The organism is Pseudomonas piscis (assembly GCF_009380155.1).
Taxonomy (GTDB): domain Bacteria; phylum Pseudomonadota; class Gammaproteobacteria; order Pseudomonadales; family Pseudomonadaceae; genus Aquipseudomonas; species Aquipseudomonas piscis.
In genome coordinates, this window is record NZ_WHUV01000001.1 from 57,672 (window position 1) to 113,415 (window position 55,744).

The 55,744-nt window shown below is 64.9% G+C and carries 52 protein-coding genes (2 of these 52 only partly in view); 27 read left to right on the plus strand and 25 right to left on the minus strand.

Annotation, left to right across the window (positions count from 1 at the left end; all coding sequences use genetic code 11):
- The 4 genes from GDH07_RS00255 to GDH07_RS00270 form a co-directional block, all read left to right on the plus strand.
- Positions 1 to 568: the 3' portion of a glutathione S-transferase family protein gene (locus GDH07_RS00255; protein ID WP_152896442.1), read on the plus strand. The gene continues 62 nt to the left of window position 1, outside the view; 568 of the gene's 630 nt are visible here — the last part of the coding sequence; its start codon lies beyond the left edge, outside the window; it ends in the stop codon at positions 566 to 568.
- A 21-nt stretch (positions 569 to 589) separates the two neighbouring features.
- Complete coding sequence (locus GDH07_RS00260; RefSeq protein WP_152896443.1) at positions 590 to 2,632, plus strand: pyridoxamine 5'-phosphate oxidase family protein; 2,043 nt, start codon at positions 590 to 592, stop codon at positions 2,630 to 2,632.
- A 161-nt stretch (positions 2,633 to 2,793) separates the two neighbouring features.
- A complete protein-coding gene (locus GDH07_RS00265) occupies positions 2,794 to 3,996 on the plus strand; it encodes a DUF3142 domain-containing protein (protein WP_152896444.1) in 1,203 nt (400 codons plus the stop codon).
- Positions 3,983 to 6,112, plus strand: coding sequence for a hypothetical protein (locus GDH07_RS00270; RefSeq protein WP_152896445.1), 2,130 nt, complete (start codon positions 3,983 to 3,985; stop codon positions 6,110 to 6,112). The genes GDH07_RS00265 and GDH07_RS00270 overlap by 14 nt, the downstream gene beginning before the upstream one ends.
- 45 nt (positions 6,113 to 6,157) lie before the next feature.
- Here GDH07_RS00270 and GDH07_RS00275 read toward each other — a convergent pair whose 3' ends face one another.
- Positions 6,158 to 6,787: a LysE family translocator gene (locus GDH07_RS00275; protein WP_031320755.1), complete on the minus strand. Its 630-nt coding sequence runs from the start codon at positions 6,785 to 6,787 to the stop codon at positions 6,158 to 6,160.
- A 145-nt stretch (positions 6,788 to 6,932) separates the two neighbouring features.
- On the opposite strand from GDH07_RS00275, the gene GDH07_RS00280 reads away from it, so the two are divergent.
- Positions 6,933 to 7,406 (plus strand): Lrp/AsnC family transcriptional regulator, encoded by a 474-nt coding sequence (locus GDH07_RS00280; RefSeq protein ID WP_031320754.1) that lies wholly within the window; start codon positions 6,933 to 6,935, stop codon positions 7,404 to 7,406.
- Between the two features lie 60 nt (positions 7,407 to 7,466).
- Here the strand turns inward: GDH07_RS00280 and GDH07_RS00285 are convergent, their stop codons facing one another.
- The 6 genes from GDH07_RS00285 to GDH07_RS00310 are packed head-to-tail and all read right to left on the minus strand — an operon-like array spanning position 7,467 to position 13,225.
- Positions 7,467 to 8,399, minus strand: a complete 933-nt coding sequence (locus tag GDH07_RS00285) for a phosphatidate cytidylyltransferase (protein ID WP_053137755.1) — start codon at positions 8,397 to 8,399, stop codon at positions 7,467 to 7,469.
- Between the two features lies 1 nt (position 8,400).
- Positions 8,401 to 9,024, minus strand: a complete 624-nt coding sequence (locus GDH07_RS00290; protein WP_053137752.1) for a lysophospholipid acyltransferase family protein — start codon at positions 9,022 to 9,024, stop codon at positions 8,401 to 8,403.
- Positions 9,025 to 9,033: 9 nt separating this feature from the next.
- The gene (locus tag GDH07_RS00295) at positions 9,034 to 9,498 is read right to left on the minus strand and encodes a hypothetical protein (protein WP_152896446.1); all 465 of its coding nucleotides are present in this window, start codon (positions 9,496 to 9,498) and stop codon (positions 9,034 to 9,036) included.
- On the minus strand, positions 9,479 to 10,834 hold the full coding sequence (locus GDH07_RS00300; protein WP_152896447.1) for a phosphatase PAP2/dual specificity phosphatase family protein: 1,356 nt from the start codon (positions 10,832 to 10,834) through the stop codon (positions 9,479 to 9,481). The genes GDH07_RS00295 and GDH07_RS00300 overlap by 20 nt, the downstream gene beginning before the upstream one ends.
- Positions 10,834 to 12,591, minus strand: coding sequence for a bifunctional alpha/beta hydrolase/class I SAM-dependent methyltransferase (locus tag GDH07_RS00305; protein ID WP_152896448.1), 1,758 nt, complete (start codon positions 12,589 to 12,591; stop codon positions 10,834 to 10,836). The genes GDH07_RS00300 and GDH07_RS00305 overlap by 1 nt, the downstream gene beginning before the upstream one ends.
- A 10-nt stretch (positions 12,592 to 12,601) precedes the next feature.
- The gene (locus GDH07_RS00310; protein WP_103324365.1) at positions 12,602 to 13,225 is read right to left on the minus strand and encodes a CDP-alcohol phosphatidyltransferase family protein; all 624 of its coding nucleotides are present in this window, start codon (positions 13,223 to 13,225) and stop codon (positions 12,602 to 12,604) included.
- 246 nt (positions 13,226 to 13,471) lie between these two features.
- Here GDH07_RS00310 and hflK (GDH07_RS00315) point away from each other — a divergent pair, with 246 nt between their 5' ends.
- The 8 genes from hflK (GDH07_RS00315) to cfaB all read left to right on the plus strand — a co-directional run bounded on the left by hflK (GDH07_RS00315) (position 13,472) and on the right by cfaB (position 22,737).
- Positions 13,472 to 15,412 carry a protease modulator HflK gene (gene hflK / locus GDH07_RS00315; RefSeq protein WP_152896449.1) on the plus strand — a complete coding sequence of 647 codons (1,941 nt, stop codon included), beginning with the start codon at positions 13,472 to 13,474 and terminating at the stop codon, positions 15,410 to 15,412.
- Positions 15,409 to 16,449, plus strand: coding sequence for a protease modulator HflC (gene hflC, locus GDH07_RS00320; protein ID WP_152896450.1), 1,041 nt, complete (start codon positions 15,409 to 15,411; stop codon positions 16,447 to 16,449). The genes hflK (GDH07_RS00315) and hflC overlap by 4 nt, the downstream gene beginning before the upstream one ends.
- Entirely contained in the window at positions 16,446 to 17,504 is a 1,059-nt protein-coding gene (hflK, locus tag GDH07_RS00325) for a protease modulator HflK (RefSeq protein WP_053137735.1), read from the plus strand. The genes hflC and hflK (GDH07_RS00325) overlap by 4 nt, the downstream gene beginning before the upstream one ends.
- Positions 17,501 to 19,402: a heavy metal translocating P-type ATPase gene (locus tag GDH07_RS00330; protein ID WP_152896451.1), complete on the plus strand. Its 1,902-nt coding sequence runs from the start codon at positions 17,501 to 17,503 to the stop codon at positions 19,400 to 19,402. The genes hflK (GDH07_RS00325) and GDH07_RS00330 overlap by 4 nt, the downstream gene beginning before the upstream one ends.
- A gap of 124 nt (positions 19,403 to 19,526) precedes the next feature.
- Positions 19,527 to 19,778 (plus strand): BufA2 family periplasmic bufferin-type metallophore, encoded by a 252-nt coding sequence (gene bufA2, locus GDH07_RS00335; protein ID WP_085594036.1) that lies wholly within the window; start codon positions 19,527 to 19,529, stop codon positions 19,776 to 19,778.
- Between the two features lie 62 nt (positions 19,779 to 19,840).
- A complete protein-coding gene (gene bufB, locus GDH07_RS00340) occupies positions 19,841 to 20,686 on the plus strand; it encodes an MNIO family bufferin maturase (protein WP_152896452.1) in 846 nt (281 codons plus the stop codon).
- Positions 20,677 to 21,459, plus strand: coding sequence for an HvfC/BufC N-terminal domain-containing protein (locus GDH07_RS00345; RefSeq protein WP_152896453.1), 783 nt, complete (start codon positions 20,677 to 20,679; stop codon positions 21,457 to 21,459). Before bufB ends, GDH07_RS00345 begins: the two co-directional genes overlap by 10 nt.
- A 90-nt stretch (positions 21,460 to 21,549) precedes the next feature.
- Positions 21,550 to 22,737 (plus strand): C17 cyclopropane fatty acid synthase CfaB, encoded by a 1,188-nt coding sequence (cfaB, locus tag GDH07_RS00350; protein WP_152896454.1) that lies wholly within the window; start codon positions 21,550 to 21,552, stop codon positions 22,735 to 22,737.
- A 9-nt stretch (positions 22,738 to 22,746) separates the two neighbouring features.
- Here the strand turns inward: cfaB and cls are convergent, their stop codons facing one another.
- Positions 22,747 to 24,186, minus strand: coding sequence for a cardiolipin synthase (cls, locus tag GDH07_RS00355; protein ID WP_152896455.1), 1,440 nt, complete (start codon positions 24,184 to 24,186; stop codon positions 22,747 to 22,749).
- 142 nt (positions 24,187 to 24,328) lie between these two features.
- Between cls and GDH07_RS00360 the strand changes: the two genes are divergently transcribed.
- Positions 24,329 to 24,853, plus strand: a complete 525-nt coding sequence (locus GDH07_RS00360) for a DUF3617 domain-containing protein (RefSeq protein WP_022641960.1) — start codon at positions 24,329 to 24,331, stop codon at positions 24,851 to 24,853.
- A 16-nt stretch (positions 24,854 to 24,869) separates the two neighbouring features.
- On the opposite strand, the gene GDH07_RS00365 is transcribed toward GDH07_RS00360, so the two are convergent.
- The 7 genes from GDH07_RS00365 to folE2 are packed head-to-tail and all read right to left on the minus strand — an operon-like array spanning position 24,870 to position 30,520.
- Positions 24,870 to 26,204: a dihydroorotase gene (locus GDH07_RS00365; protein ID WP_152896456.1), complete on the minus strand. Its 1,335-nt coding sequence runs from the start codon at positions 26,202 to 26,204 to the stop codon at positions 24,870 to 24,872.
- A 2-nt stretch (positions 26,205 to 26,206) separates the two neighbouring features.
- On the minus strand, positions 26,207 to 26,767 hold the full coding sequence (locus GDH07_RS00370) for a gamma carbonic anhydrase family protein (RefSeq protein ID WP_022641958.1): 561 nt from the start codon (positions 26,765 to 26,767) through the stop codon (positions 26,207 to 26,209).
- Entirely contained in the window at positions 26,757 to 27,200 is a 444-nt protein-coding gene (gene hisI / locus GDH07_RS00375; protein WP_152896457.1) for a phosphoribosyl-AMP cyclohydrolase, read from the minus strand. The genes GDH07_RS00370 and hisI overlap by 11 nt, the downstream gene beginning before the upstream one ends.
- Positions 27,197 to 28,081: a metal ABC transporter substrate-binding protein gene (locus GDH07_RS00380; RefSeq protein WP_152896458.1), complete on the minus strand. Its 885-nt coding sequence runs from the start codon at positions 28,079 to 28,081 to the stop codon at positions 27,197 to 27,199. The genes hisI and GDH07_RS00380 overlap by 4 nt, the downstream gene beginning before the upstream one ends.
- 11 nt (positions 28,082 to 28,092) lie before the next feature.
- Complete coding sequence (locus tag GDH07_RS00385; RefSeq protein WP_152896459.1) at positions 28,093 to 28,959, minus strand: metal ABC transporter permease; 867 nt, start codon at positions 28,957 to 28,959, stop codon at positions 28,093 to 28,095.
- Positions 28,959 to 29,627 carry a metal ABC transporter ATP-binding protein gene (locus GDH07_RS00390; protein ID WP_053133464.1) on the minus strand — a complete coding sequence of 223 codons (669 nt, stop codon included), beginning with the start codon at positions 29,625 to 29,627 and terminating at the stop codon, positions 28,959 to 28,961. Before GDH07_RS00390 ends, GDH07_RS00385 begins: the two co-directional genes overlap by 1 nt.
- The gene (gene folE2 / locus GDH07_RS00395; protein WP_152896460.1) at positions 29,627 to 30,520 is read right to left on the minus strand and encodes a GTP cyclohydrolase FolE2; all 894 of its coding nucleotides are present in this window, start codon (positions 30,518 to 30,520) and stop codon (positions 29,627 to 29,629) included. Before folE2 ends, GDH07_RS00390 begins: the two co-directional genes overlap by 1 nt.
- Before the next feature lie 129 nt (positions 30,521 to 30,649).
- On the opposite strand from folE2, the gene GDH07_RS00400 reads away from it, so the two are divergent.
- Positions 30,650 to 31,870: an N-acetylmuramoyl-L-alanine amidase gene (locus tag GDH07_RS00400; protein WP_031320747.1), complete on the plus strand. Its 1,221-nt coding sequence runs from the start codon at positions 30,650 to 30,652 to the stop codon at positions 31,868 to 31,870.
- Positions 31,871 to 31,877: 7 nt separating this feature from the next.
- On the opposite strand, the gene GDH07_RS00405 is transcribed toward GDH07_RS00400, so the two are convergent.
- Positions 31,878 to 32,252 (minus strand): glutamine synthetase, encoded by a 375-nt coding sequence (locus GDH07_RS00405; RefSeq protein WP_152896461.1) that lies wholly within the window; start codon positions 32,250 to 32,252, stop codon positions 31,878 to 31,880.
- 120 nt (positions 32,253 to 32,372) lie between these two features.
- Between GDH07_RS00405 and dksA the strand changes: the two genes are divergently transcribed.
- The 4 genes from dksA to GDH07_RS00425 all read left to right on the plus strand — a co-directional run bounded on the left by dksA (position 32,373) and on the right by GDH07_RS00425 (position 35,832).
- Positions 32,373 to 32,777 (plus strand): RNA polymerase-binding protein DksA, encoded by a 405-nt coding sequence (dksA, locus tag GDH07_RS00410; protein ID WP_053133473.1) that lies wholly within the window; start codon positions 32,373 to 32,375, stop codon positions 32,775 to 32,777.
- Between the two features lie 30 nt (positions 32,778 to 32,807).
- Complete coding sequence (gene zigA, locus GDH07_RS00415; RefSeq protein WP_152896462.1) at positions 32,808 to 34,016, plus strand: zinc metallochaperone GTPase ZigA; 1,209 nt, start codon at positions 32,808 to 32,810, stop codon at positions 34,014 to 34,016.
- On the plus strand, positions 34,016 to 34,717 hold the full coding sequence (locus tag GDH07_RS00420) for a DUF1826 domain-containing protein (RefSeq protein ID WP_085594065.1): 702 nt from the start codon (positions 34,016 to 34,018) through the stop codon (positions 34,715 to 34,717). Before zigA ends, GDH07_RS00420 begins: the two co-directional genes overlap by 1 nt.
- 152 nt (positions 34,718 to 34,869) lie before the next feature.
- Complete coding sequence (locus tag GDH07_RS00425) at positions 34,870 to 35,832, plus strand: CobW family GTP-binding protein (protein WP_053133479.1); 963 nt, start codon at positions 34,870 to 34,872, stop codon at positions 35,830 to 35,832.
- Between the two features lie 30 nt (positions 35,833 to 35,862).
- On the opposite strand, the gene GDH07_RS00430 is transcribed toward GDH07_RS00425, so the two are convergent.
- Positions 35,863 to 36,252 (minus strand): DUF3301 domain-containing protein, encoded by a 390-nt coding sequence (locus GDH07_RS00430; protein ID WP_022641948.1) that lies wholly within the window; start codon positions 36,250 to 36,252, stop codon positions 35,863 to 35,865.
- Positions 36,253 to 36,369: 117 nt separating this feature from the next.
- Here GDH07_RS00430 and pdxY point away from each other — a divergent pair, with 117 nt between their 5' ends.
- Positions 36,370 to 37,242 carry a pyridoxal kinase PdxY gene (gene pdxY / locus GDH07_RS00435; protein WP_022641947.1) on the plus strand — a complete coding sequence of 291 codons (873 nt, stop codon included), beginning with the start codon at positions 36,370 to 36,372 and terminating at the stop codon, positions 37,240 to 37,242.
- Between the two features lie 12 nt (positions 37,243 to 37,254).
- Here the strand turns inward: pdxY and GDH07_RS00440 are convergent, their stop codons facing one another.
- Together GDH07_RS00440 and GDH07_RS00445 are read right to left on the minus strand one after the other, a co-directional pair.
- Entirely contained in the window at positions 37,255 to 38,661 is a 1,407-nt protein-coding gene (locus GDH07_RS00440; RefSeq protein ID WP_152896463.1) for an APC family permease, read from the minus strand.
- A 253-nt stretch (positions 38,662 to 38,914) separates the two neighbouring features.
- Positions 38,915 to 39,400, minus strand: a complete 486-nt coding sequence (locus GDH07_RS00445; protein WP_031320745.1) for an acyl-CoA thioesterase — start codon at positions 39,398 to 39,400, stop codon at positions 38,915 to 38,917.
- Between the two features lie 351 nt (positions 39,401 to 39,751).
- Between GDH07_RS00445 and GDH07_RS00450 the strand changes: the two genes are divergently transcribed.
- Positions 39,752 to 41,515: a cation:proton antiporter gene (locus GDH07_RS00450; protein ID WP_152896464.1), complete on the plus strand. Its 1,764-nt coding sequence runs from the start codon at positions 39,752 to 39,754 to the stop codon at positions 41,513 to 41,515.
- Between the two features lie 72 nt (positions 41,516 to 41,587).
- Here the strand turns inward: GDH07_RS00450 and GDH07_RS00455 are convergent, their stop codons facing one another.
- The 4 genes from GDH07_RS00455 to uvrD all read right to left on the minus strand — a co-directional run bounded on the left by GDH07_RS00455 (position 41,588) and on the right by uvrD (position 46,061).
- Entirely contained in the window at positions 41,588 to 41,995 is a 408-nt protein-coding gene (locus GDH07_RS00455) for an SMI1/KNR4 family protein (RefSeq protein WP_053133490.1), read from the minus strand.
- Positions 41,996 to 42,131: 136 nt separating this feature from the next.
- On the minus strand, positions 42,132 to 43,007 hold the full coding sequence (locus GDH07_RS00460; protein ID WP_053133493.1) for a Tim44 domain-containing protein: 876 nt from the start codon (positions 43,005 to 43,007) through the stop codon (positions 42,132 to 42,134).
- 179 nt (positions 43,008 to 43,186) lie between these two features.
- Entirely contained in the window at positions 43,187 to 43,627 is a 441-nt protein-coding gene (locus tag GDH07_RS00465; protein ID WP_152896465.1) for an EamA family transporter, read from the minus strand.
- A gap of 250 nt (positions 43,628 to 43,877) precedes the next feature.
- Positions 43,878 to 46,061, minus strand: coding sequence for a DNA helicase II (uvrD, locus tag GDH07_RS00470; RefSeq protein WP_022641943.1), 2,184 nt, complete (start codon positions 46,059 to 46,061; stop codon positions 43,878 to 43,880).
- Between the two features lie 246 nt (positions 46,062 to 46,307).
- Here uvrD and GDH07_RS00475 point away from each other — a divergent pair, with 246 nt between their 5' ends.
- The gene (locus GDH07_RS00475; protein ID WP_053133498.1) at positions 46,308 to 49,172 is read left to right on the plus strand and encodes a putative bifunctional diguanylate cyclase/phosphodiesterase; all 2,865 of its coding nucleotides are present in this window, start codon (positions 46,308 to 46,310) and stop codon (positions 49,170 to 49,172) included.
- Positions 49,173 to 49,340: 168 nt separating this feature from the next.
- Positions 49,341 to 50,207 (plus strand): transcriptional regulator HexR, encoded by an 867-nt coding sequence (gene hexR / locus GDH07_RS00480; RefSeq protein ID WP_022641942.1) that lies wholly within the window; start codon positions 49,341 to 49,343, stop codon positions 50,205 to 50,207.
- Between the two features lie 16 nt (positions 50,208 to 50,223).
- On the opposite strand, the gene GDH07_RS00485 is transcribed toward hexR, so the two are convergent.
- Positions 50,224 to 50,685 (minus strand): hypothetical protein, encoded by a 462-nt coding sequence (locus GDH07_RS00485; protein ID WP_022641941.1) that lies wholly within the window; start codon positions 50,683 to 50,685, stop codon positions 50,224 to 50,226.
- A 135-nt stretch (positions 50,686 to 50,820) separates the two neighbouring features.
- Here GDH07_RS00485 and GDH07_RS00490 point away from each other — a divergent pair, with 135 nt between their 5' ends.
- A complete protein-coding gene (locus GDH07_RS00490) occupies positions 50,821 to 52,557 on the plus strand; it encodes a hypothetical protein (protein ID WP_152896466.1) in 1,737 nt (578 codons plus the stop codon).
- A gap of 120 nt (positions 52,558 to 52,677) precedes the next feature.
- Positions 52,678 to 52,890, plus strand: a complete 213-nt coding sequence (locus GDH07_RS00495) for a PA3496 family putative envelope integrity protein (RefSeq protein WP_053133504.1) — start codon at positions 52,678 to 52,680, stop codon at positions 52,888 to 52,890.
- Here GDH07_RS00495 and GDH07_RS00500 read toward each other — a convergent pair.
- Entirely contained in the window at positions 52,832 to 53,794 is a 963-nt protein-coding gene (locus tag GDH07_RS00500) for a LysR family transcriptional regulator (RefSeq protein ID WP_053133507.1), read from the minus strand. The two genes, GDH07_RS00495 and GDH07_RS00500, sit on opposite strands and share 59 nt — an antisense overlap.
- A gap of 189 nt (positions 53,795 to 53,983) precedes the next feature.
- On the opposite strand from GDH07_RS00500, the gene GDH07_RS00505 reads away from it, so the two are divergent.
- Both GDH07_RS00505 and oadA read left to right on the plus strand, forming a co-directional pair.
- A complete protein-coding gene (locus GDH07_RS00505) occupies positions 53,984 to 55,399 on the plus strand; it encodes an acetyl-CoA carboxylase biotin carboxylase subunit (protein WP_022641940.1) in 1,416 nt (471 codons plus the stop codon).
- 100 nt (positions 55,400 to 55,499) lie between these two features.
- Positions 55,500 to 55,744, plus strand: partial view of a sodium-extruding oxaloacetate decarboxylase subunit alpha gene (gene oadA, locus GDH07_RS00510; RefSeq protein WP_022641939.1) — the start only. It continues 1,564 nt past the right edge of the window; the window shows 245 of its 1,809 coding nt (coding positions 1-245); it begins with the start codon at positions 55,500 to 55,502; its stop codon lies off the right edge, out of view.

The window sequence follows — 55,744 nt, forward strand, 5'->3', positions numbered from 1 at the left end:
GCTGATGCTGTCCCTGTTGGAGTTACCGGTCGAAACGATTTTCGTCGACCTGGCCAAGGGTGCCCACAAGCAGCCCGAGTTCCTGGCCCTCAACGCCTTTGGCCAGGTGCCGGTCATCGACGACCAGGGCGTGGTGATCGCCGATTCCAACGCAATCCTGGTGTACCTGGCGCAGCGCTATGGCGATGGCCGCTGGCTGCCCACCGATCCAGTGGGAGCGGCGCAGGTGCAGCGCTGGTTGTCGGTGGCCGCGGGGCCGATCGCTTTCGGGCCGGCGGCGGCACGCTTGATCACCGTATTCGGTGCAACCTTCAACCCCGAGGAAGTCATCGCCCGCGCCCATGCCCTGCTCAAGGTCATGGATCAGGAACTGGCCGGCAGGCCGTTCCTGGTCGGCCAGCAGGCGACCATCGCCGATGTCGCCGGCTACAGCTACATCGCCCACGCGCCGGAGGGCAACGTGTCGCTGGCCGACTACCCCCACGTTCGTGCCTGGCTGGAGCGCATCGAAGCCCTGCCGGGTTTCGTCGCCATGCCATCCACGGCGGCGGGCCTGAAAAGCGCTTGAGGCGCCCCGAGGGAGGTTTGCATGAGCACCCAGTCGCCCTGGCACGCCGGTGAACGGCAGTTGCAGGCCCAGGCCGGGGTGGCCGAGCGCATGGAAGCCTTCGGAGCCAAGGTCATCCGCCAGGCCATGCCCGACCAGCATCGGCAGTTCTACCAACAGCTGCCGTTCATCCTGGTGGGCGCGGTGGATGCCGACGGCAGCCCGTGGGCGAGCATTCTCGAAGGGCCCCCCGGTTTTGCCCGGGCCCCGCAGGACACCCGGCTACGTCTGGACAGCCTGCCGGCCAGCGATGACCCGTTGCAGTTGCACGAGGGAGCAGCGCTGGGCCTGTTGGGGATCGAGTTGCATACCCGGCGGCGTAACCGCCTCAACGGGCAGATCGCCACCCTCGACGCCCAGGGGTTCGAGGTGAGGGTGCAGCAGTCCTTCGGCAACTGCCCGCAGTACATCCAGCTGCGCGAGCTGCAACAGGTGCCCCTGGGCGACCCCGCCAGACGCCCGGCCCAGCATCACCGGGGCCTGGACGATGCGGCGCGGGCATTGATCGCTGCCGCCGACACCTTCTTCGTCGCCAGCTACGTGGATTTGGAAGGCCAGCGTTCGGTGGATGTATCCCACCGTGGCGGCCAGGCCGGTTTCGTCCGGGTCGAGGGCGATTGCCTGACCATCCCGGATTTCGCCGGCAACCTGCATTTCAACACCCTGGGCAACCTGCTGCTCAACCCTCGGGCCGGCCTGTTGTTCATCGATTTCCACAGCGGCGAGCTGCTGCAACTCACCGGCTCCACCCAGATCATCCTCGACGGTCCACTGGTCAGTGCCTTCCAGGGGGCCGAGCGGCTGTGGCGGGTCCAGGTGGAGCGCATGGTGCGGCGCCCGGCGGCCTTGTCCCAGCGTGGGCCGTTGCGCGGAGTGTCCCCCAACAGCCTGCTGACCGGCTCCTGGCTCGAGGCCGAGGCGCGCCTGCGGGCCCAGGCCCTGGGCAAGCAATGGCGGCCGCTGCGGGTGGTGCGGATCGAGGATGAAAGCCACAGCATCCGTTCGTTCTACCTGGAACCGGCGGACGGCGCGGGCTTACCGTCTTTCCTGCCCGGCCAGCACCTGCCGTTGCGGATCGGGCTCGACCCACAGCCGCTGATCCGCACCTACAGCCTGTCCTGCGCCCCGTCCGACGGGTTCTTGCGCATCAGCGTCAAGCGCGAGGGGCGGGTGTCCAGCTACCTGCACGATGAGGTCGAGGTGGGCGACCTGCTGCACGCCAGGGCGCCCCAGGGCCAGTTCAGCATCGACCCCCACGGGCTGCGACCACTGGTACTGCTGGCGGCCGGGGTGGGTATCACGCCCTTGCTGTCGATGCTACGCGAGGTGGTCTACCAAGGCCTGCGTACCCGGCGCATGCGCCCCACCTGGTTGTTCCTGGGCTCGCGTACTCTTGCCGAACAGCCCTTTGCCGGGGAGCTGCGAACCCTCGGTGAGCAAGCCGGGGAGGCGCTGCAGGTACTGCGCCTGCTTAGCCAGCCCGAGGCGACGGCACAGCCGGGCGTGACCTTCGATCGGCAGGGGCGGATCGACACCCGGCTGGTGCTGGAGCATCTGCAACTGGATGACTACGACGCCGTGGATTTCGTGCTGTGTGGTCCCGGTGCCTTCACCCAGGCGTTGTACGACCAGTTGCGGGACCTGGATATCGACGATCGGCAGATCCATGCCGAGACCTTCGGTCCCTCGACCCTGCGTCGGCGGCCCGATGCCCAGGCCGTGCCGTTGCAGCAGCCGGCGGCGGCCACGAGCACGGTGCCGGTGCGCTTTGAGCGTTCTGGCCTGGTACATCACTGGCAACCCGCTGGCGGCAGCCTGCTGCAACTGGCGGAACGCGCCGGCCTGCACCCGGAATTCAGTTGCCGGGGTGGTTCTTGCGGCACCTGCCAGACCCGCCTGCTCAGTGGCCAGGTCAATTATCCACAGCCCCCGGCGCAGTTGCCGGAAGCCGGGCAGGTGCTGATCTGCTGCGCGGTTCCCGCTGCTGTGGATAACTCATCTTCACCCCTGGTGCTGGATCTGTAGAACGAAGAAAAAAATCCTTCCCGACGATTGCCGCCAACCCGCCCCCTGCGTAGGCTGACGCGAATTTTCTCGCCGCTGCCGCATGCTGCGGGTGGCGGTTGCCGGGCCTATCGACCCGGCGATGTTCCAGGGTTTTCAGCGTTAAAGGGAATCAACGATCCATGCTCCCCCGGGTTCTGCTCCGTCTCTGCGCCGTGCTCCTTTGCGGGCTGTCGCTCAGCGCCTGTCGTCAGGAGCAGGCGCCCGCGCTGGATCAACAGCTGTACATCTGGCAACGCCAGTGGACCCCGGCCCACGCTGCGGCCCTGGCAGGGTCCCGGGCAGACTTTTCCACAGTCCGGGTGCTGGCCTTGCAGGCTTTTCCACAGGCTGGCTGGAGTCGGGCGCGGATCGATGCCGATATGTTGCGCCAGGATGGCCGACGGCTGATCGCGGTGGTTCGCCTCGATGGGCAATTGCCAGCGCTGGACCAGGACGAAATCCTCGCCCAGGTCCAGCAACTGCTGGCCGATTGGCAAGGGCAGGGTCTGATCCTGGCCGGCCTGGAGATCGATCACGATGCCGCCACCGCGCGGCTGCCGGGTTATGCCGCGTTGCTGGCGCGCTTGCGGGCCCGGTTACCGGCGTCCCTGGCCCTGAGCATCACCGCGCTTCCGGCCTGGCTTGGCAGCTCTGAATTGCCGAGGCTGCTGGCCCAGGTCGATGGCAGCGTGCTCCAGGTGCATGCGGTGAGCGACCCGCGCAAGGGCCTGTTCGACCCCGGGCAAGCCGAGCAATGGGCCCGACGCTGGGCGCAGGTCACCGACAAACCCTTCTACCTGGCTCTACCCGCCTATGGCGTGGCCCTGCTGGCAGGCGGCGAGGGCGCGCCGCTGGTGGAGAGCGAGGCGCCCATCGCCCAGCGCGGCGAACGTCGCGAACTGATGGCCGACCCCGAACAACTGAGCCTGCTGGCCAAGACCCTGCGCAACGATCCGCCGGCGCACCTGGCCGGCTTGATCTGGTTTCGCCTGCCGCTCAAGGGCGATGTCCGGGCCTGGAGCCTGGACACCCTGAAGGCGGTGGCCCGGGGCGAGGTATTGGCCAGCCGGCTGGACATCGGCCTGACTGAGCAGGATGGCTTGTTCGACATTCGCTTGAGCAACTCGGGCAACCTCGATCGTCTCCTGCCTGAACAACTGTCCCTGGCCGTTGCCCAATGCGACGGATTCGACGGGCTGGGTGGCTATACCGCCCAGTTGCGCGACGGCCAGCTGCTACTGACCCGCCAGCAGACCGGCCGCCTGGCGGCAGGTGGCACCCGGGCCGTGGGTTGGGCCCGCTGTACGAAAATTGACCAAGGAGCTGTGCATGTTCGTCCCTAGATCTCGCCACCTGTTGTGCCTGAGTCTGTTCCTGCCCCTGGCTCCGGCCCTGGCGTGCGGGCCGACTTTCCCCATGCGCCTGCTTGCGGACCGTCCGCAAACCCTGGCGGAACTGCCCGAAGGCAGCTTCAAGTTCGAGATCAGCCGCCTGGGCCAGGCCGTTGCCGGGCTCAAGCCGGTGGCCAAGGACGCCTTCAACTCCGACTACAGCCTGCCCGAGAGCTACGAGGTGCAGCAGCGTAACTGGGCGGAACAACAGGGGTTGGACGAGGCGCAGCGGACCCTGGTCGGCCAGTTGCGCAAGCTCGACGACGGCCGCGCCGCCGAGCAGCAGGGCGCCAGCTTGCCGGCCGAGATCCGCCTCTATACCGCCGGTGCGGTGGCTTTCAATGCCGGGGACAGCCAACTGGCCGCGGAGTATTTCCGCAAGGTGCTGGAGCTGCCGACTCAACAGCGCGCATTGCGCAGTACCTGGGCCGCCTATTCCCTGGGCCGGGCCTTGAGGTCCATCCATGCAGAAGCCAACGAACTGGACGAGCAGGGCCGGCGCGAGACCTTGCAGGCGGCGCGCCAGGCATTCATCCAGGCGCGCCAGCTGAGCGTCGACGGCTTCAGCGACCCGCTGGAACTGGGCATCGCCAGCCTCGGCGAAGAGGCCCGGATCCTCAAGGACCAGGGGGACTGGAGCCAGGCCATCGACCTGTATGCCAGCCAGAGCCTGCAGGGCTCGGAGGTTGGCTACAGCTCCCTGAAACAAGTGGTGAACGAGCTGGGCAGCCTGCCGGACGAGCAGTTGCTGGAGCAACTCAAGAAGCCTGCGGTGGCGCGCCTGCTCACCGCTTCGCTGGTGTCCCACCAGGGCTGGTCCTTTGGCGAAAAGCCGGACTCCGAGCGCAACCTGATCAAGCTCTTGAGCCAGGGCACCGCCGGCAGTTTCGACAATGCCGACCGGCTGGCGGCGCTGAATTACCAGAATGGCGATTTCGCCACCACCAAGCTCTTGCTCGAGCACGCTGGCGATGGCGGCCTTGCCTGGTGGCTGCGGGCCAAGATGGCCGTGCGCGACGGCGACAAGGTGGCCGCCGCGGCCGCCTACGCCAAGGCCTCCGCGGCCTTCCCCCGGGATGAGAACTGGGGCTTTCGCGGCGACTACGATGGCAACTACGAAGACCTCAAGCCGGGCTGCCGGGTAGAAGGCGAAAGCGCCGTGCTGGCCCTGGAGCGTGGCGACTACGTACAGGCGTTCGAGCTGCTCTACCGCAGTGGCGAGATCTACTGGCACGACGCGGCGACCGTGGCGGAGCGGGTGTTGACCGTGGATGAACTCAAGCGTTTCGTCGACGCCCAGGTCCCGGCGCCGCCACCGACGCCCAAGCAGGCGGACGACTACTACGAGCATTTGCCGATCGCCGCGCAGCTACGCGAGCTGCTGGGACGGCGCCTGCTACGCGAAGGCCGTTACCAGGAAGGCTGGGGCTATTTCGACAGTCCCGAGCGCCAGGCCATCGCCAAGGCCTACGGCGAGTATCGCGAGCGGGCCGAGTCGGCCTGGCTGCCTACCCGCCGTGCCGAGGCCTACTACCAGGCCGGCCAGTTGGCGCGGACCTCGGGCATGGAGATCCTTGGCTACGAGATGGGGCCGGATTACCACAGCCTCTGGGGCAGCTATAACCTGGAGATCCCACCGGTGCAGGCCGGGCCTTTCCTCAGCGCCGACGAAGTGCAGCGCCAGCAGGCCAGTACCGCCGATCCTGATGTGCGCTATCACTATCGCTACGTGGCCGGGGAACTGGGCAACCGCGCGGCGGATTACCTGCCGCATACCAGCCAGGCCTTCGCTGCGGTGCTGTGCAAGGCTGCGCGCTGGACCCGGGGCTCGGACCTGGAGATCGACTACTACAAGCGCTACGTGGAGCACGGGCCGTTCGTGGAGTGGGCCGGCAACTTCGGCATGAACTGCCAGGAGCCGGACTTCGGCAGCGCCAACAAGCGCTATGTGACCCAGTGGATCGACGCCACCCGCTCCAGCCTCGGGCAGCACAAGCTGGCCAGCGCCGGTGGCGCGGCGCTCCTGCTGCTGGGCGGCGCCTACCTGATCCGCCGCCGGAAGGCATAGCCGCCAGATCGGGTCGTACGGCTTGCCTGATGCCCGATGGCCAAATCAGGCTTGCTGGACGAAGGTCAGGCGCAGGGCGAAGCCGATCAGCAGGCTGCCGAACAGCCATTGCTGCAGGCGTTGCGCCGAAGGGCTGCGTTGCATCCAGCGACCCAGCCCGGCGCCGGCCAGGGCGTAGCAGCAGTCGAACAGCCCACCGACGCCCACCAGCAACACGCCCAGGGTAATGAACTGTGGCGCCACCGCCCCGGCCTGGGGATCGACGAACTGCGGCAACAGCACCGAGCAGAACAGCAGGGCCTTGGGGTTCAGCAGGTTGGTCAGCACTCCGCGCTGGATCGCCTGGCGCCAGCGCAAGGGCGTGGCCGCCGCGCCGCTGCCGTCCAGCGCGGGCAGCAGGTTGCTCCTCAGGCACTGGATCCCGATCCACAGCAGGTAGGCCGCACCGGCCAGGCGCACCACGTCGAAGGTCCAGGGCGCGGCCTTGAACAGCGCCGCCAACCCCAGGGCCGCCAGGGCCACATGGCAGCCCCGGGAGATGGCCAGGCCCAGGGCCGTGGCCAATGCCTGGGCCTTGCCCTGGCGGGCGCCGGTCTGCAACAGCAGGATCATGTCGGGCCCGGGCAGCAGGTAGACCACCGCCAGGGCCAGGAAAAACATCCACAGTTGCGCCACCTTGCACCCCCATTCGTTGTCGAGTCGGTGCCCACAGTTTAGGGCTGGAGGGCAGGGCAGGTGCTTGCGTAATCAGCCAGCAAAGAAGCAGAAGTTGGCATAATCTTCCAGGATTAAGCCAAGGGACCAGCCGAATATGCCAAACATTAAACTCGACGCCTACGACCGCAAGATCCTCGCCGCCCTGCAGCGCGACGGCCGCCTGAGCAATGTGCAACTGGCGGAGGAGATCGGCCTGTCGCCATCGCCCTGCCTGCGCCGGGTACGGATGCTGGAGGAGGCCGGGGTGATCCGCGGCTACCAGGCGGTCCTGGCCCGGGATGAAGTGGGGCTTGGGCTGACGGTGTTCGTCGGGGTCAAGGTCGAGCGGCACAACGATGCGGAAGCCGAAGCCTTCCGCCAGGCGGTGTTGCAGTTGCCGGAGGTGATCTCGGCATTCCTGGTATCCGGCGAGTCGGACTTCCTGCTGCAAGTGGTGGTGCCCGACCTGCGGGGTTACGACCGCTTTCTTACCGGCCATCTGCTGAAGATCCCGGGGGTCAGCGATATCCGCAGCAACTTCGCGATCCACACGGTGAAGACCCCAGGCCCCTTGCCGCTGGGCCATCTGCCGGGCTGACCTGGTTCGTGGCGAGGGTGCTTGCGCACGCTCGCCACAGGGCAAGCTGCTAGTGGCCGGTCAGGTCCACCAGTAGCGCACCAGGTGGAAGAAGATCGGCGCGGCGAAGCACACCGAGTCCAGGCGATCGAGCATGCCGCCGTGGCCTTCGATCATGTGCCCCCAGTCCTTGACCCCGCGATCGCGCTTGATCGCCGACATCACGATGCCGCCGGCAAAACCCAGTAGGTTGATCAGCAGGGCGATGAGGAACGACTGCCAGATGCTGAACGGGGTGATCCACCACAGCGCGCCGCCGATCAGCGAGGCCAGCAGGATGCCGCCGACAAAACCCTCGACGGTCTTGGACGGCGACAGGTTGGGGGCGATCTTGCGCTTGCCGAAGAGTTTTCCACAGACGTACTGCAACACGTCCGAAAGCTGCACCACGATCACCAGATAGGCGATCAGCAGCAGGTTGCGGCCCTCGTAGCCGGCGATGTCCAGGGTCAGCAGGGCCGGGACGAAGGATACGCAGAACACCGCGATCATCAGGCCCCACTGGACCTTGGAGGCGCGCTCCAGGAAGTGCGTGCTGTCGCCGCCCAGGGAGGCGAGGATCGGCAGCAGCAGGAACACGTACACCGGGATGAAGATCGAGAACAGCCCGTACCAGTCCGAATAGATCAACAGGTACTGCAGGGGCAGGGCCAGGTAGAACGCCGCCACCAGCGCCGGGTAGTCGCTGCGCCGGGTCGGGGTCAGGGTCAGGAACTCGCGCAGGGCATAGAACGACACGGCATAGAACAGCAGGATCACCGCCGCGGTGCCGAGCCAGAAGGCGATGCCGATCACCAGCACCATCACCCACCAGGCGTTGATCCGCGCGTTGAGGTTGTCGATCACCGGGTTGGGGCTGCCCCGGGTACGCCACTTGAGGATCAATCCGATCAGCGAGGCCAGCACCAGGATGGCGCCAATGCCGCCGAACAACATCAGGGTCTGCTTATCCATTTCAGGCGTGCTCCGGAGCCAGGGCCAGCAGCGCGGCGCGGCTGCGTTCGAGAAAGTCTTCCTTGCTTTCGCCGTCTTCCACCGCCAGGGGCGCGCCGAAACTGGTGGTGCACAGCAGCGGCAAGGGCAGGAAGCGTCCCTTGGGCATGACCCGGTTGAGATTGGCGATCCACACCGGGATCACCTCCACCTGTGGATAACGCTTGGCCAGGTGATACAGGCCGCTCTTGAACGGCAGCAGGCCGTCTTCCGGATTGCGTGTGCCCTCGGGAAAGATGATCAGCGAATCGCCCTGCTCCAGGGCATCGAGCATCGGCTGCAGGGGATTGTTATCCACAGCCTCCTTGCGCTCGCGGTCGATCAATACGCCGTTGAACACCCGGTTGATGATGTAGCGCCGCACGCCGCTTTTCTGCCAGTAGTCGGCGCCAGCCACGGGGCGGGTCAGGCGTCGCAGTGCCGGCGGCAGCGAGGCCCACAGCAGCACGAAGTCGCCGTGGCTGCTGTGGTTGGCGAAGTAGATGCGTTGCACCGCCTGCGGCGCCGAGCCCAACCACAGGCTGCGGGCGCCGGTGATGCTGCGGGCGGCGGAGGTGATGAGATTGGCAACCAGGGGTTCGAACATGGGCATTCCTTATCCGGCAAAGGCCAGCCAGGGGCTGATCAGGATCACGCTCAACAGCACCAGCACTTGGGTCGCCAGCAGCAGCGCCTGGCGCCGCAGCAGGCCCAGGGCACCCTGGCTGCGTTCGTGCCAGGGCCGTCCGCCGTGCTCGACGGGCTGCAGGCCGAGGCTGCTCAGGGCCTGGTCCAGGGCGCGGGTGCTGTGCTCCAGGGAGGTCGCGGCATCGGCCACCCGCTGGAACAGGTCGGCATCGAAGGCCACCCGCAGTGCCAGGTACTTTTCCACAACCCCCAGGGCCACCAGGGCGAGGCTCAGCAGCAGCCCGGCGAGGGTAACGCTGGCGAGCAGGTACTGACCCAGGCCATACAAGCCGCCGAGCAGGGTCAGGCCTGTGGATAACTGGTCCAGGGCCTGGCCTCGGCGCAGCAGGCTGGCGACGCTGTACAACTGCATGTCAGTGGTGAGCGTGGGCATGGGCTGGGCTCCTGGCGTTGGCCAGGCTTTCCAGGGCCTGGCGATGGGCGGCATGCAGGACGATTTGCGGCCGCGCCCTGCGCAGCTGGACCAGGGCGCTGTCTACCGTGGCCGCGCGTCCGCTGTGCAACAGCCAGGCGGCAATCGCCGTGGCGCTGCGCGAATAACCCAGGGCACAGCACACCAGTAGCGGGCCGTACTGGCGCTGGTGCTCGATGGCTTGGGCCGCGGCCAGGCATTGGGCCGGGCTCGGTGCGCACAGGTCGAGCAGCGGCAGGCTCTGGTAGGCCGCCAGCGAGCGGCCGTCCAGGGACAGCTCGGCGCACAGGTCGAGCACCGCGGCGAACGGGCTGGCGTCCAGTTCGGCCGGCGTCGGCAAGCGTCCCAGCCAGACGTTATCCACAACCTGGTCCGGTTGTGGATGATTTCTTGTCCACAACCGCGAGTTGATCCACGCCGCTGCCAGGTAAGGCGCCAGCAGCCAGCGGGCGGCGGGGCTCAGGCGGCCATCGGCGCGTTTCTGGAAGCCGGCGGCATCCAGCAAGGCATAGTTCACCGCCACCAGCAGCAGCGCCACCGCCGGCCACAGCAGCCACAGGCCGATGCCGCCCCAGGCCCAGGCCGCCAGGGTGAATGCCGCAGCTCCCAGGGCATAGCGCAGGGCCAGTCGGCGGCGCTGCGGGTCATGGCTGAAGTGGGCGCTGGCCAGCGGGCTGGGACGATCCAGCGGCCACAACCAGACGCACAGCCAGCCGGCCAGGGCGCCTGTGGGCACATCGATGAAGTGGTGTTGATAAGTGGTCAGCACCGAAATCCCGATCAGCGCGAACCAGCCATGCACCAGCCAGCGCCAGGCCCCGTGGATATGCCGCGCATAGCAGACCCACAGCACCACCAGCAGGGCGATGTGCAGGGACGGCGCCTGGTTGAAGGGCTTGTCGAAACCTGCCAGCACCGCGAACAACCAGCCGAACAGCCCGTCCAGTTCCGGCCGGGGGAAGGTGAACCGCAGCGGCCAGAGCAGGAAGCAACTGACGGCGATCACCTGGGCGCTGAGCAGGCGCAGGGCGTGGCGCTTGAGTTCGTCGCGGCTGCGCGGCAGCAGCAATGACAGGCCGTAGAGCAGGTCGATGGACCAGTAGGGGACTATGGTCCAGGCCCAGAACGGCATGTGTCGTTCCCAGTCGAAGACCAGGCTGGCGACGTCGTCGCGCTGCGCAGTGACCCAGGTGGCGAAGCCATAGGTGCCGAAGAACAACGGTGCCAGCAACAGCAGCCAGAGCACCGCGGGCTTGAGCAATCCGGGTTCGCGCGCCGGCAGGGCGCCTGTGGCCATCATTGCACCCGCTGCGCCAGGGATACGCTGAAGATGCCCCATTCATCCACGCGCATCGTCACCTTGCGAAAGCCTGCGGCCTCCACCAGTTGGTCCATCTCTGCCTGGGTCCGGCGGCGCATGACCCAGGCCTGGCCCTCGCGGTGGCTGGTCAGCGCCCGGGCGATCAGCTCCAGCTGCGGGTGCCAGGGCTGGCCGGTGTACACCAGATAGCCGCCAGGCTCCACGGCGCTGGCCAGGCCGGCCAGGGAGTCGCCCACCATCTGGTTGTCGGCGAACAGCTCGTACAGGCCGGAAACCACCGCCAGGGTCGGCTTGGGGTCCAGGGCAGCGAGATCGTCACGATCGAAGGCGTTGCCTTTGACGAAGCGGGCGATGTCGCCCAGGCCTTTTTCCTGGATCAGGGCGCTGCCGTCGCGCACGTTGATGTCGCTGTAGTCGCGCAGCAGGATCGATTCCGGCAGCGGCGCGACGCCTTGCAGGGCCTCGAGGATGTAGCGGCCATGGCCGGCGGCGATATCGACGATGCGCACCTCGTTGCCTTGCCCACGCAGCTGTTCCATGGCCAGGCGCAGCAGTTCTTCCACATGCAGCTTGCGCTGGCGAATGCCGCGCCAGCCGATGGAGTTCAGGTAGTTCTGGTCGATCAAGCGCCCCACCGGGGTATGTCCGGTTGGGCGGTTGCGGTAGACGTAGTCCAGGGTGCTGCCGGAGTCGAAGCCGGTGTCGAACCCCAGCTTGACCCCCGCCGATAACTGGCTGCCCAGGCGCATGCTGGCGCGGGTGGCCCGCCAGTACAGGTCGCGCAGCGAGTTGCGTGGCAGCGGCGCGGCCAGGGCCTCGGATTCGGCGCAGGTGGCGCCCAGGCGGTCGGCGTCCAGCAGGGCAGGGCGCTGCAAAGGAAGGGTGAAGTTATGCAGGATGAAGCGCCGGATGCTGGCCATGGCCGGGGCGCGTTCCTTTTCGCCCAGGGTGTCGTGGAAGAAGCCCGGGAGGATGTGCTTTTCCTTGCGCAGGCTGCCCAGGCGCTCGAAGAACTGCTCCTGGGGCTTGCGATGCACCACGAAGTCGGACCCGGAGATCAGCAGCTGGGTCGGCACCTGGATCGCCTGGGCATCGGCCACCACCCGGTCTGCCGCTTCATACAGGCCCAGCAGGACGTTGACCGAAATCGCCTTGGTGATCAGCGGATCGCTGTCATAGCTCTCGACTCGTTGCGGGTCGTGGCTCAAGAAGCGCGCCTTGACGTAGCTGTTGACGAAGAAGTTGCCGCGAAAGCGCCGCATCAGGGCCAGGCCGGGACGGGCGAACGGTACGTAGAGCTTGACCTTGAAGGCCGGGGAGGCCAGCACCAGGGAGCGGATCCGCGGCGCGTAGTCGTGGACCCAGGTGGCGGCAATCACCGCGCCGACGCTCTGGGCCACCACGGCGATGTTTTCTTCGGCGATCTGGTGGGCGCTGCCCAGGTGGTCGCAGAAGGTCTGCACGTCGCGCACGCTGGTGGCGAAGCTCGGGCTGTCGCCCCGGGCACCCGGCGACTGGCCGTGGCCACGGGCATCCCAGGCGAAGAAATCGATGTGCGGCAGGTCCAGCTCGTCCACCAGGTGGGCGATGCGCCCGGAGTGCTCGTGGCCGCGGTGGAACAGCATCACCGCCTGGCGCGGCTCGCCAGGAGCCACTTCGGTGGCTGGCCAGTGGCGGTAGAACAGTTCGACACCATCATGGGTCCGGAACGTCTGGTGTTGGGCTTCGCGCATAGCCATTTCCTTATGCAGAGGGAGCGTTGTGCTGAACTTCTTTGAGGCCCTGGCGGACCCGGTTGATCAGGGTGTAGACCAGCAAGGCGGCGACCAGCGCCAGCGCGGCGTTTATCCACAGGGCGCCGAGCCAGCCCAGGGCGATGCCGGTGGCCAGCACGCCGAGGACGAAGGCCCGGTCGCTCTTGCCCATTGGGCCGTCATAGCGTCGGGAGGCGCCGACCATCGGTCCCAGTACCCCGGCGTACTCGCTGAACAACGCCAGCAGGGTCACCGCCAGCACCAGCGGCAGGTTGACTCCGGGCAGCAGGGCGAAGGGCAGGATCAGGGCACTGTCGGCCACTACGTCGCAGAGTTCGTTGAGGTAGGCGCCCAGGCGCGACTGCTGGCCGAACTCCCGGGCCAGCATGCCGTCGATGGCGTTGAGCGCCATGCGCAGGATCATCCACAAGGGGATCAGGGCGAAGAGCCAGGCGTGGTTGGCGAACAAGGCCACCAGCGCGCCCACCAGCAGGGAAACCACCGCGGCCAGCACGGTGACCTGGTTGGCCGTGGTGCCGTTGGCGTAGAGGCGTTGCACCAATGGCCGCAGCAGGTTCTGAAAGCGTGGTTTGAGCTGGTAGATCGAAAGCATGATGGGACGTTTCCTTGTCGCACGCGGGAAGCAGGGCTGGATTATTGCCGTAAATGCCGGGGGCCGACATCACAAGTTGTGGCATTTGAGCAAACAGCGATCTTTCGGTTCTACGACGCATACATTGGATGAAAAGACATGGCGGGCGACAAAAATTTCACCAGAACCGTTATACAGTAACGAGTTGTATCCAAAAATTTCGGCGGTGGGTCCCTCCACAGGGCCGGAGCAGAGCGGCGGGGTGGTATGCAGGTCGATCTTGAGACGCAAAGGGTGGATGTGGCCGGCTTGCCACGCTTCCAGCGCGCGGCGTTCCACGCCGGGCGTTTGCAGCGTTGGGGCGGTGGCCTGCTGGGGTTGGCGGTGTTGGGATTGGTGGCGGCGCTGTTCGTCGATTTGTTCGCCGCGCTGACCCTTTGGCCGGTAGTGCTGGTGAACCTGTCCTGTGCCTTGCTGGTGGTGGTGGCGGGCCTGCAGTCGGCGTGCTGGGTGAGTCGCTGGCGGGAGGACGTGCTGGCGCCACCGACGTCGGTGGAGACGTCCGAGACGGCGCCTGCCGGGTTCTTCGCTTCCATCCTGGGCGCCCGTGCCCGGCGCCTGTTGCAGCAGATCGGCGCCCCGACCCTGTGGCTCGCTGGCTGGTCGCTGCTGGCCCTGTACTGCCTGGCGCAGGTCTTCAATCTGGCGCTGCCCGCTACGGCCCTGGGCCTGAGCGCCAGTGTCGTCGCCGTGCTGCTGTTGTTGCTGGCCTTCGCCTTGCTGGTGTTGGAACGCCAGCTGGCCCAGGAGCACCCGAGTGAATGGCCGGAGGCCGGGGCCGTGGCGCAGCTGCTGCGGGTGGCCATCCTGTGCTTGCTGGTGGGCGCCTTGTGCTTGTTGTTCGGCAGCGACAGCGCCCTGTGGCCGGTGCGCCTGGCGGTATTGATGGGCCTGTTGCCAGCATTGGTGGCTGGTGAGTTGCTGCTACGGGCGCTGTTGTCGTTGTTCAGTCCCCAGCGTGAGGCCCTTGAGCCACGGCTGTTGGCCCATAGCTTCGTCGCCGACTTGTTGCGCTGGCCGCCGCAACCGCTGCTCAGCCTGCAAAACGAATTGCACAACAGGTTCGGTATCGATCTGCGCCAGGTCTGGGCCTTTGCCTACATGCGCCGGGCGTTTCTGCCGGTACTGGCGCTGATCCTTGCGGTAGGTTGGTTATTGACCGGGGTTCATGAGATTTCGCTGCACAATCGCGGTATTTACGAGCGTTTCGGCAAGCCGGTAACGGTTTTCGGCCCAGGCCTGCACCTGGGTTTGCCCTGGCCCCTGGGGCGGGTGCTGACGGTGGAAAACGGCGTGGTCCATGAGTTGGCCACCAGCGTGGGCGAAACCCCGCAACCGATCGAGCCGGCAGCGGCGGAAGGGCCGGCACCGGCGATTGCCAATCGTTTGTGGGACGCCAGCCACGTGAATGACAAATCCCAGGTGATCGCCAGTGGCGATGACCACCAGCAGAGCTTCCAGATCGTCAACATGGACGTGCGCTTCGTTTACCGCATCGGCCTGGATGACGCAGCAGCGCTGGCAGCGACCTACAACAGCAACGATGTGCCGTCGCTGATCCGCAGTACCGCCAGCCGGGTACTGGTGCACGATTTCGCCTCGCGCACCCTCGATGGCCTGCTGGGCGAAGACCGCACGCGCCTGGCCGAGGATATCGGCCACGCGGTGCAGGCCGATCTGTCCAGGCTCGACAGTGGCGTGGAGATTCTCGCCACCGTGGTCGAGGCCATTCACCCACCGGCTGGTGCAGCCAATGCCTACCACGGTGTACAGGCCGCGCAGATTGGCGCCCAGGCGCTGATTTCCCGGGAGCGTGGAGCCGCGGCTGAACAAACCAACCAGGCGCAATTGCAAGCCAGCGAAGTCAACGATAAGGCGCGGGCCACGGCGCGTGAGATCCAGGCCGAGGCCCAGACGGCCGACCTGCGGTTCGCCGCCGAGCAGAAGGCCTACGCCGGTGCGGGCCAGGCATTCATCCTGGAACAGTACTTCGGCCAACTGATCCAGGGCCTGGGCAAGGCCCAGTTGTTGATCCTCGATCACCGTCTGGGTGGCGACAGTGCGCCAACCCTCGACTTGCGTACCTTCACCTTGCCCGCCGACCCGCTGGCGCCGCGTAAAGCCGCCCAGCCAGGAGCCGCCCATTGAGCCAGTCTTCCCACACCCATTCCCACTCCGAGCACGCCGGCCACGACCATGGGCACGGCCATCACCACCATCATGGGCATCACCATGGCGCGCCAGCGCAGGAAGGGCCCTTTCCCTGGCGGCGCATGGGCTGGGCGGCATTGCTGGTGGCGTTCGCCCTGGCGGCCGCGAGCCTGGTGCAGGTGCGTTCCGGCGAAGCCACGGTGATCACCCGCTTCGGCAACCCGGCCCGGGTCCTGCTGGAGCCGGGGCTGAACTGGCGCTGGCCGGCGCCCTTCGAAGCGGCGATCCCGGTGGATCTGCGCCTGCGTACCACCTCCAGCGGCTTGCAGGACGTGGGTACCCGTGATGGCCTGCGGATCATCGTCCAGGCCTATGTGGCCTGGCGGGTACAGGGCGACCCGGACAATGTGCAACGCTTCATGCGGGCGGTGCAGAACCAGCCGGACGAAGCGGCGCGGCAGATTCGCACCTTCGTTGGTTCGGCCCTGGAAACCACCGCCAGCAGCTTCGATCTGGCCGATCTGGTGAACACCGATGCCGGCAAGGTCCGCATTGGCGATTTCGAAAGCCGGCTGCGCCAGCAGATCGACCAGCAATTGCTGTCCACCTACGGCGTGCGAGTGGTGCAGGTGGGTATCGAGCGCTTGACCCTGCCGTCGGTGACCCTCACCGCCACGGTGGATCGCATGCGCGCCGAGCGTGAAACCATCGCCACCGAACGCACTGCCGTGGGCAAGCGTGAAGCGGCGCAGATCCGTTCCGCTGCCGAGCGCGATGCACGCATAGTGCAAGCCGATGCCACGGTGAAGGCGGCTGATATAGAAGCGCAATCCAGGGTCGAAGCGGCGCAGATCTACGGCCGTGCCTACGCCAGTTCGCCACAGCTGTATAACCTGCTGCGCTCCCTGGACACCTTGGGCACGGTGGTCAATCCGAGCACTCGCCTGATCCTGCGTACCGATGCCGCGCCGTTCCGGGTGTTGGTGGACGGCCCGCCGAGTTTGCCGAACAAAGCGTCTGGAACGCAGCCATGAACAGCGTTCCACGTGGAACAAATCAATTGGACAGCCCATGGATCCAGGCGGGGCGCCTGGCATTCATCGGCCTGTATGTGGTGACCATCCTCGCTGCATTGGCTTGGGCCTTGTCCAACGTTCGCCAGATCGATCCGCAAGACCGCGCCCTGGTCATGCATTTCGGTGCCCTGGCCCGGGTGCAGAATGCCGGGCTGCTGCTGGCCTGGCCCCGGCCTTTCGAGCAGGTGGTGTTGTTGCCGGCCGCCGATCGGGTACTGGAGCGGCGCATCGAGGGACTGTTGCGCTCCCAAGCCGCAGTGCAAGGAGACCGGGTGGCGACCCTGGCCACGCCGTTGAACGATACCCTGGCCGGCTCGGGCTACCTGCTCACCGGCGACGCCGGCGTGGTGCAGTTGGACGTCCGGGTGTTCTACAAGGTCAGCGATCCTTATGCCTATGTCTTGCAAGGCGAGCATGTGCTGCCGGCCCTGGACCGCCTGGCGACCCGCAGCGCCGTTAGCCTGGCTGCGGCCCGCGACCTGGACACCATCCTGGTGGCACGTCCGGAGTTGCTCGGCAGCGATCACCAGGCCGCCGAACGCCGTGAGCGGCTGCGTGGCGATCTGCTCCAGGGGATCAACCAGCGCTTGGCCGAGCTGGCCGCCACTGGCCAGGGCATAGGTATCGAAGCGACCCGGGTCGACGTGCAGTCGAGCCTGCCCGAGCCTGCGGTCAACGCTTTCAATGCCGTGCTGACGGCCAGCCAGCAGGCCGACAAGGCCGTGGCCAACGCGCGTACCGAAGCGGAAAAACTTACCCAGGGCGCCAACCAGCAAGCCGACCGCAGCCTGCAAGTGGCCCACGCCCAGGCCAGCGAGCGCCTGGCCCTGGCCCGGGCGCAGACCGCCACGGTCCAAAGCCTGGCCCAGGAGCAACGCAATGGCAGCGACCCGCAGATGCTGCTGCGCATCTATCGTGAGCGCCTGCCGCAGATTCTGCGCCAGTCGGGCTCGGTGACGACGGTCGACCCCAAAGACGATTCCCGCTTGATCATCCAGGGAGCTGAACGATGACCGCTTCTACCCATGCGGCGCCTGCCAGCATGTTGACCAGCGCTGAACAGCGCAGCGCCGCCCGTCAACTGACCCTGGCCATGCTCGCCCTCGGCTTGCTGGGCCTGGGCCTGGCATGGCGCTGGCTGGCGCCCGAGCAAGTCGGTGTCAGCCAGTTGTTGCTGGGCGTTGCTTCCTTGCTGGTGGCCGTACCTGTATTGCGTTCGGCCTGGTTCAGCCTGCGCTATCCGAGCCTGCACGGCATCACCGACCAACTGATCGCCCTGGCCATGCTCGGCGCCTGGGCCACGGGAGACCTGCTGACCGCAGCCTTGCTGCCGATCATCATGATCTTCGGCCATGTGCTGGAAGAGCGCAGCGTGATCGGTTCCCAGGAAGCCATCGATGCCCTGGGCCGCCTGACCCGCAGCCAGGCGCGGCAGGTACAGGCCGATGGCAGCGTGCAGGAAGTGGATAACGCCAGCCTCAGGACCGGCGACCTGGTGGAAGTGCGCGCCGGGGACCGGGTGCCTGCCGACGGCGTGGTGGTATCGGGCCAGGCGAGCCTGGACACCGCGCCGATCACCGGCGAATCGGTGCCACTGGAAGCGAGCGTGGGCATGCAGGTATTCGGGGGCGCGATCAACCTCGATGGCCTGCTGCGCCTGGAAGTGACTCGCACCGGCGAGGAGTCGACCCTGGGCAAGGTGATCGCCCTGATGCAGAACGCCGAACGCGCCAAGCCACCAATTACCCGCCTGCTGGAACGCTATGCCGGCAGCTATCTGGTGCTGGTGCTGCTGCTGGCGGCGGTGACCTGGTTCATTACCAACGATGCCCAGGCCATGCTCGCCGTACTAGTGGCGGCTTGCCCTTGTGCGTTGGTGCTTTCGGCGCCGGCCACCGCCATCGCCGGGATCGCCGTGGCGGCGCGGCACGGCATCCTGATTCGCAGCTCGGCGTTTCTCGAAGAGCTGGCGGATCTGACGTCCCTGGTGGTGGACAAGACCGGCACCCTGACCTTCGGCACCCTGCGCTTGCAAGCGCTGGACACCCCCCTGGAGGACCGTCGGGCACTGCTCAGCCTTGCCGCCAGCCTCGGCGCGGCCAGCAGTCACCCGGTCAGCCGGGCGCTGGCAGCACTGGTGCCGCCAGAGCAGCATTGGGCCCTTGGGGATATTCATGAGCGCCAGGGCCTGGGGGTGGTCGCGCGCACCGACGAAGGCCAGGCGGCCCTGGGCCGGCCCGAACTGTTCATCCAGTTGGGGATCGACACCAGTCCGGTGCCAACCCATGACGGGCCGATCGCCGGGTTGGCGCTCAATGGTGAGTTCCTCGGTTGGCTGTTGTTGGCCGACAGCGTCAAGCCCGAAGCGGCCCAGGCCCTGCAAGAACTGCGGGAGTTGGGGTTGGGCCGCCAGTTGTTGCTCACCGGCGACCGGCAAAGCGTGGCGGACAGCCTGGCGCGGGAGGTGGGCATCAGCGATGTCGAGGCCCAGGCTCTGCCCCAGGGCAAGCTCGAACGTGTGCTGGGAGAGATCGACAAGGGCTTCCGACCCATGGTGGTCGGCGACGGTATCAACGATTCCCTGGCTCTCAAGGCTGGGGTCGTGGGGGTGGCCATGGGGGCGGGCGGTGCCGATATCGCCCTGGCCTCGGCCGACGTGGTGCTGATCGGCAGCGACTTGCGACGCCTGGGCACCTGTGTGCGCTTGAGCCGTGAATGCCGGCGTACCTTGCAGGCCAATGTGGTCATCGGCCTGGGCTGGACCCTGGCCATCGTCGCCTTCGCCGCATTCGGCTGGCTGGGAGCCGCGGGGGCGATGATCGCCGCCGTGCTGCACAACCTCAGCACCTTGCTGGTGCTGGGCAATGCCGGGCGCTTGCTGCGTTTCCAGGAGCCCCTGGCCAAGTCCTGACCAGGCGGCATTTATTTTTATCCCGGCTGTAACGCCGGGAGCCTTCCTTTCTCTAGTGACATGACGGGGCTGCTCAGGCCGCCCCGGCACCACCCTTGCGATCGACTACTAGAGGAAACCCAAGATGAACATGAAGAAAACCGCTGCCGGCGCCGCCCTGGCTTTCGCTGCTGCTGGCTTGTTCGCCGGCGTCGCCACCCAGGCGATGGCTGCCGATGCCCAGGTGCACTGCTACGGCGTCAACGGTTGCAAAGGCCAGAACGACTGCAAGACCAAGGACCACGCCTGCAAGGGCATGGGCGCCTGCAAGGGCCAGGGCTTCAAGGTCATGACCCAGGCGGCCTGTGACAAGGCCGGCGGCAAGGTCGGCGAGTAAACGGCGATCGAGTGCTGCCGCGGTGGGGACGCCTGCTGCGGCCACTCGGCGAGGAGTTGGCGATGTCCGATGTTCCTTCTTGCCTGGGTTATGGCCTGGGCCTGCGCAGTGCGTATTACCAGCAGATCCTCGATGAGCACCCAGCGGTGGACTGGTTCGAGGTGGTGTCCGAGAACTTCATGGTCCAGGGCGGCAAGGCCCTGTATTACCTGGATGCCATCGCCGAGCGCTACCCCATCGTGATGCACGGGGTGTCGTTGTCCATCGGCGGCCCCCACTCCCTGGACCACGATTACCTGGCGCAGCTCAAGACGCTGGCCGGGCGAGTACATCCTGCCTGGATTTCCGACCATCTGTGCTGGAGCCGGGGCAATGCCCATCACCTGCACGACCTGTTGCCGTTGCCCTATACCGAGGAAAGCCTGCACTACGTGGCCGGCCGGGTGCGTGAGGTGCAGGAGGTGCTGGAGCGGCCGTTGGTGCTGGAGAACGTCTCCAGTTATGTGCGGGCCGCGAACGACGAATTCAGCGAGTGGCAATTCCTCTCGGCCTTGAGCCAGCTCAGTGGCTGCGAGCTGCTGCTGGACGTGAACAATGTCTATGTCAGCTCGCGCAACCATGGTTTCGATCCCTGGCAGTTCATCAAGGGGCTGCCGCCCAAGCGAATACGCCAACTGCACCTGGCCGGCCACCAGGACCATGGCGACTACGTGATCGATACCCACGACCAGCCAGTGTGCGATCCGGTCTGGGCGCTGTACCAGCGCACCCTCGAACACCTGGGGCCGGTGGCGACATTGTTGGAGCGTGACGATCAGTTGCCGCCACTTGAGCAGTTGCTCGCCGAACTGGGCAAGGCCCGGGAGTTGGGGCAGCAAGCCCTGGCCGGGAGGCAGCGATGCGCCTGAACGATTGGCAGCGGGCTTTCGAGCGCTATCTGCTGGGCGGGCAGCCAGTGGCCGAGCCAGGGTTGCAGCACAGCCTGGTGGGCGGGCCGAGCCTGGATGTCGCCAGCGGCCTGGCGATCTACCACCACGCCTATCGGGCCCGACTGCAGGAGGTAATGGATAGCGACTTCCCCAGCATCCGCCACTGGCTTGGCGACCAGCAGTTCAGCGCTCTGGTCGCTGCCTACCTGGAGCGCTCGCCGTCCCGGCATTTCAGCCTGCGCTGGCTGGGGCAGGGGTTCGCCGATTTTCTCCAGGAGCATCTGCCGGCCGAGCAGGGCCTGCCCCTGGCTGAGCTGGCGCGCCTGGAATGGGCCTTCACCCTGGCGTTCGATGCCCCTGAGGCGGCGGTGCTGGATGTAGCGGCCATGGCGGCCCTGGCGCCGGGGCAATGGCCCGGTTTGCAATTGCGCCTGGCGCCATGCGTGCAGTGGCTGGCGCTGCGCTACAACAGCCTGGCGCAGTGGCGGGCGGTCAAGGACCGGGCGGATTTCCCCCTGCCTGCTTTACTTGAACAAGAGCAGGTCTGCCTGGTGTGGCGTGCGCAGCGGATCTGCCGGTATCGCAGCCTGGCAACTGACGAGGCCCGGGCATTGCGGGGCATGAGCGCAGGGCAGTGGAGTTTCGCGGAACTCTGTGCCGAGCTGGCCGTCACTTATGAAGAGGGAGCCCCATTGCAGGCGGCGTCCTGGCTGAAACAGTGGGTCGAGGATGGCTTGGTGCAGCACAGCTGATCATAGAAAACCGCTATCAGATCGATAGCCTGCTAATTTTCAGGGATGGTCTACCCTCATTCCAGACGTCTGAACAAGGGGGGATTTTCCATGCTCGCGCAACTTCCACCGGCCTTACAGAATCTGCAATTGCCCTTGCGGCTGCGACTTTGGGACGGCCATGAGTTCAATCTCGGGCCCGAGCCCAACGTCACCATCGTGGTCAAGGACCCACAGCTGGTCGCGCAGCTCACCCACCCAAGCCTGGATGCGCTGGGGGGCGCGTTCGTCGAGGGCAAGCTGGAGCTCGAGGGCTCCATCAGCGAAGTCATCCGGGTCTGCGATGAACTGAGCCAGGCCCTGCTGGATGACGACGAAGGCGACCAGCCCGTGCGTTCGCTGCACGACAAGGCCACCGATGCCGCCGCCATTTCCTACCATTACGACCTGTCCAATGCCTTCTACCAGCTCTGGCTGGATAGCGACATGGCGTATTCCTGTGCCTACTTCGAGACCGGCAGCGAGACCCTGGAGCAAGCCCAGCAGGCCAAGTTCCGCCACCTGTGCCGCAAGCTGCGGCTGCAACCGGGCGACTACCTGCTGGACGTCGGCTGTGGCTGGGGCGGGCTGGCCCGCTATGCCGCCCGCGAGTTCGGCGCCAAGGTCTTCGGCATCACCCTGAGCAAGGAACAACTGGCCCTGGGCCGTGAGCGGGTCAAGGCCGAGGGCCTGGAAGACCTGGTGGAACTGCAATTGCTGGACTACCGCGACCTGCCCCAGGATGGCCGCTTCGACAAGGTGGTCAGCGTCGGCATGTTCGAGCACGTGGGCCACGCCAACCTGCCGGAATATTGCCGGACCCTGTTCGGCGCCGTGCGTGAAGGCGGCCTGGTGATGAACCACGGAATCACCGCCAAGCACACCGACGGCCGCCCCGTTGGCCGGGGAGCAGGGGACTTCATCGAGCGTTATGTCTTCCCCAACGGCGAGCTGCCGCACCTGTCGATGATCTCCGCACAGATCAGCGAGGCCGGGTTGGAAATCGTCGATGTGGAAAGCCTGCGCCTGCATTACGCGCGCACCCTGGATCACTGGAGCGAGCGCCTGGAGGACAACCTGGAGGCCGCGGCCAAGCAAGTGCCGGAGCAGGCGCTGCGGATCTGGCGGTTGTACCTGGCAGGTTGCGCCTACGCCTTCGCCAAGGGCTGGATCAACCTGCACCAGATCCTTGCGGTCAAAGCCCACGCCGATGGCAGCCATGAACTGCCATGGACCCGCGACGACCTCTACAACCCATAAGGGCCGTCTTCACAGGATCGGAGAAATCAGCCGCGCGACCCGCATGCCCAGTTGTTGCAGGCGGTGGGTCTGGCGGCTTTCTTCCTTGGCCACTTCCCGCGCCCTGGCGAAGTCGGCTTCAAGCATGTCCTGCACCTGAGTGGCGAAGCCTTCGTCCACGGTCAGCAGCATCACTTCGAAATTCAGCCGGAACGAACGGTTATCCAGGTTGGCGCTGCCGATGGCGCTGATCTCGTTGTCGATCAACACCACTTTCTGGTGCAGGAAGCCGGGCTGGTAGCGGAACACCCGCACTCCGGCGCGCACCGCCTCGAAGGCGTACAGGCTGGAAGCGGCATAGACGATGCGATGATCCGGGCGTGCCGGCAGCAGGATGCGCACATCCACATCGCGCAATACCGCCAGGCGCAGGGCCGCGAACACCGCTTCATCGGGAATGAAATACGGACTGGTGATCCACACCCGTTCGGTGGCGGCGTGGATCGCCTCGACGAAGAACAGCGAGCAGGTTTCGTAGGCGTCGGCCGGGCCGCTGGCCAGCAGCTGGCAGAGCACGCCGCCATCGGGGTAGGTGTCCGGCAGGATCAGCGGCGGCAGCTCGCGGGTGGCCCAGAACCAGTCTTCGGCGAATGACTCCTGCAGGCAGGCCACCACCGGGCCGCCGACTTGCACATGGGTATCGCGCCAGGGCGCCAGGGGCGGCTTCAGGCCCAGGTATTCATCGCCCACGTTATGCCCACCGACGAAACCCAGCATGCCGTCCACTACCACGATCTTGCGATGGTTGCGGAAGTTGACCTGGAAGCGGTTGAGCCAGCCGCTGCGGGTGGCGAAGGCGTGTACCTGGACTCCAGCGTCGCGCAGGGTCTGCACATAGCTGGCCGGTAGCGAGTGACTGCCGATGCGGTCGAACAGCAGGTGGATTGTCACGCCTTCCCGGGCCTTCTCCAGCAACAGGCGCTGCAGGCGCCGGCCCAGTTCGTCGTCGTGGATGATGAAGAACTGGATCAGCACCGACTTGTGGGCGCGGCGGATGGCATTGAAGATCGCCTCGAAGGTAGCATCGCCGTTGACCAGCAGCCGCACCTGGTTATTGGCCAGGCAGGGCATGCGCCCCAGCTTGGGCATGGCCCGCAGTGCGGCGTAGGCCTTGGACGCGCGGGCGGTGAGGGCTTCTTCGACCCAGGGACGCCAGTTCAGGTCGTTGATGGCCTTGTGCATTTCCACGTTGGCCTGGCGCCGGGCCTGGATGTAGGCATCGAAAGTACTGCGGCCGAATACCAGGTAGGGAATCAGCGTCAGGTAGGGCATGAACAGCAACGACAGGGCCCAGGCGATGGCGCCTTGGGCGGTGCGGACCGTGAGCACTGCATGGATTGCGGCGATCAACCCGAGAAAATGCAGCAGTGCGATGAGATAACCGAAAGGGTGTGGGCCAAAATAATCCATGGGGCAGCCATGCTCCTGAAGATTCGATGCCGGGGTATCCGTTAACAGACCACGATCCTGGGCGAATGTCGCTATTTTCTTGCCCATGCAACGCCGGGCCCTGGCCGAAGTCTAACGGCCACTATTGTCTAGGAGTCATTCGATGAAACTTCGTTTACTGGGTTGGGCCTTGGCTGCGGGGTTGGCGCTGCCGGTGGTGGCGCAGGCGCAGGTGCTGCAGCCGGGCTTGTGGGAGCTGACCAGCAGCAACATGAAGATCGATGACCAGAACCTGCCGGACCTGTCGCTGATCCTCGGCCAGTTGCAGCAACAGATGACCCCGCAGCAGCGGGCCATGCTGGAAAAGCAGGGCGTGACCATGGGCGGCAAGGGTATTCGCGTTTGCCTGACCCCGGAGCAGGTGAAGTCCGACACCATCCCGCTGCAGGACCCGCAATCGGGTTGCCAGCAGCAAGTCACCGAGCGCAACGGTAACCAGTGGAAGTTTCGCTTCAGCTGTCCCAAGGCCCAGGGCAGTGGCGTGGCGAAGTTCATCAGCGACCGTGAATTCACCACCAACGTGATCGGCACCTTCAACGCCACCGGCATGCAGCAGAAAGGCAGCATGGATACCCGTGCAGTGTGGCTCGGCCAGGATTGCGGCACGGTCAAGCCGCGCGCTTCCTGAGCCCAGGGCAGGGCGGCTAGCGGGTGAAGCGCAGGGGCAAGCCCTGGCAATCCTCGTTCAAGCGGCCCTGGTGCCAGGCCAGCTGCCCGGAGACCAGGGTGGTGCTCACGCTATGCCGCCAGCGCTGGCCACTGAAGGGCGTCCAGCCGCAGCGGGCCAGGATCGGTTGCTCGTCCACCGCCTGGCCTGACGGTTCCGGGCGAACCAGCACCAGGTCGGCCCAGTAGCCTTCTCGCAGGTAGCCACGGTCGGGAATGGCGAACAGGTCGGCCACCCGGTGGCTGGTCTTCTCCACCAGGGTGGTCAGCGGCAGCACGCCGTCGGCCACCAGCTCCAGCAGCGCTGGCAGCGCGTGTTGCACCAGTGGCAGCCCGGCTGGGGCGCGGGTGTAGGGCAGTTGCTTCTGCGCCCAGGTGTGGGGCGCATGGTCGGTGCCGATGACATCCAGGCGCTGGCTGTTCAGGGCCTGGCGCAGGGCATCGCGGTCAGCCTGGGACTTGATCGCCGGGTTGCATTTGATCAGGTGCCCCAGGCGTGAGTAATCCCGGTCATCGAACAATAAGTGATGCACGCAGACTTCGGCGGTGATGCGCTTTTGTGCCAGGGGCCGGTCCTCGAACAGCGCCAGTTCCCGGGCGCTGGTCAGGTGCAGCACATGCAGGCGGGTGCCGTGGCGCCTGGCCAGGGCCACGGCCATGGATGAGGAGCGATAGCAGGCGTCGGCGTCGCGGATGCGTGGATGGGCGGCGGCGGGAATCTGTTCACCATACAACTGCTGCCAGCGTTGCTGGCGGACCTGGATGCTCGGCGTGTGTTCGCAGTGGGCCAGGAGAATGGTCGGCACCTGGCGAAACAAGCGATCCAGCACCTGGGGGTCGTCCACCAGCATGTTGCCGGTGGAAGCGCCCATGAACACCTTGACCCCGGCTACGGTAGTGGGATCGAGGGCGGCGATGATGTCGAGGTTGTCGTTGCTGACCCCGAAGTGAAAACCGTAGTTGGCCACCGAGTGTTTGGCCGCGCGGCGTTGCTTGTCTTCCAGCGCCTCGAGGGTCAGGGTCGCGGGCGAGGTGTTGGGCATGTCCATGAAGCTGGTGATGCCGCCGGCCACCGCCGCCCGTGACTCGCTGTGCAAGCTGCCCTTGTCCGGCGCGCCGGGTTCGCGAAAGTGCACCTGGTCATCGATCATGCCCGGCAGCAGCCACTGGCCCTGGGCGTCGATCTCCAGCTCGGCGCTCAGGTGGTCGAGGCTGCCGATGGTTTCGATGCGACCGTTGTGTACCAACAGGTCGGCCTCGAACTGTCGGCCCTCGTTCACCAGGCGGGCGTTGCGGATGAGGATTCGGCCCATGTTCAAAACTCGTTCTGCAGGGCCTTGTAGCCACGCACCAGGTCGACGTTGGTACGCGCCACGTCCTCGGAAAACTCCGAGGCGCTGACGCTCACCGGGGGAAACTGCCCGAGGTCGGTCTTGGGCCCGATACGGGTGGTGGAGGGTACGTAGAAACCCTGGGGCAGGTCGCGTCCGTCCACCACCGAGTTGTGACGCACTACGCTGCCGTCGCCGACCACGCAGTTGAACAGCACGCTGTTGAAACCGATGAACACCCGATCACCGACCACGCATGGACCGTGGACGATGGAGCGGTGGGCGATGGAGCTGTACTGGCCGATGGTCACCGCCGCGCCGGATTTGGAATGGATCACCACGCCGTCCTGGATGTTCGAATTGGCGCCGATGGTGATGGCTTCCATCTGGCCGTCGGCATCCACCTCGTCGGCGCGGATCACGGCATAGGGGCCGACGAAGACGTTCTCGCCGATCACCACCTTGCCGCAGATGATGGCGGTCTTGTCCACGTAGGCGGATTCGGCGATCACCGGCAGGTCGCCGGATGGGTTCTTACGGATCATGGCGCGGGTCCTTCAAGGGAGAACTGATGACTTCCACCGCGCCATCGCGAATGGCGTTGTAGAAACAGTTGGGGCGCCCGGTGTGGCAGGCCGGTCCGCTCTGCTGTACCAGCAACAGCACGGCATCGCCGTCGCAATCCAGGCGAGCCTCCACCAGGCGCTGGCGATGCCCGGAACTCTCGCCCTTGCGCCACAGGCAGCGGCGCGAACGCGACCAGTAGCAGACCTGGCCGCTGGCCAGGGTCTCGGCCAGGGCTTGGCGATTCATCCAGGCCAGCATCAGCACGGCGCCGCTGTCGTGGCATTGGGCGATGGCGGCGATCAGGCCGTCGGCGTTCCAGGGCAGGGCATCGAGCACCTCGGCCAATGGCCAGCGGCTGCCCCGGGGTGCAGCTTCCAGGTCCAGCAGCGATAGCGGTGGAGTCGGGTTCATGGCTGGCTCAGGGCCTGGTACAGAGTGTCGAGATTGGCCTGGAACAGGCCGGTGAAGGTGTTCGCCGGGCCACTGGCGGCCAGCGCATCGGAATACAAGGTGCCGCCGATGCGCGCGCCGCTTTCTGCGGCGATCTGCTTGAGCAGGCGCGCGTCCTTGATGTTCTCCATGAACACCGCCTTGACCTTGGCTGCGCGGATCTGGGTGATCAGCGCGGCGACTTCCGCCGCCGAGGGCTCACGCTCGGTGGACAGGCCCTGGGGTGCGAGGAACTCGATACCGTAGGCCTGGCCCAGGTAACCGAAGGCATCGTGGGAGGTGACGATCCGCCGATTGCCCGGCGGCAGGGCGCCGAGCTTGGCCTTGGCTTCGGCCAGCAGCTGGTAGATGCGCTTGAGGTAGGCCTGGCTGTTGCGTTCATAGTCGCTGCGATGGGCCGGGTCGGCGGCGATCAGCGCCTTGGTGATGTTGTTCACATAAAGTTCGCTGTTGGCCAGGTTGTGCCAGGCGTGAGGGTCGGGGATCTTCTCGCCGTCTTCTTCCAGGCTGCGCGGGATCACGCCACGGCTGGCGGTAATCACGGTGGCCGGGGTAGCGGTACTGGCGACCAGGCGGTCGAGCCAGGGTTCGAAGCCCAGGCCGTTCTTGATGATGAGCCGGGCACCGAGCAGGGCCTTGGCATCGTCCGGCGTGGGTTCATAGGTGTGGGCGTCTTCGTCGGCACCCACCAGGTTGCTGATCCGTACGTGCTCGCCACCGACCTCGCGGGTCATGTCGGCGAGAATGCTGAAACTGGTGACCACGGCAATTTTGTCCGCCGCCTGGGCACTGGATAAGCACAGGGACAGCAGCAGGCTGGACAGCACGAGTAGGGCGCGCATCGGCAAGAACCTCACAGGGATGAAGGCAGGGGCGGGCGGTGCAGCAGGCCGTGGACCGGACCGAACACCACCGACAGCAAGTACAAGCCGCCGGCTATCAGCACGATGGCCGGGCCGCTGGGCAGCGAGTAGTGGAACGACAGCAACAGGCCGAGCCACACCGACAGGCAGCCCAGGGCTGCGCTGATACCGATCAGTGCTGGCAGGCGCCGGCTCCAGAAACGCGCAGCGGCGGCTGGCAGCATCATCAGGCCCACCACCATCAAGGCCCCGATGGCCTGGAATCCGATCACCAGGTTGAGCACCACCAGGGTCAGGAACAGTCCATGGGCCAGGGGGCCGAGTCGGCTGACGCTGCGCAGGAACAGCGGATCGAGGGTATCCAGCAGCAGTGGCCTGTAGATCAGGGCCATGGCCAGCAGGCTGACGACCGAGACGATCAACATGCCGTCCAGGGTCGGCCCATCCACTGCCAGGGCTGAGCCGAACAACAGGTGCAGCAGATCCAGGCGCTTTCCGGCCAGCCCCAGAATCAACACGCCGGCGGCCAGGGAGATCGGGTAGATGGCCGCAATGCTGGCGTCTTCCCGTAGCCCGGTGCGCCGGGTGATCCAGGCCGCCAACCCGGCCATGCCCAGTCCCGCGCCAAGCCCCCCGAGGGTCAGTGCCGGCAGGCTCAGGCCAGAGAACCAGAAGCCCAGGGCCGCCCCGGGGAGAATGCCGTGGGCCACCGCATCGCCGATCAGGCTCATGCGCCGCAGGATCAGGAACACACCCAGGGGAGCGGTGCTACAGGCCAGGAGCAGGCCGCCTAGCAAAGCTCGGCGCATGAACATGAACTCGTTGAAGGGGTGCCAGAGGTGGCTGATGAGGTGCATCAAGCCACCTGCCCAGGCGGGCTGTGGGTGATCAGCTCATGGCTGGGGGCGAACACACAGCCGCTGTGCTTGAGCAGCAGGGCCTGGGGAATATGCTGGCGCACCGCGGGCAGGTCATGGCAGACCACCACCAGGGTGCGGCCCTGGGCGTGCCAACGATGCAGGTGCTGCCAAAGCAGAGCCTGCCCGGACTCGTCGAGGGCGGCATGGGGTTCGTCCAGCAACAGCAAGGGCGCTTCGGTGAGGGTCAACCGGGCCAGCAGCGCGCGTTGCAGCTCTCCGCCGGACAGGGCCATCAACGGACGTTTCTCCAGGCCTTGCAGCTGCCAGTCGATGAGCACCTCTTCAAGTTTGTACGCCCGGCGCGCAGCGCTCTCGCGCTTGCCCCACAGGCCGGCGAGTACCAGTTCCGCCAGGCTGATGGGGAACTGCCGGTCCAGGTGTTGTTGCTGGGGCAGGAAAGCCAGGCCGCCACGGCCGGGCTCGCTGCGCTCCACCTTTCCCGAGAGCGGCTTTTGCAGGCCGGCGAAGACTTTCAGCAAGCTGCTTTTACCCGAGCCGTTGGCGCCAATGATCGCGCTCAGGCTGCCGCTCGCCAGATGCAGATCCAGCGGTGGAGTCAGGGGCTGGCCTGGCGGCCCCCAGCGCAAGGCGTGGCAGCGCAGCATCAGGCCTCCCAGTTCCAGCGGCTTTCCGCCACGGCGTCATGGGCGTGCAGGCTTTCTGCATGTACCACTCGCAGGGCGAAGGCGTTGATTCCGGGAGAGCGGCGCAGGGCCAGGTTGAGGCGGCGAGCGGCGTCTTCGCAGAACATCAGGTTCTGTCCGTTGGCCAGGGCAAAGGCCTGCTCGTCGGCCCGTTTTACGGCGGTTTGCACGGCGGTGCCCAGGGCGTTCTCGGCGTCGTCGATCACCGCGATCAGCGGTAATTCGTCGACGAAGTTGTCCAGTTGCAGGCGCAGTTCAGCGTGGCTGCGCTGGCTGTGGGGCGTGGCGACGATGCCTTGGGACGACCCCAACCAGGCCAGGACTTCGGCATGTTGCAAGGTCTTGTTGGCGAAGTCGTCGACGAATTGCTGCTGGATAAGCTGCCGAGCAAGCGCTGCAGAGCAGGGGCACGTTGAGGAATAGGGCACGTCGAGTTTTAGTTCCACGTGGAACATCGCATTTTTCAAACGCGCTTCGATGCTTAGCGGATAGCGCTTCCAGCCAGCCAATGGGCTGACCAAGGCTGGACGCTTGAGCAGCAGGTCCAGGTGAAGGCGCAGGTAGGCGTGTTGCGCCAGGCCTTCATGGCTGTCGAGGAAGCGTTGCAGCACCCGGCGCAGCAAGGCCGGATTTAGGTTCTGCTGCTCCAGCATCTCCAGGGCCAGGTACAGGCGAGACATGTGGATGCCCCGGGCCTCGCCATCGTCGAGGCTGACCCCGGCGTCGGCCAGGGCGGCGGTTCGCTGGCCATCTATCACTACAGGTAAGGCGATGCCACACATGCCGACCCAGTCCAGTGGCAAGGCTTGGCGTGAGGCCTGCGCGGCGATATCCGGCAGAGTCAGCGCGTTCATGAGCAGGTCCGTCGTTGGAAAAGATTCGACATGTTATATTATAACAATACAGTCGATGGAAAGTTTTTCCTCAACGGTCATTCACCCTGCCTTGTGAGTACGGACGCTCCTTTATCTGCGGTAGTCGCCATGCATAGACGTCAATTGCTCAACCTTTTGTTGGCCGGTACGGCCCTGGTGTTCCCCTGGAGTGTCGGGGCTACGCAGATCCTAAGTGCGCGGCTGTGGAACTCCGCCGACAAGCTGCGCCTGGTGCTGGATCTGAGTGGTCCGGTGCACTACAAGACCTTCACCCTGAGCGCTCCCGAGCGGCTGATCGTCGACCTGAGCGGCGCGCGCCTGAATGGTGACTTCAGCCAGTTGGCCCTGGCCAACACGGTGATCCGCTCGATCCGGTCCGGACACTTCGGCCAGGGCGACACGCGGATCGTCCTCGACTTGAACCAGCCCGTGCAGCTCAACAGCTTCCTGTTGCCGCCCCAGGATGGCCAGGGTCATCGCCTGGTGCTGGATTTGGCCAGTAGTACCCGGGTCGCTCCCGGCATCGCCGCAGCCGCGGTCCCTGCTGCCAAACCCCAGGCCCCGGCGGACCGGGCCCATCCCAAGCGCGACATCATCGTGGTGGTGGACCCTGGGCATGGCGGCAAGGACCCGGGAGCCGTGGGCGCCAGGGGCGAGCGCGAGAAGGACGTAGTGCTGTCCATCGCCCAACTGCTGGCCAAGCGGCTCAAGCGCGAGAAGGGTTTCGACGTGAAGCTGGTGCGCAATGACGACTTCTTCGTGCCCCTGCGCAAGCGGGTGGAGATCGCCCGCAAGCACAAGGCCGACATGTTCATTTCGGTACATGCCGATGCCGCGCCGCGCCTGACCGCTTCGGGGGCCTCGGTGTTCGCCCTGTCCGAAGGCGGGGCGACGTCGGCCACTGCGCGTTTCATGGCCCAGCGGGAAAACGGTGTCGACCTGCTAGGGGCCAGCAGCTTGCTCAATCTCAAGGACAAGGATCCGATGCTGGCGGGGGTGATCCTGGATATGTCGATGAACGCCACCATCGCCGCCAGCCTGCAGTTGGGTGGCACGGTGCTCGATAGCTTGTCGGGGATCACCAGCCTGCACCAGAAGCGCGTGGAGCAGGCCGGGTTCGCGGTGCTCAAGTCCCCGGACGTGCCATCGATCCTGGTGGAGACCGGCTTCATTTCCAACAGTCGTGACAGTCAGCGCCTGGTGACCGCGCGGCACCAGCAGGCGATCGCCGATGGCCTGTTCCAGGGCTTGCAGCGTTACTTCGAGAAGAACCCGCCGGTCAACAGCTACATGGCCTGGCTCCAGGAAACCAGGAACCATCAGGCCTAGTCCGCCCTCAGCAACCAGTGAGGCGGCTGCAGGTGAACTGCCCACGGCTGCCGCCGGAACTGGAGAACCGGTTGCGGGTGGTCCAGCCCACCCGTTGGCTGTAGCCAACCCAGGCCTCGCCGTCGGAGGCCAGGCCGGTGAAGAAGGTCAGCTGGCCGTAGCGGCTGCTGGTCTGGGCCCAGTAGCGCTTGCCGATCACTTCGAAGCCCCGCAGGTAGAGGGTGTTGCCGGCGGTGGCGACGCTATAGGCGTTGCCCTGCGGATCGACGCAGGCCAGCAGGTTGGCGCTGCGGGTGCAGTTGGCCAGGCTGTCGGGGGCGGCGGCTGCGGCGTGGCCGGTGAGCAGCAAGCCGCAAAGCAGGGCAGGCAGGAATGGGCGCATGGCGATTCTCAAGGCGGCAGGAGCGCAGCATCGCGCCCTTCGTCATGTCGGGCAAGAGAAGGTTGGCGAAACTGCATTGTTATAATATAACATTAAAACAAGCCCGATCCGTGACCCGCCATGACTGAACAAGACCTGCTCGCCCAGCCCGATACGCACTACATGAACGAAGCCCAGCAAGGCTTCTTCCGCGAACTGCTGCTGGCACAGCGCAATGAATTGCAGGAACGCATCTGCGGCGAATTCGACCTGCTGCGCGAGCAGGAGGTCCACAGCGACCCGGCGGATATCGGCAGCGCCGAGGAACAGCATCAATGGCAACTGCGCCTGCTGGAACGGGAAAAGAAGCTGCTGGACAAGATCGATGAAGCCCTGGAGCGCCTGGCCCGTGGCGAATACGGCTGGTGCCGCGATACCGGCGAGCCCATCGGCCTGCGGCGCTTGCTGCTACGGCCCACCGCCACCTTGTGTATCGAAGCCAAAGAACGCCAAGAGCTGCGCGAACGCCATCAACGGGCGCTTTGAGCCAGCCGCGAACCTGATGAGGAACCACCCATGACCGAACGTCTTCCCGTTACCGTGCTGTCCGGCTTTCTCGGCGCCGGCAAAAGTACCTTGCTCAATCATGTGCTGCGCAACCGCGACAACCTGCGGGTGGCGGTGATCGTCAATGACATGAGTGAAATCAACATCGACGGCAGCGAAGTACAGCGTGATGTCAGCCTCAATCGCGCCGAAGAAAAACTGGTGGAGATGAGCAACGGTTGCATCTGCTGCACCCTGCGCGAAGACCTGCTGGAAGAGGTGGGCAAGCTGGCCCGGGACGGCCGCTTCGACTACCTGCTGATCGAATCCACCGGTATTTCCGAACCGTTGCCGGTGGCGGAAACCTTCACCTTCCGAGATGAGTCCGGCCAGAGCCTGGCGGACATCGCGCGGCTCGACACTATGGTCACCGTGGTCGACGGCATGAACTTCCTGGTGGATTACCAGGCCGCGCACAGCCTGGCCTCGCGGGGGGAAACCCTGGGCGAGGAAGACGAGCGCTCGATCACCGACCTGCTGATCGAGCAGGTGGAGTTCGCCGATGTGATCCTGGTGAGCAAGATCGACCTGATCAGCAGCCAAGAGCGCCAGGAACTGCTGGCGATCCTGGCGCGGCTCAATGCCCAGGCAGAGATCATCCCCATGGTCATGGGCCAGGTACCGCTGGCGAAGATCCTCAATACCGGCCGCTTCGACTTCGAGCGAGCGGCCCAGGCGCCGGGCTGGTTGCAGGAACTGCGGGGCGAGCACGTGCCGGAAACCGAGGAATATGGTATCGCCTCCAGTGCCTACCGGGCCCGGCGACCGTTTCATCCGCAGCGCTTCTTCGATTTCATCAACCGGCCCTGGAGCAACGGCAAGTTGCTGCGCTCCAAGGGCTTCTTCTGGCTCGCCAGCAAGTACCAGGAGGCGGGCAGCTGGTCCCAGGCCGGCGGCCTGATGCGCCATGGCTTCGCCGGCCGCTGGTGGCGCTTCGTGCCCAAGCAGCACTGGCCCCAGGACGAGGAAGGCACGGCGGCGATCATGCACAACTGGACTCCCGCCACCGGCGACTGCCGCCAGGAGCTGGTGTTCATCGGCCAGAACATCGACTTTGCCCAACTCACCGCCGAGCTGGACCAATGCCTGCTCGATGACGGGGAAATGGCCCTGGGCGTCGAGGCCTGGAGCTTGCTGGCCGATCCGTTTGGCCCCTGGCATGACGAGGAGGCCGCCTGATGCTGGCCTTGGGCGCGCCATTGACGCCGTTGGCCAGGCGTCCAGCGGCCTGGCCCCTGCTGGCCGGACGAGCGAGGGCGGCCCGGCGACCGGCGATCGGCTCGACCCCGGCGGTGCTGGCCGAAGTGCTCGCCGATGAGGTCAACCTCGGCCTCTGGCAGCGCCGGTTACCGGCGCATATCGCAGACTTCGGCGAGCTGCTGCTGTCGTTGAACGAGCCGCTGGCGGAGTCCCTGAGCCTGGAATTGGCCGACGAGGACGCGGTGCCGAATTTGCGCGGGTTGGCGTCAGGATTCAGCGATTTGCAGGGATATGACGGCTTTATCGCCGATGTTTCCTGGTTGGTCAGTGCTTTTTCCTGCCTGCTGGGCGCCCGCCGCGTAGGTTTGCGCTTGCGGGTGCTGGACAAGGCCATGTGTCCGCGTTTCCACGTCGATCATGTACCGATGCGCCTGATCACCACCTATGCCGGTATTGGTAGTCAATGGCTGCGCGAAGGCGCAATGGATCGCCGGCAACTGGGCCAACCCGAGGCTGAGCCCCGGGATCCGGTGCTGATCCAGCAGATCGCCAGCGGCGCGGTCGCGCTGTTCAAGGGGGAGAAGTGGCATGGCAACGAAGGCTTCGGCCTGATTCATCGGTCCCCGCAGCCAGCGCCCGGCGAGCGCCGGTTGATCCTGACCCTGGACTGGCTGGGCTGACAGGCCGCTGCCGCAGGTTGCGCAAGCTTCGGCGCCGGGGCTATCCCGGGCCCCAGGTAGCGCTTGTGCGCAGAAGGCTACAGGCGAGCGGATTTTCGCCAGGGCCGGGAAGGGCGTAGCATCGCTTCACGGCTTTTTCGGATTTCTCCCCCATGCTGCAGAACATCCCCACCCACGTGATTGCCGGGCCCCTGGGCGCCGGCAAGACCAGCCTGATTCGCCATCTGCTGGAGCAGCGGCCGGCCAACGAACGCTGGGCGATATTGATCAACGAGTTCGGCCAGATCGGCCTGGATGCAGCCTTGCTCAGCCGTGATGACGACGGTATCGCCTTTGGTGAGGTGGCCGGTGGCTGCCTGTGCTGCGTCAGCGGTGCGCCGTTCCAGGTCGGATTGGGGCGTCTGCTGCGCAAGGCCCAGCCCGATCGGCTGTTCATCGAACCCTCCGGTCTCGGTCATCCGGTGCAACTGCTCAAGCAGCTGGCGCAGGCGCCCTGGCAAGGCGTGCTGGCTTTGCAGCCATGCGTGCTGGTGCTCGACGCCCAGGCCCTGGCTGCGGGCCAGCCGTTGCCGGCGGCGCAGTCGCAAGCGCTGCCCGAAGCGGGCCTGCTGGTATTGAACAAGGATGAACTGCTCAGCGCCGACGATCGGCTGCGGGTGCTGGAGTTGCTGCCGGGGCGGCCGCTGTTCTGGACACGCCACGCGGCGTTGCCGCTGGCCGAGCTGCCGGGGTTGAGCGTCACTGCCCAGGCTGCCCTGGAGCCGCCCGAGCTGCCCCATGGCCTGGCGCAACTACCAGCGGTGTGGAGTGATCCGACGCAGCCGATCTGCCTCAGCCAGGCCCAGGAGGATGGCTGGAGCATCGGTTGGCGCTGGCATCCGGGCCAGCAGTTCGACCTGGCGCGGATCGATCACTGGCTACAGAACCTCGATTGGCGTCGGGCCAAGCTGGTGATCCATAGCACCGAGGGTTGGCGTTCGGGCAATGGCCTGGATAACTCGCCATTTAATTGGCTGCCCAGCGAGTGGCGGCGGGATTCGCGCCTGGAGCTGATCTTCGCAGAGCCTCAGGATGTGACCGCGCTGCAAGCCAGCCTGGCGCAGTGCCGCCTGTAGCGGCGCGAACGAGGGCTGTTCAAGAAGTGATCAGTTACGCTTGCGGTGCTCTTCGCGCCACTGGCTCAGTTCGATGATCTCGGCGCTGGGCAGTGGCTCCTTGACCTCAAAGGGATAGGGCGCCAGCTCGATATGCGCGCTATGGGCGCCGAACTGGGTGATGGTCCCCGAATGGCGGGTCTCGCCGGTCACCGTGAACTCGAAATTGTAGATCCGCGCCAGGCGCCGGCGGCCCTTGGCATCCTTGACGAAGCCGATGCGCTTGAGGGCCACGTTGCCGTCCAGCAGTTCGATATCGAGCCGGGCGCAATGCTGCTTGACCCGCTCCAGTGCCCGCTCGCGCAGGCCGTGGTTGTGCCACAACCAGGCAGCGCCGGTTGCCAGCAACATCAAGACAAAGATGTTTTCAAGGGTCAGCATGAAGGTGTGCTCCAACGAAGTGACATCAGCTTAACTGCGTCTCCGGTCTGTCGTACAGGCTGCGTTTAGTCGCATACTGCGCGGCTTGAATTCTCCCGGTTCTATGGAAAATCCTGCATGAAACGTACGCCCCACCTGCTTGCGATCCAGTCCCATGTGGTTTTCGGCCACGCCGGTAACAGCGCTGCGGTATTTCCCATGCAGCGGGTGGGGGTGAATGTCTGGCCCTTGAACACGGTGCAGTTTTCCAACCACACGCAGTATGGCCAATGGGCCGGGGAAGTGCTGGCGCCCAGGCAGATTCCCGAGTTGGTTGAGGGCATCGCCGCCATCGGCGAGTTGGGCAACTGCGACGCGATCCTCTCCGGCTACCTGGGCAGCGCGGCCCAGGGCCGGGCGATCCTCAGCGGCGTGGCGCGGATCAAGGCGGTCAATCCCAAGGCCTTGTACCTGTGCGACCCGGTGATGGGCCACCCGGAGAAGGGCTGCATCGTGCCGGAGGAAGTCAGCGACTTCCTGCTCGACGAGGCGGCGGCCATGGCGGATTTCCTTTGTCCCAACCAGCTGGAACTGGACAGCTTCTGCGGGCGCAAGCCGCAATCGTTGTTCGATTGCCTGGCCATGGCTCGCTCGCTGCTGGAAAGGGGGCCCAAGGCCGTGCTGGTCAAGCACCTGGACTACCCCGGCAAGCTGGCCGACGGCTTCGAGATGCTGCTGGTGACCGCCGACGGCAGCTGGCACCTGCGGCGTCCGCTGCTGGCCTTCCCGCGTCAGCCGGTGGGGGTGGGCGACCTGACTTCGGGCCTGTTCCTGGCCCGGGTGCTGCTGGGCGACAGCCTGGTGGCGGCGTTCGAGTTCACCGCCGCGGCTGTGCACGAGGTGTTGCTGGAAACCCAGGCCTGCGCCAGCTACGAGCTGGAACTGGTGCGCGCCCAGGATCGTATCGCCCATCCCCGGGTACGTTTCGAGGCCGTGCCGATCGGCATTTGATCGGCCCCTGCCTCAGGCTTGCTCGGAGAATTGCACCGTCGGCGCCGGTTGCCGAAAGCCCCGGGTATGTACGGCCAGGTAACCCAGGCCCAGGGCGAACCAGGCCAGGCCGATGCCCAGGGTCAGGGCCGAGAGGCTGGTCCAGAGCCAGACGATCAGGCCAAAGCCGATCAACGGCAGCAAGCCGTAGCGCAGCAGGTACTCGGCGCTGCGTGGCTGGCCCTGGCCCAGGTGGCTCTTGATCACCGCCAGGTTGACCACGGAGAACGCCACCAGCGCGCCGAAGCTGATCATCGACGCCAGGGTGGTCAGGTCGATCACCACTGCCAGCAGCGATACCAGCGAAATCAGCACGATCGCCGTCACCGGCGTCTTGTAGCGCTCCGAGAGGGTGCCGAACACCCGTGGCGGCAGGATGCCGTCGCGGCCCATGCTGAACAGGATGCGCGAGACCGAGGCCTGGGACGCCAGCGCCGAGCCCGCTGCGCCAGCCACGTAGGTGGCGGTGAAGAACATTTCCAGGAAGCGTCCGCCGGTGCGCAGCATGACTTCGCTGGCGGCCGAGTCGGCGTTGTCGAAACGGCTACCGGGGAATGCCAGCTGGCTGGCCATGGCCAGCAGGATGAACAGCAGGCCGGCGCCCAGGGTGGTGATGAGGATGGCCCGGGGAATGTCCCGGCGCGGGTCGCGGGTTTCCTCGGCCAGGGTCGACACCGCATCGAAGCCCAGGAACGACAGGCACAGCACCGCCGCTCCCGCCATCAATGGCAACAGCCCGGGCTGGCTGCCATCGCCGCTCCACGGAGCGCCGAGGTCCAGCTCCGGGGCACCGGCCAACTGGCGCACCACCAGGGCCAGGAACACCACGACGAATACCAGCTGGGCGCAGACGATCAGGTTGCTCATGCTCGATACCGAGCCGATGCCCCGGATGTTCAGCAGGGTCACCAGGACGATGGTCGCCACCACGAACACCCAGGCGGGCACGACGGGAAAGGCCAGGTTGAGAAACAAACCGATCACCAGGTAATTGATCATCGGCAGGAAAAGGTAGTCGAGCAGCAGCGACCAGCCGGCAAGAAAGCCGATCCCCGGGCCGAAGCTCAAGCTGGCATAGGAGTAGGCCGAGCCGGCAATTGGATATTTCTTGACCATCACGCTGTAGGAGCGGGCGGTGAAGAGCATCGCCAGGAGAGTGATCACGTAGGCGGCTGCGGTACGCCCGCCGGTCATCTGGGTGACCACGCCGTAGGTGGTGAAGACGGTGAGCGGCACCATGTACACCAGGCCGAAGAACACCAGGGCCGGCAAGCCGAGGATGCGCCGTAGCGCGGTGCCTTGGGCACTGTGGGTGAAGTCGCCGAGGTTGTTGGCAGACGACAGAGACGGACTGCTGGGCAGGGGATTGGCGCTGGGCATTGTTATTGTTCTCACGCGTTCGTTGGCTCGAAGGCTCCCGGGGCAGGGAGTGCGTTTGTGCCTTGCATGATGATTCTGGCAGCGCTATCGGGCCGGTATAACCCTCTAAGTGGTCAAAAAGGGATCGATATGGCCATTCGGGATGACCGTATATACGGCCTTGGGGAAATGGGGGCTGGAGCGAGGGGGGAGAGCGCTGGCTGTTCGGGGGCAGGGGGACCGTCCGTGGTCCGGCGGGATCAGCGGTTGGCGATCATGGGCCGTCGGCCTTGATCTCCTGGTAGCGCTTTTCCAGTTCCTGGCGGATCTGCCGGCGCTGCTGGGCCTGGATGTAGCGACGCTTGCCGTCGGCGGTCTGTGGTTGCAGCGGTGGAACCGGGGCCGGTTTGCGCTGATCGTCCATCGCCACCATGGTGAAGAAACAACTGTTGGTATGGCGCACCGAGCGCTCCTGGATATTCTCGGTCACCACCTTGATGCCCACCTCCATGGAGGTGTTGCCGGTGTAGTTGACCGAGGCCAGGAAGGTCACCAGCTCGCCGACATGCACCGGCTCGCGGAAGATCACCTGGTCCACCGAGAGGGTCACCACGTAGCGGCCGGCATAGCGGCTGGCGCAGGCGTAGGCGACCTCGTCGAGGTACTTGAGCAGGGTGCCGCCGTGGACATTGCCAGAGAAGTTGGCCATGTCGGGGGTCATCAATACTGTCATCGACAGTTGGGCGTTTCCGGGTTCCATAGCACGCTCACGGGTCAGGGCAGGGGTTGCTGGAGCACCTCTCTCGGGCGCTTGCTCCAAAGGGATTTCAAGCCATCGATAACGGGACGCCGGTCTGTGCCGCGCCGTCACGCTCCGGTGGATCTGTTTCCATATATTGCACCGCCTTCCGCCTGGAAGTCGCAGTGTTACCCTGCAAAACACCCGTTCCAGGGGTTTTTCATCGCTCTTGCAGAGCACTTTCTTTCGACAGATCGGACCTTTCTTTTTCAGGGATCACTGACAAGGCAGCGACTGACGCCAGCGCAGGCGGCTTTTCAAACGCTCTCCCCGAGGATGGCCCCCGTCCAACATTCAAGGAGAACCTAGGTCATGCATGCCATCAGTTTCATTCAGGACCTGGCCGTGATCATGCTGGTCGCGGGTGTGGTGACCGTTCTCTTTCATCGATTCAAGCAGCCGGTGGTGCTGGGCTATATCGCCGCGGGCTTCATCATCGGGCCCCATACCCCGCCTTTCGGGCTGATCCACGACGAGCAGACCATCAAGACCCTGGCCGAGCTCGGGGTGATCTTCCTGATGTTCTGCCTGGGGCTGGAATTCAGCCTGCGCAAGCTGTTCAAGGTGGGCGCCACGGCGTTCATCGCGGCGTTCCTGGAAATCGTCCTGATGATCTGGATCGGCTACGAGATCGGCCGCTGGTTCGACTGGAGCACCATGGATTCGCTGTTCCTCGGGGCGATCCTGGCCATCTCTTCCACCACCATCATCGTCAAGGCGCTCAACGACCTGAAGATGAAGAACGAACGCTTCGCCCAGCTGATCTTCGGCGTGCTGATCGTCGAGGACATCCTGGGGATCGGCATCATCGCCCTGCTGTCGAGTATCGCGGTCAGCGGCACGGTGAGTTCCGGCGAGGTGTTCTCCACGGTGGGCAAGCTGTCGCTGTTCATGGTGGTGGCGCTGGTGATCGGCATCCTGCTGGTGCCGCGCCTGCTGGCCTACGTGGCGAAGTTCGACAGCAACGAGATGCTGCTGATCACCGTGCTGGGCTTGTGCTTCGGATTCTGCCTGCTGGTGGTACGCCTGGAATACAGCATGGTGCTGGGGGCGTTCCTGATCGGCGCGATCATGGCCGAGTCCCGTCAGTTGATGAAGATCGAACGCTTGATCGAACCGGTTCGCGACCTGTTCAGCGCGATTTTCTTCGTGGCCATCGGCCTGATGATCGATCCGCAGATTCTTCTCCAGTACGCCTGGCCAATCGCGGTGATCACCGTGGCGGTGGTATTGGGCAAGATGCTGTCCTGCGGCATGGGCGCCTTCATCGCGGGTAACGATGGGCGTACTTCGTTGCGAGTGGGGATGGGGCTGTCACAGATTGGCGAGTTTTCATTCATCATCGCCGCCCTTGGCATGACCCTGCAGGTCACCAGCGACTTCCTCTATCCCGTGGCGGTGGCGGTTTCGGCCATTACCACCCTGCTCACCCCCTACCTGATCAAGGCCGCCGACCCGCTGTCGTTGAAGCTGTCGGCGGTGCTGCCCAAGCGACTGAGCCGGGTGCTGGGAATGTACGGCGAATGGTTGCGCAGTATTCAGCCCCAGGGCGAGGGCGCGCTGTTGGCGTCGATGATCCGCAAGATCCTGCTGCAGGTAGGGGTCAACCTGGCGCTGGTGGTGGCAATCTTCTTTTCGGGCAGTTACTTCTCCAGGCGCATCGGCACTTACCTGCAGGACTGGATCAGTGATCCGGGCTGGCAGAAGGCGCTGATCTGGGGTGGTGCGCTGCTGCTGTCGCTGCCGTTCCTGATCGCCGCCTATCGCAAGCTCAAGGCGCTATCGATGCTGCTGGCGGAGATGGGGGTGAAGGCGGAAATGGCCGGGCGGCATACCCAGCGGGTGCGGCGGGTGATCGCCGAGGTGATCCCGGTCTTGTCGTTGCTGGTGATCTTCCTGCTGCTGTCGGCGTTGTCGGCGAGCATCCTGCCGACCCTGGAGCTGCTGGTACTGGTGGCGATCGTGGCGGCGGCGGTGGTGGCGCTGCTGTGGCGCTGGTTCATCCGCGTGCATACACGGATGCAGGTGGCGTTGATCGAGACCTTCGACCAGAGCAAGGATGGTGGCGGGCATTGACCCTGCCTCTCGCCAGCAGGGCACTGGCGAGGGATCCGGAGCCGCGACCGAGCTGGTCACGGCGTCATGGTTTCAGCTTTCCAGCCAGACGTCCCGCACCCAGTGCCACACCGATTCCCAGGAATCCTCGGTGATCAGCTCTTCCTCGCCGGACCACAGCACCACGGTGCCGTCTTCTTCTACGCAGTAGTAATCATCGCCGTCCTGGCAGATCGGGATCAGGTCCCGGGGCACGCCCATGTCCCAGGCGTTCGCCGCCACGTCGGGCAGGTAGGTGTGCGATTGCGGATCGGTGACGGTGACCGGCTCCAGGCTGCCGTAGACCACATCGCTGACCGTCAACAGGAACTCTTTGAAGACGAACGGGATATTGATGAACAGCTGTTCCTCGATTTCCACCAGCAGGTCTTCGTCCGGCAGCTCCAGGGGCACGGGTACCGGTTCGTTGGCTTCTCGGAGTTGTTCGATGACTTCTTCCACGGCCTGGGTCCTCTTAGCTCTATGGCGCGGTTGGTTGACGGCGGTTTATACAGTAGCTCGCTATAAGTGCAATCGGGAAATGCAAAACCCCGACCTGAGTCGGGGTTTTGCATTACAGCTGTGACAGCAGGATGAATCAGCCGTTCTGGCGGATACCTGCCACCAGCCAAGGCTGGTTGTCGCCCTGGGCGCGTTCCATGTTCCAGCTTTCGCTGAACGCTTCGCCCTGGTCGAAGCGCGAAGTCTTCGATACACCGCTGAAGGTCAGGGTGGCGATGGTCTTGTCGGCACGGTCGTCCACGCCTTCGAGCTGCACTTGCAGGTTGTCGATGTAGGTCGACTGGAAGCCGTCGCCCAGGTCGGCGCGCTCCTGCTTGAGGAACTGCAGCATCTGCGGGGTCACGAACTCGGCGATCTTGTCCATTTCATTGGCGTCCCAGTGTTGCTGCAGGGACTGGAAGTGGTTGCGCGCGGCTTCGACGAAGCGCTCTTCGTTGAACCAGGCCGGAGCGTTGATCACCGGGCGTGCGGCCGGAGCCGCCGAGCCGCCGAAGATCGAGCCGCCGGCAGGCGCCTGGGGCTGGAAGGCTTCGCGCTGCATCGGCGCGTGGCCAGCCGGGGCGAACTGCTCCTGCTGCTTGCGACGACGGGCGGCGATGAAGCGGAAGATCACGAACGCGATGACCGCCATGATCAGGATGTCGAAGATCTGCATGCCCTGGAAGCCGCCGCCCATGAACATGGAGGCCAGCAGGCCGCCGGCGGCGATGCCGGCCAGGGGGCCGAGCCAGCGCGAAGCACCGCCAGCCTTGGCTGCGGCGCCCGCGGCACCGGCTGCGCCAGCGGTGGCTGCAGCGGCAGGAGCGCCCGGTGCGCTGGGGGCCGCCTGGCGAGTCTGGTGAGTCGGGGCAGCGCCGGCGCTTTTGCCGCCGCCGAAGCGCTTGGCGTTGGCGTCGAGGCTCATCGTCAGGCCGATGCACAACGCCATGGCGATGCTAAGAAAACGTTTCATAAAGGGGATTCCCATTTGTGGATGTCACGCGCGCCATATTGCACAGGTGACGTGTCAGTAGCGAGCGGCATAATGTTTCGGGCTTTTGCCTGGCCAACCTGCTTTGGTCCGGCCTGGAATCATGCTCGCCGATATGGATTTGTCCGTCCGAGGGCGGTCCGGTTCCATCCCGCAGTCGTTCAGCGACGGACCGCCAGCAGCACCACGCCGGCGGTGATCAGGCCGATGGCGCTCCACTGCCGCAGATCGAGCTTCTCTCCCAGCAGGGCCACGCCGATGACCGCGACGATCACCACGCTGAGCTTGTCCACCGGCGCCACCAGCGAGGCGGGGCCCAGTTTCAGGGCGCGGTAATAGCACAGCCAGGAAGCTCCGGTGGCCAGCCCGGACAGCAGCAGGAACAGGTAGCTCTTGGCAGAAATCGATTCCAGGGACTGATATTGGCCCGTTGCGTACAAAATCAAGGCCAGGCTCACCAGCACCACCCCGGTGCGCAGCAGGGTAGCGAAGTCGGAATTGACGTTCTCGATGCCGATTTTGCCGAAGATCGCCGTCAATGCAGCGAAAACGGCCGATAGCATGGCCCAGAATGTCCACGATGAAAAAAAGCCTGAACCCATGCTCGTGCTTCCTTTATTGCGGTATGGGCCCGGCTTGTCGATGAAGGGGCAGAGTGCGCCTTCACCGGCATGCCGGCTCTTGTCGGGAGATTAGCAGGCCCTTGAAAAACGTAGGCGAGGCAGCCAGCGCAAGGCAAAAACAGGCGAAAAAGCGCAGTTTACGAGTGGTAAATGAGCATTTTGACCGGGCTGGCGCACCAGCCTGTTTTTAACGCAGCGATGGCAACGCAGGTAGTTTCTCAACGGCCTGTTAGATGGCTTCCAGCTTGGCGTAGCCCAGCATCAGCCACTTGCTGCCTTCGCTGAAGTTCACCTGGACCCGGGCCTGGGCCCCGGAGCCTTCGAAGTTGAGGATCACCCCGTCGCCGAACACCGCGTGGCGTACCGCCTGGCCCAGGCTCAGGCCGGTTTCCGGGATCGCGCTGCCGCTGAACAGGCTGCTGGTGCTCTGGGACTGACCGCCGCCGAAAGGCCGGCTGACGCTGTTGGACAGGCGCACTTCCTGGATCAGGCCCTTGGGTACTTCGCGTACGAAACGCGAGACCTTGTTGTAGGTCTCGCTGCCGTACAAGCGCCGGGTCTCGGCATAGGTCATGACCAGGTTCTGCATGGCCCGGGTGATGCCGACGTAGGCCAGGCGGCGTTCTTCCTCGAGACGGCCAGGCTCTTCCAGGCTCATCTTGTGGGGGAACAGGCCTTCTTCCATGCCCACCAGGAACACATAGGGGAATTCCAGGCCCTTGGCGCTGTGCAGGGTCATCAGCTGGATGCTGTCTTCGTGCTCGTCCGCCTGGGCGTCGCCGGCTTCCAGGGAGGCATGGCCGAGGAAGGCCGCCAGGGGCGTCAGGTCCTCGTCTTCCTCGGTGTTCTCGAAGTTGCGCGCGGCGCTGACCAGTTCCTCGAGGTTTTCTACCCGGGCCTGGCCTTTCTCGCCCTTTTCCGCTTCGTGGTAGGCGATCAGCCCCGACTGCTCGATCACCGTCTGGGTCATCAGGTGCAGCGGCATGTCCAGGGTCTTGGCCGCCAGGTTCTCGATCAGCTCCATGAAGGCCCCCAGGGCGCCGGCGGCGCGACCGGTCAGGCCTTTGTTGGCCACCAGTTGGCGCATGGCTTCCCACATCGATACATCGCTGTGGCGGGCATGCTCGCGGATCGCCTCGACGGTCTTCTCGCCGATACCCCGGGCCGGTACGTTGATCACCCGCTCCAGGGCGGCGTCGTTGCCCCGGCCTTCCAGCAAGCGCAGGTAGGCCATGGCGTTCTTGATCTCGGCGCGCTCGAAGAAGCGCTGGCCGCCATAGATGCGGTACGGGATGCGTTCGCGCAGCAGGGCTTCCTCCAGCACCCGGGACTGGGCGTTGGAGCGGTAGAGAATGGCGATGTCGCTGCGGGCCAGGCCGGTCTTGAGCGCGCTCTCGATGGTTTCCACCACGTAGCGGGCTTCATCGTGTTCGTTGAAGGCGGCGTACAGGTTGATGGCCTCGCCATCGCCGCCATCGGTCCACAATTCCTTGCCCAGGCGCCCGGTGTTGTTGGCGATCAGGGCGTTGGCGGCCTTGAGGATGCCGGCGGTGGAGCGATAGTTCTGCTCCAGGCGGATCACCTCGGTGTCCGGGAAGTCGTCGGAGTACTGGTGGATGTTCTCGATCTTCGCGCCACGCCAGCCGTAGATCGACTGGTCGTCGTCGCCCACCACCATCAGGCTCTCGCCGCCCTGGGCCAGCAGGCGCAACCAGGCGTACTGCACGGCGTTGGTGTCCTGGAATTCGTCCACCAGCACATGGCGGAAGCGCTTCTGGTAGTGCGCCAGCAGGCCCGGGTGGTCGCGCCACAGGTCCAGGGCGCGCAGCAGCAGTTCGGAGAAGTCGATGACCCCCGCGCGCTGGCAGGCGGCCTCGTAGGCTTCGTAGATGCTGCGCATGGTGGCCAGGAACAGGTCGCCGCTGGCCTGGATATGCTGCGGGCGCAGGCCCTCGTCCTTCTGGCCGTTGATGAACCACTGGGCCTGGCGGGCCGGCCAGCGCTGTTCATCCAGGCCCAGGTCGCGGATCACCCGCTTGACCAGGCGTTGCTGGTCGTCACTGTCGAGGATCTGGAAGGTCTGGCTCAGCCCGGCTTCCTGCCAGTGGGCACGCAGCAGGCGGTGGGCCAGGCCGTGGAAGGTGCCGACCCACATGCCCGCCGGGTTGATCCCCAGCAATTGCTCGATACGGTGGCGCATCTCGGCCGCCGCCTTGTTGGTGAAGGTCACCGACAGGATCGAGTGGGGCGAGGCGTTCTCGACCTGGATCAGCCAGGCGATACGATGCACCAGCACACGGGTTTTGCCGGAACCAGCGCCGGCCAGGACCAACTGACGACCCAAGGAGGCCGCTACGGCCTGGCGTTGGGCATCGTTGAGGGAATTCAACAAGAGGGAGAGATCATCGCGCATCGGCGCATTCTAGGGGCGCGCGCCACCCCGGGCAAACCCGGCTTCGCATTAGCCGATAAAACAGCCGTGGGGGACGACCGGCCAGTCACGGGCCACAGCCTCTGGCGCTTCTCGGTGCGAACCCTCGCGGGGCATTTACGGCACCGCCGGTTTTATCGATTTTATGACTTGGGGCAGTTTGGCTCGCGGCTTTGCTTGTGTATGCTCCGGCGACGTTTCAGGCTCACCATTATAAGAACACTGCCTATGACACCTATTCCCGACCTGTCGGGGCCTTTCATGGAGCCCCGGGTCATCCGCCAGCACTATGCCGTGGAGATGGCAGTGGAGCGCACGCGCTTGCTGTACCAGGGCTCGTTGCTGCCAACCCTGTTCATGCTGCTCAACGGCCTGGTCTGCACCTGGTTGCTGTGGAGCCCCGCGCGCTACCTGCTACTGAGTGTATGGATGGTCTGGCTGCTGGCCCTGGTGGCCTTGCGGGTGATCCAGGTGGCGGCCTTCGATTCGGCGATACCCAGCCGCCAGGCGCAACCGGTGTGGCAACGCATGTTCCTGCTGGGCTCCACGGTCAGCGGCCTGACCCTGGCCTGCGCCGGCATCGCCCTGGTGCCCACCGACAGCTTCTTGCAGCAGGCCTGGGTCTTCGGCCTGATCGGCGCCGCGATCCTTTCCGCCAGCGTGGCCTATGCGGTCAGCCTGCAGGCCTTCCTGTCGTTCACCCTGCCGTGCCTGTTGCCGGCCATCGCCTACCTGTTCTGGGGCGGTGACGAGCAGCAGCGCGGCTGGGGCTGGCTGGGCCTGATCCTGCTGGCGTCCTTGAGCGTGGTGGCCTGGCAGGTCAATCGGCTGATCCAGCGCGGCCTGTTGCGGCGCTTTCAGAACCAGGCGCTGATCGAGCACCTGCAGGATGCGCAGAACCGCAGCGGCCAGCTCAATCGCGAGCTGGCCCGGGAGGTCGAGCAGCGCCGCAACGTGGAGGAGCGGTTGCGCCAGGCCCAGGCCGGGCTGGAGCAGCGGGTGGCCCAGCGCAGCCTGGAGCTGGACGCCGCCAACCAGGCCCTGGGCAAGAGCGAGGCGCGCCTGGCCCTGGCCCTGGAGGCCAGCGAACTGGGGCTGTGGGACTGGAACCTGCAGACCGACGAGGTCCACCACACGCAGCTCAAGGAGTTGTTCGGCCTGGAACCGGGTGAAGTCACGGCGATGCTCAGCCACCTCAAGCCGCGCCTGCATCCCGAGGACCTGCCGGTGCTCAAGCGGGCCCTGGTGGAACACCTCAAGGGCCGCAGCGAAGATTACCTGGTGGAATACCGGGTGCTGCATGGCGCAGGTCACTGGGTCTGGGTCGAGGACCGTGGCCGGGCGGTGGAGCGCAGCCCCGAGGGCCGGGTCCTGCGCATGGTGGGCACGCGCCGCGATATCAGTGCCGACAAGGAGCAGGAAGTCCAGCGCAACCTGGCGGCCACGGTGTTCGAGGCCGCCAGCGAAGGTATCGTCATCCTCGACCCGGACTATGCGCTGATCGCCGCCAACCAGGCCTTCAGCCAGGTCACGGGCTTCCAGATCGAGGACATGCTCGGGCGCAACGTGGTGGAGCTGTCCTGCAGTCGCGATGCCCGGCGCCATTACCCGCTGATCCACCAGGCCCTGGAGCAGCATGGCAGCTGGCAGGGCGAACTGGTGGAGACCCGCAAGAACGGCGAGCTGTACCCGCAATGGCTGCAACTGAACGTGGTGCGCGACAAGCGGGGAAAAGTCCGGCATATCGTGGGCTTCTTCGCCGATCTCTCGGCCCGCCGGGAATCCGAGGAGCGCATGCGCTACCTCACCCACTATGACGAGCTTACCGGCTTGGCCAACCGCTCGCTGTTTCGCGAGCGCCTGCGCGAGGCCCACCAGCGGGTGCGCCAGGGCGGACGCAGCCTGGCGCTGCTGCATATCAACCTGGATCGCTTCAAGCTGCTCAACGATAGCCTGGGCCATGAAGTGGCCGACCAGCTGCTGCAGAAAATGGCCCGGCGGCTGGTCAATGCCCTGCCGGAAGCCGACACCATCGCTCGTTTGTCCGGGGACGAATTCGCCGTGCTGTTCGATGCCTACGGCAGCCTGTCGAGCCTGACCCGGGTCGCGACCCGGCTGCTGAGCAAGCTGCGCCTGCCGATCACCATCGAAGGCCATGAGTTGGTGGTCAGCGCATCCATGGGCATCAGCATGCTGCCGGACAGCGCCAGGGAAATCGCCGCGCTGGTGAGCCAGGCGAACATGGCCATGGCCCATGCCAAGCACCTGGGCGGTAATAACTTCCAGTTCTATACCGAAAGCCTGCAAGCCAGCACCCTGGAACGCCTGCAACTGGAAAACCAGCTGCGCAAGGCCATCGAGGACGACCAGTTGATGGTCTTCTACCAACCCAAGCTGTGCCTGGCCACAGGTCGGCTCAACGCCGCTGAGGCCCTGGTGCGCTGGGAGCATCCGGTGCTGGGGCGGGTGCCGCCGGGAGACTTCATCGGCCTGGCCGAGGAAACCGGGCTGATCGGCCCGATCGGCGAGTTCGTGCTGCGCCAGGCTTGCCGCCAGGCCTGCCAATGGCGGCAGCAGGGCCTGGAGCCGATCCGGGTTTCGGTGAACCTTTCGGTGTACCAGCTGCGCCAGGGCAAGCTGGTGAGCCTGGTGCGCCAGGTCCTGGAGGAAACCGGGCTGGAGCCGCACCTTCTCGAGCTGGAGCTGACCGAAAGCCAGCTGCTGGACAGTGTCGAGCACATCATCGCGACCTTCCAGCAACTGCGCGACCTGGGGGTCAAGCTGGCCATCGATGACTTCGGCACCGGGTACTCGTCCCTGAGCTACCTCAAGCGCATCCCGGTGGACTACGTGAAGATCGACCAGGCGTTCATCCGTGGCCTGGCCGAAGGTGGCGAGGATGCGGCCATCACCCGGGCGATCATCGCCATGGCCCACGGGCTGTCCCTGAAGGTAGTGGCCGAGGGCGTCGAGGACCAGGCCCAGTTGACCTTTCTGCGGGCCGAACAATGCGACGAAGTACAGGGTTACCTGATCAGCCGCCCGGTGGACGCCCAGGGCCTTGCGCTGCTGTTGCAGGCCCAGTCCTGCTAGCGGCCGGGGCCACGCGCAAAAACGGCTACATAAGGCGTAGCCGGCTGAATATGGGGGGTAGGCAGGTAATTTCCTGATGCATTGAGCAGGCAAAAAGGCGTTTCCTGTAGTATAACTACAAGCTCGCTACATCTCCCGGCACCTGCCGATAACCATGAGTCCCAGCCCTTGAACCTGTTGCAGCACATCGCCCAGTCTCGTCATCTGTTACGCAAATCGGAGCTCAAGGTTGCCGATCACGTGCTCCTCGATCCTGCGGCCGTGATGCACAGCTCCATGGCGGACCTGGCGCATAGCGTGGGTATCAGCGAGCCGACCATCGTGCGTTTCTGCCGGGCCATCGGTTGCTCGGGATTCCAGGACCTGAAGCTCAAGCTGGCGCAGAGCCTCGCGGCCGGGGCCAGCTTCGGCCAGTTCGCGATCCACGAGGACGACTCGGTCGCCGACTACAGCCTGAAGATCTTCGACACCACCCTGCATACCCTGATGGAGGTTCGCGAGAAGCTCGATCCGGTGGAGCTGCAACGGGCCGTGAGCCTGATGTCCCAGGCCCAGCGGGTGGAGTTCTACGGCTTCGGCGCTTCCGGCGCGGTAGCGGCGGATGCCCAGCACAAGTTCTTCCGCCTGCTGCTGACCGCAGCGGCCTATTCCGACCCGCACATGCAGGCGATGTCGGCGGTGACCTTGAAGCCCACCGACGTGGCGATCTGCATTTCCCAGTCCGGGCGTTCCAAGGACCTGCTGATCACCGCCAACCTGGTGCGCGAGAGCGGGGCCAACCTGATCACCCTGTGCCCGAGCCAGACGCCGCTGGCCGAGCTGTCGACGGTCAACCTGGCCATCGACGTGCACGAGGACACCGAGATCTACACCCCGTTGACCTCGCGTATCGCCCACCTGGTGGTGATCGACGTCCTGGCCATGGGCGTGGCCATGGCCCGCGGGCCGAGCCTGGTCAACCACCTCAAGAGCGTGAAACGCAGCTTGCGCAGCCTGCGCCTGTCGCCCAAGGCGGTCAAAGCCCTGGACGACTGAGCCGGCAGCTTCCCGCCTAGGGCAACGAGGTATCGTCCTGGTCGTCGAGGTCGTCCGGTTTCACTTCCGCCAGGGTCCCCGCCGCATTTTCGCTGAGGCTGCGGGCCTGGCCCAGGGCCGCATTGTCCGGCTGGAAGTCCAGCAGCTGTTGCGCCGCCAGCAACTGCTCGTTGGCCTCCTCCAGCCGTACCAGCTCCTCGCCATAACCTTCGTAGTCAGTGTCGTCGTCCGACAGGTCGTCGATGCGCCGCTGCTTGGCGCTCAGGTTGGTATGGATTCTTTCCAGCAGATCCTGTTGCTCGACGATTTCTTCGATGACTTCGTCGACGTCATCAGGGTCGGCCGCAGCGTCGGGCGCCGGCTCCTGGCTCCGACCGGCGGCGAGGGCGGCCAGGGCGTCGTCTTTGTCCAGGCTGAAGATCGTGGATTGCCCGGCAGATGCTGCGTTGGGGGCTTCTTCGTGTTCGGGTGTGGCCATGGTGGTGCTCTCCAAAAGGAAACAGGGAGGGGGTGGTCCAGTTCGGTGCTGCGAGGGTGATAATAAAGAGCGCGGTTTTTCCGGTTTACCGGAAATACGCGGAGGCGATGCCCACTTTTCAGGGAGCAGTGGTAGATGGTCAGGATTCCGACGTATGCACAGGTCTTCGAAACGCTATGCCGTGGGGCGGGGCTGGTGACTGCCACTGCCAATGGCCTTTCCGAGCTTCGCTCCTATGAAGGCCGGCAGCACCTGTACTACCGGGAATCGAATGGCGTGAAGCAGGGTTTGCTACCGGATTTGCTCAGGTACCTGGTGCATGATGACCAGGCGCTGACCGCCAGGCTCCAGCACTATCTGAGCCAATACGAGCATATCTTCTCGATACTGAAATCACGTCCGATCATCACTTACCAGGACTACCCAACGGGGATCGCCCGGTTCCTGGATACGTGGGTGCTACCGCAACTGGCGGTACTTCTGCATCGGTTGAACGGCAAGCTTTCCCCGCGCACGACGCTCCACCATTTCCACACACTGCTGGTCAGCCACGGGGCTGGCGACCTGCAGGCTTCCTCCCTGAAGGCCTACGTAAAAAGCCTGGTTCCAGCCACGGTGGAAGCTGCGGATTTTTTCTATGCCCTGGATAAGACCAGCGATAAATCCCATAAGAAACTCTCCACGATCAACGCCGAGATCGAGAGCCTCGGGGCGGAAACTTCATCCAGCAAACTGACTGCGGCGCAGCAGCGGGAACTGCTGGACACCATTGGCGGCGCGTACCGGGCGGCGACTGCGCTCAACCGTTTTTCCGAGATGTACAGCGCTGCCCAGGTCGATTCGAAGAGCACTTTGATAGAGCGTTTTCGTCATCACTACGAGGGTGTCTGCGGAATCCGGGAACCCGATCGGCTTTACATGGCGCATAGCCGGTTGTTCGATGGCTTCATTGCTACCGGGTTACCGGATGCCAGTGATAACTCCCATCTTGATTGCATATTCATCATCTTTTCCCGGCAAGTCGCCGCAAGATCAGTGGAGGGGTTCGGGCCTCTCTATCAACTCATGCTGGCCTCGGAGGAAGACCTCAGAGACCCCGTGGTGATCGAACAGTCGTTCGCGAGGTTGGAGCGGCACTCGGACTACCCACTGTTTGCGGCGTTTGGGGTGCAGGCACGGGCCGCCCTGACCCTGGAGCAGGGCGAGACAGCACAGGCCCTGGAGCTTTATCGGAGCGTCTTGCCGTACGCGGAAAAACAGCAGTTGGGGCATCTGGGGTTCTATGCCGCGTCCTATGCCATCGCGCTGGAAGTGATGCAGGAAACGCCCATGGTGCCCGGGTACCAGAACCCCCTGATCAGCTACAGGATCGAGTCGGAGCCGCAGATCGCTGAATTGCATGTGGCCTGGCCGACGGTTTTCACCCCATTCAATGAGCAGCCTGAATGGCCCGCCCCGGTGCGAGCGGTGTTTTCCTCGATCAGAGAGTTCAATCGGGACATGTTGGAACTGGCGCGGATGTCCCGGGAGATTTACTGCAATCCGTTGAAAAAGCTCGACGGATTCATGGAAGCGTTCTTCCAGTTGCTTGGAGAGGGGGGCGATGAGGCTCGGTTCGGCAAGCTGATCTGCAAGGCGATCAAGAGCAAGGACAGGGTGCGCTCGGTATTGAGCATGCACACCGCCACGCCCTATGAAGTGCTGCGCGATGAACGCCTGTACGCGCAAACGCTGTTCGGTGGTCCCAAGCTGTACTTCCAGCTGAACCCCTACTTGCATGCGTACTACCGGCTACCGGACGCCCACAAGAAACTCATCCTGCAGGCCCTGAATCCGGAACGTTACCGGCAAGACTCGCAACAGGCCGTTTGAGCCTGGGCGGCGCCGCTCGTCGGGCGCTGCAAGCTTCATCGTTCTGTTACCCCAGTGACGTACAACTGTCATCGGCCTGGCGCATCGTGAAGCCTCCGTACTCGCATTGGGAGACTCGAAATGGCCCGGCCTTACGAAGAGAGCAACAGCGCAGTCAAGACCCGTCGTCAGCAGGAAGACCAACGCCGCATGGAATTTCGTCGTGCGATCGAGCACCGCTTCGAACTGCGTCGCCTGCAACAGGAAATCAACGACTATCCCGAGCAGGATGCCGTCAACTACTGGCAGGCCGCTCCGGCAGCTTCCCGTCAAACCGCTCAACCAGCCCGCTGATCTGCACTCGTTCGCTGCGGATGAATCCCAGGAACGCATGCGCTACCGGTGACAGGCGCTTGGCCTTGGCCTGTACCAGGCACCAGCTGCGCAGCAATGGCAGCTCTTCGACCGGCAGCTCGATCAAGCCGCCGGTCGCCAACTCAAGGTTCAGGGCGTGGCGCGTCAGCAACGCCACGCCCAGACCCGCCCGAACGCATTCGCGCTGTGCTTCGGCCGATGACACTTCGAGGATCTGGGTGAAGTGCACGCGCTTCTCCTTGAAGTATTCCTCGCAGGCCAGGCGGGTGCCGGAACCCTGCTCGCGCAGCACCAGGGTGTAGGGCTCCAGGTCTTGCAGGCGCAGGGCTCCCATGTGGCTCAGGGGATGGTCCGGGGGCGCCACGGCAACGATCGGGTTGTTCAGGAATGGCAGGAATTCCAGTTCCATGTCCTGGGGCACCATGGACATGATCACCAGGTCGTCGCGGTTGTCGGAAAGGCGCCGGATCACCTGGGCGCGGTTGACCACGGTCAGCTGCAGGTGGACTTCCGGGTGCTGGCGCTTGAAGGCGGCGAACAGGTGCGGCACGAAATACTTGGCGCTGGACTCTACCGCCAGCTTGAGCTGGCCTTGCAGCGAGCCCTGCATGTCGGAGAGCTGCATATCGAGGTTCTCCAGGCGCCCGAAGATGTCCCGGCTGGCCCGTTGCAGGGCTTCGGCCGCTTCGGTCATGTAGAGCTTCTTGCCGACATAGTCGAACAGCGGCTGGCCGATCAGCTCCTCGAGCTGGCGGATCTGCAGGCTGACCGCCGGCTGGGTCAGGGACATTTCCTCGGCGGCCCGGCTGTAGGAGCGTAGATCGCAGACTTCGTTGAAGATCTGCAGCTGGCGCAATGTCAGGCGCATCAGGGATTTACGCATGCTTCAAGGGCTCGCGCCGGGGCTGGAGGCAAAACTATAAGTCTTTACTTATGGTTATCCCAATAATTATTGATTTTTGTTAATCCCTTCGCGGAGCTAGTGTGTCGCTGCGACTGACTTGAAACATTTGGTCACGCGCCGACTCGGTCTAGCGGGTCGTTTGTTTCAACGGCTCAAGGGAAACTCCAAGTGATAAAAAAGATCCTGATTGCCAACCGTGGTGAGATCGCCGTACGAATCGTGCGTGCCTGCGCCGAGATGGGCATCCGTTCGGTAGCGATCTTCTCCGACGCCGACCGCCATGCGCTGCACGTCAAGCGCGCGGATGAAGCCCACAGCATCGGTGCCGAGCCCCTGGCGGGCTACCTCAACCCGCGCAAACTGGTGAACCTGGCGGTGGAAACCGGCTGCGATGCCTTGCATCCCGGCTATGGCTTTCTTTCGGAGAACGCCGAACTGGCGGACATCTGCGCCGAACGTGGAATCAAGTTCATAGGCCCGGCCGCGGACGTGATCCGTCGCATGGGTGACAAGACCGAAGCCCGCCGCAGCATGATCAAGGCTGGCGTGCCGGTGACCCCGGGCACCGAGGGCAACGTCGCCGATATCCACGAAGCCCTGCGTGAAGGCGACCGCATCGGTTATCCGGTGATGCTCAAGGCCACCTCCGGTGGCGGCGGGCGTGGTATCCGTCGCTGCAACAGCCGCGAGGAACTGGAACAGAACTTCCCCCGGGTGATCTCCGAGGCCACCAAGGCCTTCGGTTCGGCGGAAGTGTTCCTGGAAAAATGCATCGTCAATCCCAAGCACATCGAGGCGCAGATCCTCGGTGACAGCTTCGGCAACGTGGTCCACCTGTTCGAGCGCGACTGCTCGATCCAGCGCCGCAACCAGAAACTCATCGAGATCGCCCCGAGCCCGCAGCTGACTCCCGAGCAGCGTGCCTACATCGGCGACCTGGCGGTGCGCGCGGCCAAGGCGGTGAACTACGAGAACGCCGGCACCGTGGAGTTCCTGCTCGCCGATGGCGAGGTGTACTTTATGGAGATGAACACCCGGGTGCAGGTGGAACACACCATCACCGAGGAAATCACCGGCATCGACATTGTCCGCGAGCAGATCCGCATCGCCTCGGGCCTGCCGCTTTCGGTCAAGCAGGAAGACATCCACCACCGTGGTTACGCGTTGCAGTTCCGGATCAACGCCGAAGACCCGAAGAACAACTTCCTGCCCAGCTTCGGCAAGATCACCCGCTACTACGCCCCCGGCGGCCCGGGCGTGCGCACCGACACGGCGATCTACACCGGCTACACCATTCCACCGTTCTACGACTCCATGTGCCTGAAGCTGGTGGTCTGGGCGCTGACCTGGGAAGAAGCCATGGACCGCGGCCTGCGGGCCCTGGACGACATGCGCCTGCAGGGGGTCAAGACCACCGCGGCGTACTACCAGGAAATCCTGCGCAATCCGGAATTCCGTAGCGGCCAGTTCAATACCAGCTTCGTCGAAAGCCACCCGGAACTGACCAACTACTCGATCAAGCGCAAACCCGAAGAGCTGGCCCTGGCCATCGCCGCCGCCATCGCCGCCCACGCAGGCCTATGAATAAGCAGCGGCAAGCGTTTAGCGACAAGCGTCAAGCTAGAGCCGATCGGTTTTGTCTTGCAGCTTGCAGCCTGAAGCTTGTCGCTAAGAGGAGATAAGAATGTCCAAGAAGATCTTTGTTACCGACACCATCCTGCGTGACGCCCACCAGTCCTTGCTGGCTACCCGCATGCGCACCGAAGACATGCTGCCGATCTGCGACAAGCTCGACAAAGTCGGCTACTGGTCGCTGGAAGTCTGGGGCGGCGCGACTTTCGACGCCTGCGTGCGCTTCCTCAAGGAAGACCCGTGGGAGCGCCTGCGCCAGCTGCGCGCAGCGTTGCCCAACACTCGCCTGCAAATGCT

Excerpts from the sequence above, each read along its gene's own strand:
- GDH07_RS00260 (WP_152896443.1), top strand. The coding sequence starts at position 590 with ATGAGCACCCAGTCGCCCTGGCACGCCGGTGAACGGCAGTTGCAGGCC.
- GDH07_RS00265 (WP_152896444.1), top strand. The coding sequence starts at position 2,794 with ATGCTCCCCCGGGTTCTGCTCCGTCTCTGCGCCGTGCTCCTTTGCGGG.
- GDH07_RS00270 (WP_152896445.1), top strand. The coding sequence starts at position 3,983 with ATGTTCGTCCCTAGATCTCGCCACCTGTTGTGCCTGAGTCTGTTCCTG.
- GDH07_RS00285 (WP_053137755.1), bottom strand. The coding sequence starts at position 8,399 with ATGGATAAGCAGACCCTGATGTTGTTCGGCGGCATTGGCGCCATCCTG.
- GDH07_RS00290 (WP_053137752.1), bottom strand. The coding sequence starts at position 9,024 with ATGTTCGAACCCCTGGTTGCCAATCTCATCACCTCCGCCGCCCGCAGC.
- GDH07_RS00295 (WP_152896446.1), bottom strand. The coding sequence starts at position 9,498 with ATGCCCACGCTCACCACTGACATGCAGTTGTACAGCGTCGCCAGCCTG.
- GDH07_RS00300 (WP_152896447.1), bottom strand. The coding sequence starts at position 10,834 with ATGGCCACAGGCGCCCTGCCGGCGCGCGAACCCGGATTGCTCAAGCCC.
- GDH07_RS00305 (WP_152896448.1), bottom strand. The coding sequence starts at position 12,591 with ATGCGCGAAGCCCAACACCAGACGTTCCGGACCCATGATGGTGTCGAA.
- GDH07_RS00310 (WP_103324365.1), bottom strand. The coding sequence starts at position 13,225 with ATGCTTTCGATCTACCAGCTCAAACCACGCTTTCAGAACCTGCTGCGG.
- hflK (WP_152896449.1), top strand. The coding sequence starts at position 13,472 with ATGCAGGTCGATCTTGAGACGCAAAGGGTGGATGTGGCCGGCTTGCCA.
- hflK (WP_053137735.1), top strand. The coding sequence starts at position 16,446 with ATGAACAGCGTTCCACGTGGAACAAATCAATTGGACAGCCCATGGATC.
- GDH07_RS00330 (WP_152896451.1), top strand. The coding sequence starts at position 17,501 with ATGACCGCTTCTACCCATGCGGCGCCTGCCAGCATGTTGACCAGCGCT.
- bufA2 (WP_085594036.1), top strand. The coding sequence starts at position 19,527 with ATGAACATGAAGAAAACCGCTGCCGGCGCCGCCCTGGCTTTCGCTGCT.
- bufB (WP_152896452.1), top strand. The coding sequence starts at position 19,841 with ATGTCCGATGTTCCTTCTTGCCTGGGTTATGGCCTGGGCCTGCGCAGT.
- GDH07_RS00345 (WP_152896453.1), top strand. The coding sequence starts at position 20,677 with ATGCGCCTGAACGATTGGCAGCGGGCTTTCGAGCGCTATCTGCTGGGC.
- cfaB (WP_152896454.1), top strand. The coding sequence starts at position 21,550 with ATGCTCGCGCAACTTCCACCGGCCTTACAGAATCTGCAATTGCCCTTG.
- cls (WP_152896455.1), bottom strand. The coding sequence starts at position 24,186 with ATGGATTATTTTGGCCCACACCCTTTCGGTTATCTCATCGCACTGCTG.
- GDH07_RS00360 (WP_022641960.1), top strand. The coding sequence starts at position 24,329 with ATGAAACTTCGTTTACTGGGTTGGGCCTTGGCTGCGGGGTTGGCGCTG.
- GDH07_RS00365 (WP_152896456.1), bottom strand. The coding sequence starts at position 26,204 with ATGGGCCGAATCCTCATCCGCAACGCCCGCCTGGTGAACGAGGGCCGA.
- GDH07_RS00370 (WP_022641958.1), bottom strand. The coding sequence starts at position 26,767 with ATGATCCGTAAGAACCCATCCGGCGACCTGCCGGTGATCGCCGAATCC.
- hisI (WP_152896457.1), bottom strand. The coding sequence starts at position 27,200 with ATGAACCCGACTCCACCGCTATCGCTGCTGGACCTGGAAGCTGCACCC.
- GDH07_RS00380 (WP_152896458.1), bottom strand. The coding sequence starts at position 28,081 with ATGCGCGCCCTACTCGTGCTGTCCAGCCTGCTGCTGTCCCTGTGCTTA.
- GDH07_RS00385 (WP_152896459.1), bottom strand. The coding sequence starts at position 28,959 with ATGCACCTCATCAGCCACCTCTGGCACCCCTTCAACGAGTTCATGTTC.
- GDH07_RS00390 (WP_053133464.1), bottom strand. The coding sequence starts at position 29,627 with ATGCTGCGCTGCCACGCCTTGCGCTGGGGGCCGCCAGGCCAGCCCCTG.
- folE2 (WP_152896460.1), bottom strand. The coding sequence starts at position 30,520 with ATGAACGCGCTGACTCTGCCGGATATCGCCGCGCAGGCCTCACGCCAA.
- GDH07_RS00400 (WP_031320747.1), top strand. The coding sequence starts at position 30,650 with ATGCATAGACGTCAATTGCTCAACCTTTTGTTGGCCGGTACGGCCCTG.
- GDH07_RS00405 (WP_152896461.1), bottom strand. The coding sequence starts at position 32,252 with ATGCGCCCATTCCTGCCTGCCCTGCTTTGCGGCTTGCTGCTCACCGGC.
- dksA (WP_053133473.1), top strand. The coding sequence starts at position 32,373 with ATGACTGAACAAGACCTGCTCGCCCAGCCCGATACGCACTACATGAAC.
- zigA (WP_152896462.1), top strand. The coding sequence starts at position 32,808 with ATGACCGAACGTCTTCCCGTTACCGTGCTGTCCGGCTTTCTCGGCGCC.
- GDH07_RS00420 (WP_085594065.1), top strand. The coding sequence starts at position 34,016 with ATGCTGGCCTTGGGCGCGCCATTGACGCCGTTGGCCAGGCGTCCAGCG.
- GDH07_RS00425 (WP_053133479.1), top strand. The coding sequence starts at position 34,870 with ATGCTGCAGAACATCCCCACCCACGTGATTGCCGGGCCCCTGGGCGCC.
- GDH07_RS00430 (WP_022641948.1), bottom strand. The coding sequence starts at position 36,252 with ATGCTGACCCTTGAAAACATCTTTGTCTTGATGTTGCTGGCAACCGGC.
- pdxY (WP_022641947.1), top strand. The coding sequence starts at position 36,370 with ATGAAACGTACGCCCCACCTGCTTGCGATCCAGTCCCATGTGGTTTTC.
- GDH07_RS00440 (WP_152896463.1), bottom strand. The coding sequence starts at position 38,661 with ATGCCCAGCGCCAATCCCCTGCCCAGCAGTCCGTCTCTGTCGTCTGCC.
- GDH07_RS00445 (WP_031320745.1), bottom strand. The coding sequence starts at position 39,400 with ATGGAACCCGGAAACGCCCAACTGTCGATGACAGTATTGATGACCCCC.
- GDH07_RS00450 (WP_152896464.1), top strand. The coding sequence starts at position 39,752 with ATGCATGCCATCAGTTTCATTCAGGACCTGGCCGTGATCATGCTGGTC.
- GDH07_RS00460 (WP_053133493.1), bottom strand. The coding sequence starts at position 43,007 with ATGAAACGTTTTCTTAGCATCGCCATGGCGTTGTGCATCGGCCTGACG.
- GDH07_RS00465 (WP_152896465.1), bottom strand. The coding sequence starts at position 43,627 with ATGGGTTCAGGCTTTTTTTCATCGTGGACATTCTGGGCCATGCTATCG.
- uvrD (WP_022641943.1), bottom strand. The coding sequence starts at position 46,061 with ATGCGCGATGATCTCTCCCTCTTGTTGAATTCCCTCAACGATGCCCAA.
- GDH07_RS00475 (WP_053133498.1), top strand. The coding sequence starts at position 46,308 with ATGACACCTATTCCCGACCTGTCGGGGCCTTTCATGGAGCCCCGGGTC.
- GDH07_RS00485 (WP_022641941.1), bottom strand. The coding sequence starts at position 50,685 with ATGGCCACACCCGAACACGAAGAAGCCCCCAACGCAGCATCTGCCGGG.
- GDH07_RS00490 (WP_152896466.1), top strand. The coding sequence starts at position 50,821 with ATGGTCAGGATTCCGACGTATGCACAGGTCTTCGAAACGCTATGCCGT.
- GDH07_RS00495 (WP_053133504.1), top strand. The coding sequence starts at position 52,678 with ATGGCCCGGCCTTACGAAGAGAGCAACAGCGCAGTCAAGACCCGTCGT.
- GDH07_RS00500 (WP_053133507.1), bottom strand. The coding sequence starts at position 53,794 with ATGCGTAAATCCCTGATGCGCCTGACATTGCGCCAGCTGCAGATCTTC.